39 protein-coding genes are annotated in these 52,278 nt (G+C 48.1%); 38 read left to right on the top strand and 1 reads right to left on the bottom strand.

Annotation, left to right across the window (positions count from 1 at the left end; all coding sequences use genetic code 11):
* From OXH00_16960 to OXH00_17055, 20 genes are all read left to right on the top strand, one after another.
* Nucleotides 1–663 (top strand): hypothetical protein (locus OXH00_16960; protein ID MCY3742706.1); only part of this gene is annotated, 663 nt, incomplete at its 5' end.
* A 267-nt stretch (nucleotides 664–930) separates the two neighbouring features.
* Nucleotides 931–2,715, top strand: a complete 1,785-nt coding sequence (gene arc, locus OXH00_16965) for a proteasome ATPase (GenBank protein MCY3742707.1) — start codon at nucleotides 931–933, stop codon at nucleotides 2,713–2,715.
* A gap of 130 nt (nucleotides 2,716–2,845) precedes the next feature.
* The gene (gene dop / locus OXH00_16970) at nucleotides 2,846–4,339 is read left to right on the top strand and encodes a depupylase/deamidase Dop (GenBank protein MCY3742708.1); all 1,494 of its coding nucleotides are present in this window, start codon (nucleotides 2,846–2,848) and stop codon (nucleotides 4,337–4,339) included.
* A gap of 274 nt (nucleotides 4,340–4,613) precedes the next feature.
* The gene (locus OXH00_16975) at nucleotides 4,614–4,811 is read left to right on the top strand and encodes a ubiquitin-like protein Pup (protein MCY3742709.1); all 198 of its coding nucleotides are present in this window, start codon (nucleotides 4,614–4,616) and stop codon (nucleotides 4,809–4,811) included.
* Between the two features lie 2 nt (nucleotides 4,812–4,813).
* Complete coding sequence (gene prcB / locus OXH00_16980; GenBank protein ID MCY3742710.1) at nucleotides 4,814–5,608, top strand: proteasome subunit beta; 795 nt, start codon at nucleotides 4,814–4,816, stop codon at nucleotides 5,606–5,608.
* A 128-nt stretch (nucleotides 5,609–5,736) separates the two neighbouring features.
* Entirely contained in the window at nucleotides 5,737–6,459 is a 723-nt protein-coding gene (gene prcA, locus OXH00_16985) for a proteasome subunit alpha (GenBank protein ID MCY3742711.1), read from the top strand.
* A gap of 199 nt (nucleotides 6,460–6,658) precedes the next feature.
* Nucleotides 6,659–7,996: a proteasome accessory factor PafA2 family protein gene (locus OXH00_16990; protein ID MCY3742712.1), complete on the top strand. Its 1,338-nt coding sequence runs from the start codon at nucleotides 6,659–6,661 to the stop codon at nucleotides 7,994–7,996.
* Between the two features lie 167 nt (nucleotides 7,997–8,163).
* Nucleotides 8,164–10,797 (top strand): pyruvate, phosphate dikinase, encoded by a 2,634-nt coding sequence (gene ppdK, locus OXH00_16995; GenBank protein MCY3742713.1) that lies wholly within the window; start codon nucleotides 8,164–8,166, stop codon nucleotides 10,795–10,797.
* 152 nt (nucleotides 10,798–10,949) lie between these two features.
* On the top strand, nucleotides 10,950–11,549 hold the full coding sequence (locus tag OXH00_17000; GenBank protein MCY3742714.1) for a Uma2 family endonuclease: 600 nt from the start codon (nucleotides 10,950–10,952) through the stop codon (nucleotides 11,547–11,549).
* A 57-nt stretch (nucleotides 11,550–11,606) separates the two neighbouring features.
* Nucleotides 11,607–12,050: a cupin domain-containing protein gene (locus OXH00_17005; protein MCY3742715.1), complete on the top strand. Its 444-nt coding sequence runs from the start codon at nucleotides 11,607–11,609 to the stop codon at nucleotides 12,048–12,050.
* Nucleotides 12,051–12,109: 59 nt separating this feature from the next.
* The gene (locus OXH00_17010) at nucleotides 12,110–12,448 is read left to right on the top strand and encodes a type II toxin-antitoxin system RelE/ParE family toxin (GenBank protein ID MCY3742716.1); all 339 of its coding nucleotides are present in this window, start codon (nucleotides 12,110–12,112) and stop codon (nucleotides 12,446–12,448) included.
* Nucleotides 12,445–12,846 (top strand): hypothetical protein, encoded by a 402-nt coding sequence (locus tag OXH00_17015; GenBank protein ID MCY3742717.1) that lies wholly within the window; start codon nucleotides 12,445–12,447, stop codon nucleotides 12,844–12,846. Before OXH00_17010 ends, OXH00_17015 begins: the two co-directional genes overlap by 4 nt.
* Nucleotides 12,847–12,856: 10 nt before the next feature.
* The gene (locus OXH00_17020; protein ID MCY3742718.1) at nucleotides 12,857–14,026 is read left to right on the top strand and encodes a Gfo/Idh/MocA family oxidoreductase; all 1,170 of its coding nucleotides are present in this window, start codon (nucleotides 12,857–12,859) and stop codon (nucleotides 14,024–14,026) included.
* A gap of 1,161 nt (nucleotides 14,027–15,187) precedes the next feature.
* The gene (locus OXH00_17025; GenBank protein ID MCY3742719.1) at nucleotides 15,188–17,674 is read left to right on the top strand and encodes a tetratricopeptide repeat protein; all 2,487 of its coding nucleotides are present in this window, start codon (nucleotides 15,188–15,190) and stop codon (nucleotides 17,672–17,674) included.
* 31 nt (nucleotides 17,675–17,705) lie between these two features.
* Entirely contained in the window at nucleotides 17,706–18,752 is a 1,047-nt protein-coding gene (locus tag OXH00_17030) for a WD40 repeat domain-containing protein (protein MCY3742720.1), read from the top strand.
* The gene (locus tag OXH00_17035; GenBank protein ID MCY3742721.1) at nucleotides 18,749–19,582 is read left to right on the top strand and encodes a dockerin type I domain-containing protein; all 834 of its coding nucleotides are present in this window, start codon (nucleotides 18,749–18,751) and stop codon (nucleotides 19,580–19,582) included. The genes OXH00_17030 and OXH00_17035 overlap by 4 nt, the downstream gene beginning before the upstream one ends.
* A gap of 163 nt (nucleotides 19,583–19,745) precedes the next feature.
* Nucleotides 19,746–20,957 carry a thioredoxin domain-containing protein gene (locus OXH00_17040; protein ID MCY3742722.1) on the top strand — a complete coding sequence of 404 codons (1,212 nt, stop codon included), beginning with the start codon at nucleotides 19,746–19,748 and terminating at the stop codon, nucleotides 20,955–20,957.
* 34 nt (nucleotides 20,958–20,991) lie between these two features.
* Entirely contained in the window at nucleotides 20,992–25,119 is a 4,128-nt protein-coding gene (locus OXH00_17045; GenBank protein ID MCY3742723.1) for a T9SS type A sorting domain-containing protein, read from the top strand.
* A gap of 137 nt (nucleotides 25,120–25,256) precedes the next feature.
* Entirely contained in the window at nucleotides 25,257–25,976 is a 720-nt protein-coding gene (locus tag OXH00_17050) for a hypothetical protein (GenBank protein MCY3742724.1), read from the top strand.
* A gap of 228 nt (nucleotides 25,977–26,204) precedes the next feature.
* Nucleotides 26,205–29,609 (top strand): right-handed parallel beta-helix repeat-containing protein, encoded by a 3,405-nt coding sequence (locus OXH00_17055; GenBank protein ID MCY3742725.1) that lies wholly within the window; start codon nucleotides 26,205–26,207, stop codon nucleotides 29,607–29,609.
* 158 nt (nucleotides 29,610–29,767) lie between these two features.
* On the opposite strand, the gene OXH00_17060 is transcribed toward OXH00_17055, so the two are convergent.
* Entirely contained in the window at nucleotides 29,768–29,908 is a 141-nt protein-coding gene (locus OXH00_17060) for a hypothetical protein (GenBank protein MCY3742726.1), read from the bottom strand.
* 80 nt (nucleotides 29,909–29,988) lie between these two features.
* On the opposite strand from OXH00_17060, the gene OXH00_17065 reads away from it, so the two are divergent.
* The 18 genes from OXH00_17065 to OXH00_17150 all read left to right on the top strand — a co-directional run bounded on the left by OXH00_17065 (nucleotide 29,989) and on the right by OXH00_17150 (nucleotide 52,082).
* On the top strand, nucleotides 29,989–30,249 hold the full coding sequence (locus OXH00_17065) for a hypothetical protein (protein MCY3742727.1): 261 nt from the start codon (nucleotides 29,989–29,991) through the stop codon (nucleotides 30,247–30,249).
* A gap of 15 nt (nucleotides 30,250–30,264) precedes the next feature.
* Nucleotides 30,265–30,480 carry a thioredoxin domain-containing protein gene (locus tag OXH00_17070; GenBank protein MCY3742728.1) on the top strand — a complete coding sequence of 72 codons (216 nt, stop codon included), beginning with the start codon at nucleotides 30,265–30,267 and terminating at the stop codon, nucleotides 30,478–30,480.
* A 118-nt stretch (nucleotides 30,481–30,598) separates the two neighbouring features.
* A complete protein-coding gene (locus OXH00_17075) occupies nucleotides 30,599–32,056 on the top strand; it encodes an RtcB family protein (protein MCY3742729.1) in 1,458 nt (485 codons plus the stop codon).
* Nucleotides 32,057–32,220: 164 nt separating this feature from the next.
* Nucleotides 32,221–32,904: a hypothetical protein gene (locus tag OXH00_17080; protein MCY3742730.1), complete on the top strand. Its 684-nt coding sequence runs from the start codon at nucleotides 32,221–32,223 to the stop codon at nucleotides 32,902–32,904.
* A gap of 767 nt (nucleotides 32,905–33,671) precedes the next feature.
* The gene (locus tag OXH00_17085; protein ID MCY3742731.1) at nucleotides 33,672–34,688 is read left to right on the top strand and encodes a hypothetical protein; all 1,017 of its coding nucleotides are present in this window, start codon (nucleotides 33,672–33,674) and stop codon (nucleotides 34,686–34,688) included.
* Complete coding sequence (locus OXH00_17090; GenBank protein MCY3742732.1) at nucleotides 34,675–37,617, top strand: sigma-70 family RNA polymerase sigma factor; 2,943 nt, start codon at nucleotides 34,675–34,677, stop codon at nucleotides 37,615–37,617. The genes OXH00_17085 and OXH00_17090 overlap by 14 nt, the downstream gene beginning before the upstream one ends.
* 133 nt (nucleotides 37,618–37,750) lie before the next feature.
* Nucleotides 37,751–39,175: a putative glycoside hydrolase gene (locus OXH00_17095; protein ID MCY3742733.1), complete on the top strand. Its 1,425-nt coding sequence runs from the start codon at nucleotides 37,751–37,753 to the stop codon at nucleotides 39,173–39,175.
* Between the two features lie 44 nt (nucleotides 39,176–39,219).
* On the top strand, nucleotides 39,220–41,106 hold the full coding sequence (locus OXH00_17100; protein ID MCY3742734.1) for a dockerin type I domain-containing protein: 1,887 nt from the start codon (nucleotides 39,220–39,222) through the stop codon (nucleotides 41,104–41,106).
* Nucleotides 41,107–41,456: 350 nt separating this feature from the next.
* Nucleotides 41,457–43,319, top strand: a complete 1,863-nt coding sequence (locus OXH00_17105; protein MCY3742735.1) for a DUF6259 domain-containing protein — start codon at nucleotides 41,457–41,459, stop codon at nucleotides 43,317–43,319.
* Between the two features lie 49 nt (nucleotides 43,320–43,368).
* Nucleotides 43,369–44,109 carry a DUF1080 domain-containing protein gene (locus OXH00_17110; GenBank protein MCY3742736.1) on the top strand — a complete coding sequence of 247 codons (741 nt, stop codon included), beginning with the start codon at nucleotides 43,369–43,371 and terminating at the stop codon, nucleotides 44,107–44,109.
* Nucleotides 44,110–44,143: 34 nt separating this feature from the next.
* Entirely contained in the window at nucleotides 44,144–44,890 is a 747-nt protein-coding gene (locus OXH00_17115) for a DUF1080 domain-containing protein (GenBank protein MCY3742737.1), read from the top strand.
* Nucleotides 44,891–44,924: 34 nt separating this feature from the next.
* Nucleotides 44,925–45,674 carry a DUF1080 domain-containing protein gene (locus OXH00_17120; GenBank protein MCY3742738.1) on the top strand — a complete coding sequence of 250 codons (750 nt, stop codon included), beginning with the start codon at nucleotides 44,925–44,927 and terminating at the stop codon, nucleotides 45,672–45,674.
* Between the two features lie 31 nt (nucleotides 45,675–45,705).
* Nucleotides 45,706–46,452, top strand: a complete 747-nt coding sequence (locus OXH00_17125; GenBank protein MCY3742739.1) for a DUF1080 domain-containing protein — start codon at nucleotides 45,706–45,708, stop codon at nucleotides 46,450–46,452.
* Between the two features lie 379 nt (nucleotides 46,453–46,831).
* Nucleotides 46,832–47,815 (top strand): hypothetical protein, encoded by a 984-nt coding sequence (locus OXH00_17130; GenBank protein ID MCY3742740.1) that lies wholly within the window; start codon nucleotides 46,832–46,834, stop codon nucleotides 47,813–47,815.
* A 204-nt stretch (nucleotides 47,816–48,019) separates the two neighbouring features.
* A complete protein-coding gene (locus tag OXH00_17135; GenBank protein MCY3742741.1) occupies nucleotides 48,020–48,979 on the top strand; it encodes a hypothetical protein in 960 nt (319 codons plus the stop codon).
* Between the two features lie 23 nt (nucleotides 48,980–49,002).
* Complete coding sequence (locus OXH00_17140; GenBank protein ID MCY3742742.1) at nucleotides 49,003–50,052, top strand: DPP IV N-terminal domain-containing protein; 1,050 nt, start codon at nucleotides 49,003–49,005, stop codon at nucleotides 50,050–50,052.
* Between the two features lie 23 nt (nucleotides 50,053–50,075).
* Nucleotides 50,076–51,059 carry a hypothetical protein gene (locus tag OXH00_17145; protein MCY3742743.1) on the top strand — a complete coding sequence of 328 codons (984 nt, stop codon included), beginning with the start codon at nucleotides 50,076–50,078 and terminating at the stop codon, nucleotides 51,057–51,059.
* Nucleotides 51,060–51,083: 24 nt separating this feature from the next.
* Nucleotides 51,084–52,082 (top strand): hypothetical protein, encoded by a 999-nt coding sequence (locus OXH00_17150; protein MCY3742744.1) that lies wholly within the window; start codon nucleotides 51,084–51,086, stop codon nucleotides 52,080–52,082.
* Nucleotides 52,083–52,278: the final 196 nt, after the last annotated feature.

Consider the following 52,278-nt stretch of genomic DNA (forward strand, 5'->3'; position numbering starts at 1 on the left):
GACGTGTGGTACAGTGAGAATTTTGATAACTTCAAAGATGGAGACATCGCCGGGCAAGACGAATGGAAAACGGCAATGAACCAAAAAACTTGCCAAATTGGAAGCAAGGTGAAACGCGGTGACACAGGCAAAAGCATTCTGATCACAGAGCAAACAATGGTCACCAGAAGTTTTGAAGGTACCCATGATGGCATTCAGTATGTTTCATTATTCACGCAGCGGGACAAGGGTGCAGGCACAATGCTGTTTTATATTGGTGGAGATGCCATCAAGTGGGGAGGGGCTGCTGTATTTAATATTCAGCCGGATGCCAGTATCCATGCGCTCGACGGCACTGCTGGACAACAAGTAGCGCCGGGAAAATTCGGTGAATGGCATCATTTCCGTATCGTGCTTGACTTTAAAGATAGAACTTATGACTTTTACGTTGATGACGAACAAGTCGCCGATGATTTCGGTTTTAGGGGTGAGGGTGGCAAAGGCGGCGTGAATCCGGAGCTAAGCTGGATCTTCTTCGGTTGGGACCACCCCACTGCTCTGAAGGCTTATATTGATGACATTGAAATGGGAGACGGTGCGGGCGAAACGGCTGGCCAACCTCAAGCGGTTTCCGCCTCAGACAAACTCGCGACCACTTGGGGAAGGATCAAGCGACGATTGTAGCATTTGTTCATGTGTTCAGGCAATGGTAAAGGGTAGATGGACAGTAGACTTTTTCTTGACACTATTTTTTCAAAGTGCTATACTCTAATAAAATGGTTGTCAGTCGTCGGTTATCGGTTTGGCTTTTGAAATTAGAAAATCTTTTTCTATCTCGGACGTTCTTATAGGTAACGACGGTTCCAAGAAGCTGTTAGAGAATCAGAGACCTCTTAACTGAAAACTGATAACCGATGACCGATAACTACTTGGAAAGTGAGAACTTGACGTATGGCTATCAAAAGAGGAAATTCCGAGGATGCCTTTGAGGACCAAAAGACACTTGATGTCGTTTGGTATCAACAGCAGATGCGTGCCCTTCAAGGGACAATTGACATGCTTGAAGGGGAACTCGAAAGCATGCGGCAGCAGCAGCGGGTTGTCCATGTCAAGGAGCTTGAAACGCAGCTCTATGAGACACAGCGTGAGTTGATGGCGGCGGAACGACGCAACAAGCGGTTGATGAGCACCTTGCAGGAAGCGAAGGAGAAGCTGCAAATCCTGAAGGAAAAAGTTGCTCAACTCAGCGCGCCTCCCAATAATTACGGAGTCTTCCTCGGCGCGAATCAAGATGGTACTGTCGATATTGACATCAGCGGCAGAAAATGGCGCGTCAATATCGATCCAGCACTCAAGGGTAAAACCCTTGCGGTGGGACAAGAGGTCATTGTCAATAGCGGAATGAACGTTGTTGCCATCAAAAGTGCTGAGAGACACGGGGATGTCGTGAAAATTAAAGAGCGCATTGAAGATGAACTCGCTATTGTCAGCCTCCGCACCGATGAAGAGCGCGTTGTCAGAATAGCCGAATCTCTCAAAGAGGAGCCCCTGAAAACTGGTGATAATGTACTCCTCAACCATACGACAAGCATGCTCATGGAAAAGCTTCCCAAACGGGAAGTGGAAGACTTGCTGCTTGAGGAGGTACCCGATATCGGTTACGCCGACATCGGTGGACTTGATACACAAATAGAAGCGATTCGTGACGCAATTGAGCTGCCGTACCTCTATCCGAAGGAGTACGAAGAGTTTAACCTCTCACCGCCGAAAGGCGTTCTACTGTATGGTCCCCCTGGATGTGGTAAAACCTTGATCGCCCGAGCTGTTGCAAGTAGTATAGCCGAGCGCGTACGAAAAGAGAGCGGCAATGATGAGGTTCGCGGGTATTTCATCAATATTAAGGGGCCTGAGCTTTTAAATAAATACGTCGGCGAAACCGAACGTAAGATCCGAGAAGTTTTCCAAAAAGCGCGCGATAAATCGAGAGAAGGGTTTCCTGTTATCATCTTTTTCGATGAAATGGACTCCCTCTTCCGTTCGAGAGGTATGGGAATCTCATCGGATATGGAATCGACGCTCGTGCCACAGTTTCTCTCCGAAATTGATGGCGTTGAGAACTTACGCGATGTCATTGTCATTGGCGCGAGCAATCGGCAAGATCTCCTTGACCCGGCGGTTTTGCGTCCCGGTAGGCTTGATGTTAAAATTAAAATTGATCGGCCCAACTCAGAGGGTGCTAAAGACATCTTCGCAATATATCTAACACCGGATCTTCCGTTCGCTGAAAAGGTTTGTCAACAGTTTCAGGGAGATACACAGGCGATCGCGGACCACTTCGTTGATGAAGCTGTCCGTGAGATGTACGCCACCACAGATGAAAATCGGTTTATTGAGGTGACATACGCCCGTGGCGAACGCGAAACGCTCTTTTTTAAAGATTTTGTTAGTGGCGCAATGATCGAAAACATTGTTTCACGTGCCAAGAAAGCAGCGATCAAACGCTTTATCGGTTCCGATGGAGCAGACAAAGGGATGTGTCTTGACGATCTCAAGGCAGCTATCAGGGAAGAGTATCACGAAAATGAGGATCTGCCGAACACGACGAATCCTGACGATTGGGCAAAAATTTCAGGGCGGAAGGGCGAAAAGATCGTTAATATTCGTGCCTTGACTAATGAACCCACACGCGAGAAAAAACAGGATGTCCGGGTCACCCGAGGCGGAACTTTTCTTTAATGGCGGTCAGCAGTCAGCGGAGTAGCCGTCAGCCATCAGCAAGAGCGTATCACTTTATCAGAGGCCTCTTTGCTGACTGCCGATAGCCATTCTTGCTGATGGCTAATAAAAGATGGAAATACCAATCATAATGGGAACAGAGACTGAGTACGGCATCTCAGTCAAAAATGCACGTGAGCAAGACCCGGTCGCTGCCTCTACTTTGGTAGTCAACGCTTATAAGACTTGTAGAGGAGATGTTCCGAGTACGGCTACTTCTGTCACATGGGATTACGATCAGGAAAGTCCGTTGATGGATGCCCGCGGGTTTCTCGCAGAGACAGAAACACCTATCTCCGAGGCAGACACGAGCAGTGCTGTTAATGACATCCTAATCAACGGTGGTCGTTATTACGTCGATCACGCGCACCCTGAGTATTGTACACCAGAATGCGCGAACGCACGCGATCTGCTCCTATATGAAAAAGCAGGCGAATTAATATTAGAAGTCAGTAGGCTCGCAGCGGAACGGCTACTCCTTGACAATCAAGAGATTATCATATATAAAAACAACACCGATTACAAGGGGCATAGTTACGGGGCACATGAAAACTATCTCATGTCCCGTAAAGTACCGTTTGATACTATCGTTGATGGGTTAATGCCTTTCCTTGTTACTCGGATTATTATCACGGGGAGCGGCAAAGTCGGTGCGGAGAATGGGAGCGAGGAGACGGATTATCAAATCTCTCAACGCGCGGATTTCTTTGAAAAAGAGGTCGGGCTTAGCACTATGGTGAACCGCCCGCTGATTAACACGCGTGATGAACCGCATGCTGATGACAAGCTCTATCGACGTTTACACGTTATCGTCGGTGACTCAAACATGTCTGAATTCAGCATCTATCTCAAAGCGGGCATCACTTCTATCGCGCTCCAGTTAATCGAGAAAGGTGTTATCGGAAAAAAATTCAGTTTGAAGGATCCTGTCGCGGCGATAAAGTGTATCTCGCGCGATCTCTCTTGTAAGGAAGAGATCGAACTCGCGGATGGAAAGCAGTGGTCACCGATAGAAGTGCAACGCGCGTATCTCAAGTTGGCGCAGGAACACCTCACACCTGAGGAGCGCACCCCTATCGTTGAAGATGTCCTCAAGAAATGGCAATTCGTGCTGGATAATTTAGAAATAGACCCGGGGCGGTTGAGTCGCTATCTCGACTGGATTATCAAAAAGAAGTTGCTTGATGCATACCGAAAACGACACGAATATCAGTGGGACGACGCACATGTTCGTATGCTTGATCTCCAGTATCATGATATTCGTCCCGACAAAGGACTCTATATCAGGCTACTCAAGAACGGACATGTTAAACGCTTACTCAACCATGAAGAAATTGTGCACGCAATGCACTATCCACCTGTAGACACACGTGCCTATTTTCGTGGCACCTGTTTACGGAGATTTCCAAAGCATATTTACAGTGCAAGTTGGAATTCAATGATTTTTATCGGTAAATCGGGGGGACTTGACAAAATTATGATGGATCGTCCCCACTTCGGGACACAAAAGATTGTTGGCGAACTGTTGAACAACTGTACAGCAGAGGAACTCGTTAAGAAAATTCGAGGCGATGCCTCAGGATAGTTATCAGAGGAATGGTTATCAGTTATCAGAGGAAGTAGTTATCAGTTATCAGAGGAAATAGTTATCAGTTATCGGTTATCAGTTATCAGTTAAAAGAGGGTTGGGACAATGCCAAAGGTCTCTTAACTGAAAACTGAAAGGTTTTCGTAGAAAACCGCACTCTCACTGCGAGGCAAACTGACAACTATTCCCCTGACAACTGAAAGATTTTTTTCGTAGAAAAAAATCGTACTGTTCTCACTGCGAAGCATGACAACTATTAAAGGAGAAAATCATGTCGACTGAAAAACAACAAGAACACCTCAACCGTCATGTCGATGAAACCGAAGAGATCCAACCCGATGTTGGAAATGGCGAAATGGATGAGGAGTTCGTTGAAGACTTAGACACACTTCTTGATGAAATCGATGAGATTTTGGAAGAAGATTCACAGGAATTTGTCGAGAACTATATTCAGCGGGGAGGGCAGTAGGAGTGCTTGACCTCAGTGATTATGGCACCTCCGACTTCTTCCAAATCCTCAAGCGTCGCCACCCCGAATTACTCGCGACGCTTAATTCTTCTGATGTCGCCTCAGGTGGACACGTAACGGAGTCATCATTCCGTCCTTACGAAGGCACAACCGTCCTCGCTGTCGTCTATGATGCCGGGGTTGTTATGGCAGGTGACCGACAGGCAACAGAGGGTTATCAGGTCGGCGAGCGGCGAATTCAGAAAATCTATCCAGTTGATCGGCATTCCGCAATTGCTGTTGCGGGTGCCGCCGGTCCCTGCATTGAAATGGCAAAGCTCTTTCAAGTGGAGGTTGAATTTTACGAGAAGACGGAAGGCGTGAACCTTAGTCTCGAAGGACAGGCGAACTTCCTTTCACATCTGGTACGTTCAAACCTCGGACTTGCAATGCAAGGGTTAATCGTTTTACCGCTCTTTGCCGGTTATGATCTAAAGCAGCAGCGCGGTAGGATTTTTAAATATGATGCTATCGGCGGGCGTTATGAAGAAAACGATTATTACGCAATCGGTTCCGGCGGAAAAGATGCTCGTACGACACTTAAAAAACGCTACACACCAGAGATTGACCGTCAAGATGCCTTAGCAATCGTCGCTGAAGCCATCTGGGATGCTGCCGATGAAGATATAGCAACTGGCGGGCCCGATCTTATCCGGAAAATTTTTCCAACGCTTTACACTGTTACTGAAGAAGGAGTCGCCGAAGTTCCTGAGACGACTGTTGAGGCACTCTATCGCGAGCTTATCTCGCGTCTATAGGAGAATAGTAACCAGTAACCAGTTATCAGTAGCCAGTTAAAGAGGGGATATTGTGGCGGGAACATTATCTGTTACTACCACAAGGAGACTCGTAACTGGAAACTCGTAACTGGAAACTGACAACCGATATGTCCACACCCTATTATGTTTCACCGGAGCAAATTCGCCAAGATAAAGAGGATTTCGTCAGTCGCGGCATTGCGCAGGCGAAAGAGGTTGTCGTCTTAGAATACCGAGATGGACTCCTGATGGTTGCTGAGAATCCACGTAAAACCACCTTTAAAATTTCTGAAATTTATGACCGCATCGCCCTCGCAGCAGCCGGTAGGATTGCTGAATATGAAATACTGCGTGTTGTTGGTATCCGTGAGTCTGAAATTAAAGGTTTTCGCTACTACCGTGAAGATGTTACTGCAAAATGGCTGACAAACCTCTATTCGCAGCACATGGGCGCGGTCGCGCAAGCGTGGGATGCCAAACCGCTGGAGATTGAACTCCTTGTCTGTGAATTAGGTGCCCCGGATGCGCCTGCAAACTCGGAACTCCAGAACAATCGGATTTACCATATCGCTTTTGACGGTATCTATTCGGAGGAGGAGCGGTATGCCGTTATTGGCGGGCGTGCCGCAGAGATAACCGGGATTCTGGAGCAGCGTTACACAGATGGGTTAGAGATGGCAGCAGCACTCCGGCTCGTAACAGAGACCTTTCGGACTATTGAGGCGAATGCCGGAGACGATTATGAAATAACGCCGCAAACAATAGAGGTCGCATGCCTTGAACGGACCGCTGAACGCCGAAAATTCAGACGACTCTCTACCGATGAGGTCACGACGCTTTTGGATTTTTAAAGTTCCTTGCGATTAAGTCATGTTGCTTGGAGGATTTACATGCCCCTCTGCAGAGTTGAAGAAGCACCCAAGCAAAACCTTTCCATTTCATTACAGGCTTACGTTAGCCTATAACTTCAACAGAAACCCGATTTTGACCACGGAAAAAAATCGGCGTAGAAACTTAATATTTAAAAATATGAAGCGCAGAATTTATGGATTGGAAACTGAGTTCGGAATTATCTGGACACCAGAGGTGGCGCATAGGAAGACGCTCACTGTTCAGAACGTTGTGATGTACCTCTTCCGAGAAATCGTAGCGGGACGGATGTACCCGGATGTCTTCCTCGAAAACGGGGCGCGGTTTTACCAAGACATCGGATGCCATCCAGAGTATGCAACCCCGGAATGTGACGATGTTGCCGAACTCGTCGCACACGATAAAGCAGGCGAACGGATTATCACACGGCTCGCCAGTACCGCAGAACAGCGCATGCGAAATGATGGGTTCTACGGAAAAATCTCCATTTTTAAGAACAACTTGGATACCCCCGGAAATACTTACGGATGTCACGAAAACTATCTCATGGAACGGCATGTTGATTTCCGTCAATTAGCATCGCAGCTGATCCCTTTCTTCGTCACGCGTCAGGTTTTCGCAGGTGCGGGGAAAATCAAGCCGAGCCATCGCGGCTATTATGCGATCTCACAACGTGCGGAGCATATCCGAGAGGAAATTTCTATCGGAACAACCACGGCACGCGGGATTATTAACACACGCGATGAACCCCATGCCGACCGAGAAAAATATAGACGTTTACACGTCATTGTCGGCGATTCTAATATGTCCGAATTTTCGACTTTTTTGAAGGTAGGCACCACCGGTATTATTCTCCGGATGATTGAGGACAACTTCATTCAGCAACGGTTCGCGCTCCGGAACCCTGTCAAAGCCATCCGCGAGATTTCTGACGATGTCACATGCAAACATCCAATTGAACTCCAAAACGGGAAACGGCTCTCCGCAGTCGAACTGCAGTGGCAATACCTCGAATGTGCAAAGCGTTACCTTGAGCAAGCCGAATCCGATGCGACGACAACGCAAATTATGGCGCGCTGGGAGTATGTCCTCACCTGCTTGGAAAGTGATCCGATGCAGTTGGACCGGGAATTGGATTGGGTCATTAAGTGGAAATGGCTCCAAACCTACCTCACCAAACGCGGATTTGAATGGGACGCGCCAGAAGTGAAACACCTTGATTTGAAATACCACAATGTGCGACAGGAGGAAAGTCTTTACTATACCCTTGAAAATCGAGCCGAGGTCGAGCGTATCGTTGAAAATGAGCAGATTCGACATGCTGAGCACTTTCCGCCCGAACGGACCCGCGCCAAGTTTCGCGGTAAATTCATCAAGAAAGTCAATGAAGGGAAGATCTTATGCGGGGTCAATTGGAGTTATATCCAACTTTATGAACCCTACCAGATCCTTTATCTCTCGACGGATCCATTTAAACCAGAATTTGACGAAGCAAGTCGCACTATTTATTCAATTTAAATAGTTAACAGTCGTCAGTTAACAGTCGTCAGTTAAAGAGGGTGTCTTCAATTGGGGAATCCTCTTTTGAATCTATAACGATAAAAGCAGATGAGAGTTTATCAAAAACCTCTTGTGACTGATAACTGATGACTGAAAACTGATAACTATAACACAGGAGGCTTTTGATGCCACAACCAAAGTATGTTTACTTCTTTGGAGGCGGTGAAAGCGATGGGAACGCCACAATGCGGACATTGCTTGGCGGAAAAGGGGCAAATCTCGCGGAGATGAGCAATCTCGGTGTGCCTGTCCCACCCGGGTTCACTATCTCCACGGAGGTTTGCAAATTATATTACGAAAATGACAAACGGTACCCCACGGGACTTGACAGGCAAATTGATGAGAATCTCGTGAAGTTAGAAGAGACGCTCGGCGCAAAGTTCGGTGATACCGAAAATCCACTCCTTCTCTCTGTCCGTTCTGGTGCTGCAGTCTCAATGCCGGGTATGATGGACACGATTCTCAACCTTGGCTTAAATGATGATGCCGTTAAGGGGCTTATTGCCAGATCTGAAAACGAACGTTTCGCTTACGATTCGTACCGACGCTTCATCCAGATGTTCGGGAACGTTGTACTTAACGTTGATCACGATGAGTTTGAACACTTACTCGAAGAAAAGAAAAAGGCGAAAGGTGTTGAATTAGATACGCAATTAGATGCCGCTGATTTAGTCGAACTCGTCCGCGAATTCAAGAACGCTGTCAAGCGGCACACAGGCAGCGATTTCCCTGATGAACCCCGGATGCAATTAGACATGGCACGTGATGCGGTTTTTGAGTCCTCTGGGAACCCGCGCGCCATTACTTATCGGCGTCTCAACGATATTTCCGAAGAACTCGGACGCACGGCTGTCAATGTCCAAGCAATGGTGTTCGGAAATATGGGCGGCACCTCCGGCTCAGGCGTTGCCTTCACTCGTAATCCTTCAACCGGCGCGAACCAATTTTATGGCGAATTCCTCATTAACGCGCAGGGCGAAGACGTAGTCGCTGGCATCCGAACGCCGCTGCCGGTCATCGAATTGAGAAATATCTTGCCCGATGCCTATGATGAATTGGTTGATATCGGTTTAAGGCTTGAGAAGCACTATCGCGACATGCAAGACGTAGAGTTTACGATTCAGGATAGCAAACTCTACATGCTCCAGACCCGTAACGGGAAACGCACCGGTCAAGCGGCTGTCCGCATCGCCGTTGAGATGGTTGAAGAGGGCTTGATTGATAAGCAGACGGCTTTGACGCGCGTCCCCGCGAACGACTTGGACCAATTATTACATCCAAGCGTTGATCCGGCTGCCTCCGTTGAGGTTATCGCGCAAGGCTTGCCTGCTTCTCCAGGTGCCGCTGTCGGTAAAGTGGTCTTCACAGCGCTCCACGCCGAGGAACTCGCCGCTGCTGGCGAGAAAGTCATCCTCGTCCGTACCGAAACATCGCCAGAAGACATCGGCGGTATGGATGCCGCGGAGGGTATCCTCACAGCGCGTGGGGGTATGACGAGCCACGCCGCTGTCGTCGCACGCGGCATGGGAAAATGCTGTGTCGCCGGTTGTTCTGCGTTATTTATCAATGAAGAAGCATTGGAGTTTTACGCCGAAGGAAAACGCTACACTGAAGGCGATTTCATCACGCTCAACGGCTCCACAGGTGATGTCCTTGATGGACAGGTTGCACTCATCCAACCTGAACTTAGTGGGCAATTCGGAACGCTCATGGAGTGGGCGGACGAAGTCCGTTCATTGGACGTTCGCACGAATGCCGATACACCCGAAGATGCCAAAAATGCAAGACAATTTGGCGCGGAAGGGATCGGACTCTGCCGAACCGAGCACATGTTCTTCGGCACAGGGATTGACGCAGTTCGTGAAATGATCCTCGCCGATGAGACCGCCGAACGCGAAGCCGCATTGGCGAAACTGCTCCCGCATCAACGTTCAGATTTCATCGGAATCTTTGAGGCGATGGCTGGTTATCCTGTTACGATCCGTACCCTTGATCCGCCGCTTCACGAGTTCTTACCAAAGAATGAAGCCGAAATCCAAGAACTCGCAGATCGGATCGGTATTGAGCCACGAAAGCTCAGTGAGCGTGTTGAGGAATTGCACGAATTCAATCCGATGCTCGGACATCGTGGATGTAGACTCGGTATCGTCTACCCAGAGATCACTGAGATGCAGGCGCGGGCGATCTTTGAAGCCGCTGTTGATGTTGTTAAACGTGGTATCACTGTACTCCCTGAGATTATGATTCCACTTGTCGGGCATATCAACGAATTCTCGCTACAGCGCAAAGTCGTCGTTGACACCGCCGAAGCCGTTTTTAAAGAGACTGGCACCCGCGTTGCGTACCTTGTCGGAACGATGATTGAGCTGCCCCGTGCAGCACTCACCGCTGACAAAATCGCAGCCGAAGCCGAATTCTTCTCTTACGGCACCAACGACCTCACGCAGACGACGTTCGGGATGAGCCGCGACGATGCAGTAAAATTCCTTGATGATTACGTCAAAGAGGGTGTGCTTGAATACGATCCGTTCCAAGTCTTGGACCAGGAAGGTGTCGGCAGCCTCTTACAAATCGGTTCGGAAAAGGGGCGCTCAGTGCGTCCTGATCTGAAGGTCGGTATCTGTGGTGAGCACGGCGGCGAACCGAGTTCCGTGAAATTCTGCTACGGCTTGGACTTTAATTACGTATCGTGTTCCCCGTTCCGTGTGCCGATCGCGCGTCTCGCTGCAGCACAGGCGGTCATTGAAGCAGAAGATTAGTCTGGTAATAGTTAACAGTTATCAGTTACAGAAGTTAACAGTTAACAGTACGCTGCGCTTTCAGTTAACAGTTACAAGAGGTTTAGGATTATCCTAAACCCGTACTGAAAACTGAGTGCTGTTAACTGTTAACTTCCTAACGAGGTGAAAACATGAACGCACAAGAATTTGGCGCACCCCCTCCGGACGGAAACTCCAATGCCCTACTCTCGCAAGAAGGGCTCCCTCTTAAACCTATCAAGATGACGTTAGAGGAGTTCCTTGAAAGTAGCTTAGAGACATGCGAGTACATTGGAAGCGAATTAGTCCCGATACTGCCTAACTCATTGGAACATGGTGGGATTAGGACGAATTTGCTTTTGCGGTTAGGTTCATACGTACGTGAAAATCAATTGGGAAGTGTCTATGCGCCGTTCACAGGATTTCGCGTCGGCTCACATATTCTGGTGCCGGATATAGCCTTCATTTCGACAGATAAACTCCCCACTGATAGGAGTGAAATTTTCCCAATCCCACCGGACCTTGCTGTTGAGGTGGTTTCTCCAACAGATGTGTTACACCGAGTTGAGGAAAAAGTATTTGCCTATCTTGAGGCAGGGACGCAATTGGTATGGGTAATTAAACCGCGATCCAAAACTGTAACAATCTATCGTTCGGAGACAGACATCACGCTCCTCACGCGAAATGACACCCTCACCGGTGAGAATGTCGTTGAAGGATTTACTTGTCAGGTAGCAGAACTTTTTGAATAGTGCAAGGTAGCAGGCACAGTCCCTGTGCCGTCAGCATTGGAAAGGACAACATAATATATGCTAATCGCAGATGTAAATGAAATTGAAGGGCGCACCTATCCTGCCCGTAGACGCACCAAAAATCTTGTCGGCGGTGCTTCCCCGATCCAGATAAATGAATTCTGTATGGGGTTTGTCGTCTTAGAACCCAACGGTGGTCAAGTGCCGTGGCACAACCACGAACAGGAAGAGATCTACTTCATCGTTGAAGGCGAAGGCGAAATGTGTCTCGGTGAGGAGCGGCAAACCCTCTCGGCGGGGCAGACGGTTTTTATTCCGTCATGGGTCTTCCATCAACTAACGAACACGGGCGACACACCGATGCACATGGTCTATTGTTATGGTCCCGCAGGTGATGTGGCGCATTGGAAACAAGAACTCGCTGGCACACTTCCGAAAGCCGGTGTTGACGCACCACCACTCCCAGAAGGCGCAGCCTCCCAATGTACTGACAAACCTTAGACATATTTATCCCTTTCGCGTAGAACGGGCATAGAATCAGGAAGCAGAATCAATTAACTATGCGTAACGCATACCCGAGAGAAGTGGAAATCTATCGTTCTCGGAATGGTCGAGAACCTTTCACAGAATGGTTGAACGCAATCCGAGATCAGAAAACACAAAGACGCATTCGGACCCGGCTTGCAGCTCTTAAATTAGGCAATTTCGGAGATTACAAATCTGTGGGTGAAGGGGTCTTTGAGTTGCGTTTTCACTTCGGGGTAGGTTATCGAGTTTATTTTCGTGAAGTGGGTAACACCGTTGTTTTTCTGCTCTGTGGAGGCGATAAATCATCACAGGCGCGCCACATTGAACGTGCAAAAGCCTATTGGTTGGCGTACAAGGAGACGCACCTATGAGAAAAATGAGAACGTACCGCGAGTACCTTATTGATATATTCACCGATCGCGATGAAGCAATTGGGCACCTCCAAGTGGCACTTGAAGATTACCAAACTCACGGGAATACAGACATATTTCTGTTCTTGCTTGAAACCGTCGTAGAAGCTCAAGGCGGGATTACTGAACTCGCAAAGCAAACTGATACGAAGCCACACGTGCTTTCGGACGCGCTCACCAGTGACGATGTACCGCTGATTGACAGACTCGGAACGATTCTTAAAGCCCTCGGATACCGGCTTTCAATCGAACCGTTAGAAGTGGAAAGCCTCAATCTTGAAACTGCTACCACGGGGGGACAAGCTGCAACAGCACCGCTGTCAGAAAATCAAGGCACATCACGACAAGCAGGTAAATAATAGGAGATACATGACCCATCAGACTCAAAAAACGCATCGCGTCGGTATCATCATGAACGGCGTCACCGGCAGAATGGGAACCAACCAACACCTCATCCGCTCCATCTTGGCAATCGCAGAGGAGGGTGGCATCCCGATCGGCGATGGTGAAGTTATCATGCCCGACCCGTTTCTCGTCGGTAGAAACCCGGCGAAATTGGAGAAACTCTCCGAAACCACCGGCGTTGAGAAATGGACAACAGACCTCGACGCTGCCCTCGCCGATGACGCTTACAGCGTCTATTTTGACGCACAGGTTACGTCACGCCGCGTCGATGCAGTCGAAGCCGCAATCGCAGCAGGCAAACACATCTATTGTGAGAAACCGACCGCGACTACCACTGCGGATGCATATCGTCTCTATGAACAGGCGGCAAAGGCAGGACTCAAAAACGGTGTCGTTCAGGATAAACTCTGGTTACCCGGTATCCAGAAACTCAAACGCTTGATAGATGCTGACTTTTTCGGACAGATTATCGCTGTCCGCGGTGAGTTCGGTTACTGGGTCTTCCAAGGCGATGCGATTCCGACCCAACGTCCTTCGTGGAACTACCGAACCGAAGATGGTGGCGGCATTATTCTTGATATGTTTAGCCACTGGCGATACGTCATTGACAACCTTTTCGGCGCAGTTAAAGGGGTTTCTTGCATCGCTGCCACACATCTCCCACAGCGCTGGGACGAAGAAGGCGAACCCTATCGCTGCACGGCTGAAGACGCTGCCTATGCGACATTTGAATTGGAGAACGGGATCATCGCCCATTTTAATTCATCTTGGGCAGTCAGAGTCCGCCGCGACGATCTACTAACGATACAAGTAGACGGCTTGAACGGTTCCGCTGTTGTTGGCTTGAGAGATTGTTGGATTCAACCGCTCTCTGGCACACCACGTCCTGTCTGGAACCCCGACATCGAACAACCCATCAAATTCTTTGACGGCTGGCTCAAGGTCCCAGAGCAAGAGACGTACGAGAACGCATTTAGGGCGCAGTGGGAGTTGTTCCTCCGACATCTCGTCGCTGATGAACCGTTCCCGTGGACGCTGCTTGCTGGCGCGAGAGGTGTACAATTGGCGGATAAAGGCATGGAATCGTGGCAGACGCGTAAGTGGGTAGAATTACCGGAGTTAGCAGCACTATAGAGGCATTCATCGAAAAATACGGATATGGCTAAGTTCCGGCGCAGTTGCAAACTGCGCCTACTTTTTTTAGAAGCGAAGCGTTGCTTAAATTGACACCCATGGGGCGGTTTGATGAAGATTAATTTATTCATTCGGTAATTTATTGGCGAAGTCCGGTGCGGTTAGGAAACCGCCCCTACCGGGCCTGGGAAAATGTAGAATTACCCAAATATTTTATTATACTAAAGTTTGGACAATTCTCGTCTGATGGTCTGCGTTTTCAAAGGTCTGTCTATTTTTTGTGAGTTTCCGCCATTCACGGCACTCCGAGAAAAAACAGACGCTTTCCTGCGGATTGGGTAACCCAACCCCTACGCCTCTGTGTTCTTGGTAGGGGGCGGTTCTTCCGCCCCGCTGTAAAATTGTCCAAAGCTTAGTATAAAATTCGTCTGCGGTGGGGAAAGTGTCTGAAAAACTGTGTTAAAACGCTCAAAGATCCGTTAGTAGCAGCTTTGGTTATCATATAATTCGTAGTTGGATAAGACTTTATTATTTTTTTCTTTGACAAGCAAAAAAAAATAGCGTATCATAACCTGTGATTTACACAGCAGCGATTTTTAGCAGAGCAGATTTTAGTTGTTGATTGAGATATTCAGACAGGCATCCGTGCTTGATTTGATAAGCGTTGGTTTCCCTGTTCCATAAGTTTTACCCAAGCCAAAAACGCATTGGGTGCTCCAAGGGGTGTTCAAACTGTCCAAAGTTGAAGACCATGCAAAGCGAACACATCAATATCAACATCACCAAACCGATTTTACGGGAACATCGAGTCTATGGTATAAGCGTTAATACTGCGCGTCGTTTCTCTGTATGTTCGTTGATTTTGTGTGTTATTAACGCAGAGTTAACATATCTGTCTGCAAGATTAACGTTCCCCCTCCCCCGATTAACAATAGATAAGTTTTACGTTTCACAAGATGGTATAGCCTTCACGGTAGTTCTATCTTTGTCATGCTTGTGTAATAATACTGCATGCGTTTGCGAGCGTAAAATAACCTTATTAGGAATTAACTGACGGTGGTTCATTAATCATGGCGTTTTTGTACCGTAAACTGTTAGTTTGCGGGCAACCAAAGGCGATCTAATAGGTTGTACGGCAGAAGGCGTACGAGGTGAGGCGTTATGGAAATTAAAAAATTTTATCCGTTTTTTATTTTCGTATGGATAAACGTTGTGTTCATAATACACGGCGCGGCAGAGAACACCGCCGATGATACGACAGCGACAGATTATTTCGAGCAGATTACGCTATTTTCGGGAGGCAGAATCACGCGCTTTACACAGATGCCGATTCGCGTGCATATTTCACCGACCCTCAAAGCACACCCGTATCTAAACGAGATACGCTACGCAATGCGCACTTGGGAAACCGTTACTGACGGAAAAATCCGGTTCCAAGAAACCGAAACCTTGGCGCAAGCAGGCATCCGCGTTACCTCAACCTATACCGGTAGCCTGAGTTTCCTGGATACGCGACTCGGTAGCGCGGAGTTAACGCGACTTGAGCAAGGTAGACCCACGGTCTCTGGTGCTGATGTCCAAGCCGAAAAGAACAACGTCAATCAACCCACAAACGCCGCAGCCAATTTCAGAGTAGAAGTGATCCTTGTCTTAGAGAGTGATGGCACCACCGGCGAACTCTCAGAAGAAAAGATGCGCACTGTGTGCCTCCATGAATTTGGACATGCCATCGGGTTATGGGGACACAGTCCAAGTGCCGATGATGTCTGCCATGCGATGGCAACCGGGCAACACCCAACACAGCGCGATATCAATACACTCTTGAAGCTTTATAACACACCGCTCCACACCTCGCAGCACGACATTGCCATTGACCTCCTGAAAAAAGCGATCCAGACGAATCCGAGGCTCGCGCGTCCGCACTATCTCTTGGGGGCAGTCTACTTCGACAAAGGCGATATGGCATCGGCGATCCCTAATTTTCAGAACTGCCTCGAGGTTGACCCGAACTATGAACCGGCGCGGCAGAAACTGATTCAAGCGTACCAAAAAACAGGACAATCAAATCAAGCACTCCGTCAGGTTGAACAGCGCGTGAAAAGTCAGCAGGGGCACCGTTCCTTCCGTGAAAATGCTGATTCCTATAACCGCCTCGGTACGCTCTATTACCGACAAGGCGATATGGACAAGGCGATAGAGGCATTCGAGAAGGCACTTAAACGCTCACCGCACCATAAAACTGCGAAACAGAACCTCAATCAACTCTACCGTCAAAAAGCGTTCAACGCTTTGAAACGCCGTGCTTTTGACGAAGCGACGACATATTTTCAGAAAGCCATCCGTCTTGATCCGGAGGACGCTACCACCTATCGCGTCATGGGAGACGGATATGCACTCGCCTCCGAGTTTTCCCAAGGGATTGCATATTATCAAAAGGCACTTGAGCTCGCCCCGGACGATGCTGAGACGCAGAAGAACCTCGCACTCACTTATACGAACCACGGTGTGGTGCTTAGAAACAGAGGCGAATGGGATGCCGCGATTCGCGCCTATCGCGACGCTTTGGCATTGCAACCGACCTATCAAATCGCCAAGGCAAACTTAATTGACGCGCTCTCACAAAAGGCGAACGCACGTCGGCAAGCCGGACGCACCGATGCGGCAATCGAGACCTACCTCGAATTGCAAAAACTGCAACCAGATGATACAACTATCGCCAGTCTGCTCGGTGAATTATACCTTCTTAAGGGGGGTGATTATCCGGCAGCGATAGCGGCGTTTCATAAGGTTTACACGACACAACCCGCCGACAAACAGGCGAAACAGAACCTCATCGCTGCGTATCAGCAATACGCAAAAACTTTGCGGAACCGAAGAGAGTACGCTGCCGCACTCGAACAACTCCAGAAAGCAGCAGCACTCTTTCCAGATGACATCAATCTCCGTGTGAATCTATCGCAAGCGTATCAACATGTCGGCAAATATGAACAGGCGAGTGCTGAATTAGAATGGATTTTAGCGCGGTCGCCGAATCACAAAAACGCGAAGATAGAACTCGTGAACCTCCAGGTCCGGCGTGGAAATACCTTGATGAACCAGAAGAAATACGCAGCAGCCCTCGCCGTCTTTGAAGCAATTCCGGGAGCTGAAAAAACTTTAGATATGCACAACATGATCGGCTATCTCTATCTCGTGCAGGATGAGCATCTTAAAGCGTTAGCGACTTTTGAGACCGTCCTTGCGAAACGTCCGAAGAATGCTGTCGCATATCAAAATCTGCTCTCGCTGGAATCTCAACTTGATGTGATGTTGAGTAAAGCGAGAGCCGCAGCCTCGCCAACACCCGGCACCGGCGAGGCTGCTCCAAACCGCGACACCACTGACCCGATTGCTGAGAAGTTGGCGCGCGTGCAATGTGCGCTCATCCGGTGTTTAATGAACCGGAAAGCACCGAAAAATGCGATGGAGAAATACCAACAGGCGTTAGGCGTGAAACCCTACGCGCCAAAATCGAGAGACCTACTTATCGAGACCGGTAAACAACTCGCCAATTGGTTTCAGAAGCGAAACGACATTGACAGTTATGAAGCGATTGTGCGTTGGGCGACGGAGTTGGATAGCAATTTTAAAGAATCGCTGGAGCCTTAACACTGACAACCAATAAAGGAGCCACACGTTCATGAAAACAAGATTTTTCATTTTAACGCTGTTAATGGTTTCAAACCTCAGTATTCTACCCTGTTTTGCACAATATGCGGCGCACACGCAGTTCAGTCTACCCGAAGGTGCCAAAGCCCGTCTCGGTAAAGGTGAAATAAATGAGATAACGTATTCACCCGATGGTTCGTTGCTTGCCGTGGCGAGTAGTATCGGTATCTGGCTCTATGATGCCGAAACGTACCGAGAGGTCGCACTACTTGCAGGACATACGAGCTCAATCAATAGTGTGTCGTTCAGTCCGGATGGTACTACCATTGCGAGTGGGAGTGATGACGGAAAGATACGTTTGTTGGATGTTGTGACCGGTGCGGTTAAAGACACACTCACAAATCCTATAGATCAGTTTGGCCTCGACGATGTCTTGAGTGTGTTGTTTAGTCCGGATGGTTCGTTGCTTGCCAGTAGGGGTTGGTCTGAAGTGCATTTATGGGATGTTGCGGCAGGTACCCTCAAAGCAACACTCTCAACAGATCCATACCTGATAGCGAGTGTGTCGTTCAGTCCCGATAGTGCGACGCTTGCCAGTGGGAGCCTGGACAACACAGTGCATTTATGGGACGTTGCCACCGGCACCCTCAAAGCAACACTCAGAGAGGATACATTTCTCATCAGCACTGATTGGGCCCGAAGTGTATCGTTCAGTCCCGATGGCATCACTATTGCGAGTGGGAGTGATGATGGAAAGGTACGTCTGTGGGACATTGCCACCGGCACCCTCAAAGACTCACTCACAGGACACACGGGGAGACTTTTGAGTGTGTCGTTCAGTACTGATGGTACGATACTTGCCGGCGGGAGTGGGAAGGGTACGACGTACCTGTGGAATGTTGCGACCGGCACCCTTAAAGACACACTCATAACAGAGGCGGGTGATGTCAGGAGCGTGTCGTTCAGTACTGATGGTAAGACACTGGTCAGTGGTGGGTCTTGGGGAGCAGTGCACTTATGGGATGTTGGGACCGGCATGCTGAAATCCATGATCACAGTAGAGACGGGGGGAGCGTGATTGGTTCGTTCAGTCCGGATAGCAAGACACTTGCCACCGGTGGGCATTGGGGAAGAACGATGCGTTTATGGGATGTTGCGTCCGGCACACTGAAATCCACATTCGTGGCAGAGGCGGGTGGTATCATAAGCCTGGCGTTCAGTCCTGATGGCACCATCGTTGCCAGTGTGAGTTGGAGTGGGACGGTGTTGTTGTGGGATCTCGCACCCGCCGCACCAGAACCGCCACGCCTCGCAGCTGATGTCAACGGTGATAGTCGTGTGAACATCCAAGACCTCGTCGCCGTCGCTGCCGCTTTCGGTGAAACAGGAGAGACCTCCGCCGATGTCAACGGTGATGGTCAGGTCAATATTCAAGACCTCGTCGCCGTCGCCGCAGCATTTGGTGAAACGGCTGCCGGCGCGCCCTCTGCATCTCATCTTTCTGCGGAGACCGTGCAACAGTGGCTTTCCGCTGCTAAGCAACTTGGTCTCACCGATACAACCTCACAACGCGGCATCCGTTTCCTTGAGCAGCTCCTGTTAGTGTTGACACCACAAGAGACAGCACTCTTAGCGAACTACCCGAACCCGTTTAACCCAGAGACATGGATACCCTACCAATTGGCAAACCCAGCAGATGTCACGCTTCGCATCTACACTATAGACGGAAGTTTGGTACGCATGCTATCATTAGGGCATAAAGCAGTAGGCATCTATCAGTCCCGTAATCGTGCCGCCTATTGGGATGGCAAAAACGAGGTAGGCGAACCCGTCGCAAGCGGTGTCTATTTCTACACCTTAACCGCGGGCGAGTTCAACGCAACGCGTAAAATGTTGATACGAAAGTAGGCGAGTACGCAGTTAACAGTTATCAGTTGTCAGTTACAAGAGATTTTTGATAATTCCAACGCTCCTTTCTGATAACTGAAAGATTTTTTTCGGAGAAAAAAAATCGTCCTGATGACTGATAACTATTAAAACTGATAACTACTCTAACAAAGGAACATATTCTATGAATCTCTCTAAGTCAATCCAAATAAGTTTGGTCATCCTGATAGTTCTCCAGATCGCCATCTTTAGCGGTTGTGATCAGTATAAAGAACTCACCAATGATCCGCCTGAAATAACCAACCTCACTGTCCCCGTGGAGGTTGAATACGGCGAAACCGTTCAACTCCGAATCAGGGCTTTTGATGCGGATGACGACGATCTAACCTATATATGGGATGTCTCCGAAGGCACATTGGTTAGTGACACGGGATCCGAAGTTCAGTGGACTGCCCCAGAGTCAGACGAAGAGATGGTGCCCTCGAAAGTCGTAACCGTTAACGTTTATGTCCGAGACGGTAGCGAGAAAGATGCCTCTAAAACGGCAACGATCCTCGTCTACTCCAAACCTTACAGAATCGCCGAGGTGCTCAGCGGCACCTATAGGCTCGTTTCCAAAAGTGTTCACGGCGACCCCGTTCAAGTAGCGGGCACCCTGCGCCTCACGCCCACAACGTTCACACAGGAGTTCCAAGAGGTTTTAGAAGGCGAAGCACAATCTCTGAAACAGTTCGTCACCGGTTCCTACAAACTCGTCAGACCGTTCAACCAAAGCAGTGGGACGATCCACTGGTTCACGCATGGAAACCCTAGGCCTTCCGTAATTACATATACTTGGGATGGACGATTCTTGGCTTTAGTTTTTCGCGCAGATGCCACGCAGTATATCTATAATCGTGGAGGCGCGGTCCCCGAAGTTGTCGAAACCGATGATGTGGAGCCAGAACCGATTGCTCCCGAACCCATTGAAGAAGATGTCGAACCAGAACCGATTGCTCCCGAACCGGAGCCGATTGCTCCCGAACCCGTTGAAGAACTGGAGGAGCTTAACCCAGATCCGATTAATACCGATGGCAAACCCGTTACAATAACCGATGCAACCTTCAATGCCAACGTGTTGAACGCTGAATTACCTGTTGTGCTTGAATTTGAAGCCGATTGGTGTCCGTTCTGCAGACAGATGAAGCCGGTCGTTGAGTCAGTCGCATTAGAACACCGGAACACTTTCATCATTGGGAAGTTGGATATCGACGAAAACCGTCAGACGACGGGGAAATATAAAGTCAATGGGATTCCGACGTATCTTGTATTCCGAGATGGCGCAGTAGCCGCGAGATTCGCAGGGGCAATGCCAAAAGCTATATTTGAGCAGAAAATCTTTGATGCCCTAAAATAGCGGTGCCCGTGGACACAAGCAAAGAGGAGTTCCAATGAAAATCACACGCTTTTCAATTTTAACGCTCATATTTATGGTATTTGCGCTTGTGCCGAATAGTTTCGGGCAAGCCTATACGCAATGGGATTTACCTGAAGGGGCCAAAGCTAGATTCGGCAAAGGCAATATAGAGGCTCTAACCTATTCTCCAGATGGCAGGCGATTGGCAGTAGCCGGTTCCGCCGGGATTTGGATATATGACACACAAACAGGAATAGAGATTGACCGGCTCACTACGGATACATCCGATCTTGATTGGATTAAGAGTGTCGCGTATTCTCCAGATGGCGGTACACTGGCAAGTAGCACATCCCATAAAGTGTATTTGTGGGATACTGGCACAGGACTAGCCAAAGGTGAGGTTGTAGGGCCGCTTATAAGAGGTGTTGATCCTGAGGTTAGCGTTAGGTATTCTCCCGATGGGGGTATACTCGCAAGTGCGGGTTATGGCAACTATACCGTGCGGCTGTGGAATACCGTCACAGGCGAACATCTTGAACCCCTACGAGGTCATACAGAGGTTATCAACAGCATTGCCTTCAGTCCGGATGGTAGGATGCTCGCAAGTGGGAGTAGCGACAAGACCGTGCGGTTGTGGGATGTTGAATCTGGTACGCACAAGGCAACCCTTGCAGGGCATACGGAGGCTATCTACAGTGTGAGTTTCAGTCCGGATGGTACCATTCTCGCAAGTGGAGGTCGGGATGGGAAGATACGGTTATGGAATGTTGTCACCGGCGAACTTAAAGCCACACTTGGACGGACTTGGTTTTGGGGTAACCTCAGTTTCAGTCCGGATGGCACTACCCTCGCAAATGGAAGTATAGATGGAAACATACGATTGTGGGATGTTGTCACCAGCGAACTTAAAGCCACACTTAAAGGGCATTCAAGCGGGATAGGGGTGATTGTTACATTTAGTCCAGATGGCACCACTCTCACAAGTGGCAGTTGGGATGGAAAGATACGCTTATGGAATGCGACTACCGGTCAACTTAAAGCTACGCTTGGAGGACATACGAACCAAGTCACTAAGGTTGTGTATTCTCCGGATGGCAGCACGCTGGCGATTGGGCATTGGGGTCCCAATGATATAGAGTTGTGGGATGTTGCCACAGGACAGCGCAAAGCTGCATTGGCTACTCATTCTAATGCAGGGGACACCCTTGCTTATTCTCCAGATGGTCGTACATTGGCGATTGGGAATGACACTACCGTGGAGTTGTGGGATACTTTCACAGGACAGAAGAAGGCGGGACTTGCTGGACATAAGAAGGAAGTCTGGAGCATCGCATATTCGCCAGATGGTGGGATGCTTGCCAGTGGGGGCGTGGATGGCACCGTGCGGTTGTGGGATGCAAAGTCTGGCGCACATAAACATACCCTTATAGAGCAGGCAGGATGGGTCAGTAGTGTTGGTTTCAGTCCGGATAGTAGGATGCTTGCAAGTGCTGATTATACGGACGACACCGTGCGGTTGTGGGATGTAGACACGGGTAGACTTCTTAAAACTTTCATGGGGCACCTGGATGGTGTTAGTGGGATTACCTTCAGTCCGGACGGGAAGACACTCGCGGTCGAAGATCCGCGTAAGAGGCTTTTTGATTCTAAAATCGTGCTATGGGATGTCGCGAGTGAGCAACGCAAAGCCACAATTCCACTCACAAATGGCTGCTATTACTCTGGTGTTGCCTTCAGTCCGGATGGAAGTATACTGGCAAGTGGAAATCATGCGGAACTGCTATTGTGGGATATTGCCATAGGTGAACAACGGCAAGTTCTTTATGGGCATGCCTATCCGATTTCTAGTCTTGCCTTTGGTCCCAATGGCAGCACACTCGCCAGTGGGAGTGGTGATGGCACTGTGCTTCTGTGGGATGTTACGCCCTTCGTCCCAGAATATGATCAACTGGATACAGACATTCGACAGACACAACCCGATACAGTTATCCAACAGTACGAGCGTGAGCAAGTGCGCTTAATCTATTTCCGTCCAAGCGATCGACCCTCCCGTCAAGGGATTGACACAGAATTAGACACTTTAATAAGATGGTCACAGTACTTCTTCGCCGAACAGATGCAAGACTACGGCAGAAAAACCTTTGCCTTTGAAACCGATGCTACCGGTCACGCGAAGGTTCATCATGTTACCGGAAAATTTACCGATACATATTATCACGGTGATACCTACGACAAAGTGGTGAAAGAGGTTGCTGAGCGATTTGATACCTCAAGGGATGTCTTTTTGATTGCCGTAGATGTTAGTAGCGAATTCATTAACAATGAAGGCACTTGTGGGATAGGTGGCGGCGGTTGGAAATCGTATGACAGCGAACGCTGGCGACGGGATTTTGGCGGGACAGCCGTCATCCCTGCCTCCGGGGTCTGCATTAATCCGAGTATTACTGCACATGAACTCGGACACGTCTTCGGATTGGAACACGATTTCCGAGATGACGCATATCTCATGGCTTACGGCACGCAAGAACGCTTATCGCACTGTGCCGCTGAATGGTTGGATGCACACCGGTTCTTCAACAACGATCCAACCACAGTCAATGAAACCACAACCATCGCTATGCATCCCGCTCAGGTATCCAATCCAGGGACCCGTCGCCTCCAGTTTGAATTGACCGACACCGATGGCCTCCATCAGGCACAGTTGATTGTTCCGGCAGCTGCCACCGACCCCGCCCAAGGCACTAAATTACATAGCTGCAAGTCCCTGAATGACAAAAATCAGACGGTCGCGTTTCTCACGACCGACGCAACTGTTCCGGCTGATAGCGAGGTAACGCTTCAAGTTATTGATGGCACTGGAAATATTACAAGGCAGGCATTTTCGCTGAAGGGAGGGGGTATTACATCGAAAGGAGAGGATATTACATCGAATCGGGCTCCGGTAGCCGTCGGTACAATTCCTGAACAAAATTTGACAGTCGGCGGCAATGCTGTGACGCTCAGTATATCGCCTTATTTCAGCGATCCAGACGGTGATGTTTTAAGTTATAAGGCGCAATCAAATAATACAAGAGTCGTGGGGGTGCGTTTGTTTGGAACTCAGATAACAATCGGACCGAGAACGGTCGGCAGCACGAGCGTGGCGGTGACAGCGAGTGATGGCAAATCGCTTGTCACGCAGCGTATTTCGGTTCATGTTAGAGATGCGCTGGTCAATGCGGGAACAGACGGTTTTGACGACGCATTTGAGGGCACCGCCTTGCAGAACCCGAATTGGAAGTGGCAGAATGAACCCGCGAATTGGGATGTCGGGAAAACACGAGACGGTTTTCTCCATATCGAGAGCGAAACCAACCGGAATCTCTGGGCATCAGATGCCTCACATTTTCTCTATCAAGAAACCGATGCCGACGCGTTTGATGTTGAAACCCACTTTTTCAGCAGATGGGATACTGCTTCGGGGGTCAATGGATTGGTCGTGAAGAGTCCAGCAGACAATAACTGGGTGACAATAAAATTTTGGTCGCGGGATGCCGGTGCGAAAGGGCAAATCCAGTATCAAACCAGAGGACGCGGTTTAGTCGCGGATCCGGCATGGCGACCTGAATTCGGGGCGACGGAATTGTTTTTACGGCTCCGTAAGCAGGGAGACACTTATACAGGGTGGTATAAGACCCGCGCAGCCGATCCTTGGATAGAGATTGGGGTTGCCAATTTTCCGTTGACACCCCCGCTACAGTTGGGCATCTATGCGGGTGTCGCCGCGGGAACAGGTACTTTAACAGTTGACTATGATTACTTCCGAAGCACGGTTGACACGGGTGTTCTCGCGTCACCAATGCTACAGATCGCTGCAATGGAAACACCGACGGAAACGACGCTACTACCGAACTACCCGAACCCGTTCAACCCTGAGACGTGGATACCGTATCGGTTATCATCTTCATCGGATGTAACAGTGCGTATCTATGCGATAAATGGCAATTTGGTGCGGCGTTTAGCGTTAGGACATCAGGCAATAGGGGTCTATCAATCCCGTAGCCGTGCAGCCTATTGGGACGGCAAAAACGAGGTAGGCGAACCCGTCGCAAGCGGTGTCTATTTCTACACATTAACGGCAGGCGAGTTTGCCGCCACACGAAAAATGTTAATACGAAAGTAGGCGAGTACGCAGCTGTCAGTTACCAGTTACCAGTTACCAGAGAAGAAGAGGTCCCTCTTTTAACTGGTTACTGGCCACTGGACACTGGTGACTGATACACTGATAACTGGTAACTACTCTAACAAAGGAGCATATTAATGAATCTCTTTAAGTCAACTCAAGTGGGTGTGGTACTCCTGTTGGTGCTTCAGATCGCTATCTTCAGCAGTTGCGATCAGTACGAAGAACTCACCAATGACCCACCTGAAATAACCACTTTCATCGTCCCGAATGAAGTTGAATACGGTGAAACCGTCACGTTTAAAGCCAGGGTATTTGATCCCGAAAATAATCCGTTGACGTATACTTGGGATGTAACCGACGGCACTTTGGAAGGCGAAGCCGGACCCCAAGTCGAGTGGACTGCCCCGGAACTGCCACCGGAGGGGATTGTTCCACCGAAAATCGTGACCGTCTATCTCTACGTGCGCGATGGCGGTGAAGAAGATGTCCACAAAGAGGCAACCGTTACCGTCTTCTCCAAGCCCTATAAAATTGCCCAACTCTTCAGCGGCACCTATACGCTGATTTCCAAGCAAATCAAGGGCGACCCGGTTGCAGAGACGAGTACGCTGCGGCTCACACCGACGACATATACACGGGAAATCCAGTCGGATCCCGGAGCGGAGACCCAAAAACCGACGCAGTTCATCACTGGCTCTCATAAATTCGTTGAGCCGTTTAATGAAAGCAGCGGAACGATCCACTGGTTCCCCACGGGAAGCACGACACCCGATGTCAGCACGTATACATGGGACGGCAGGCTGTTTGTCATTTTCTGGCCCGAAACCGATACCAGCCATATTTATGAAAAGTAGGGTTCGTCTTGTAAAGATACATAGGGGGCAATTGTGTTCGGTGGGTGCGGTTTTATGAAGTTTAAGAAAATATTTCGGTAATTTTATATTTCCCCAGGGCCGGTAGGGTTTTTGCTTGGGTGTTTCTGCACGGTTTCCCAACCGCACCGGGCATCGCCAGAAAACTACCGAATTAAATTGTTAATCTTCATTCAACCGCACCTATCTACGAACCGAAAAGGAATTTTCATGAAAACACTATTGAACTATCGAAATCTCGTTGTAGTACTTTTTACCGTTATATTCGCCCTCACTCTTCACGGTGTGAGCGATGCCCTAACCTATACACATATCTATGTAGACGCAGTGAACGGCGTAAACGCGCCCACGGGTAGAGGTTCAGTGGCAAGCCCGTACAAGTCTATTACCTTTGCGTTGTTGATCAGTGAAAGAAATAATCTACCGGATCCGTGGCATGTGCATATCCACCCGGGCAACTACAACGGAGATGCTGCCAAAGGTACCGCCCGTGAAATCTTCCCACTGAAACTCCGCCAAGAGATGATCTTTGAAGGCACCACCACCGCCGAAGAATGTATCATTGACGGACAGCATACCGGCGACGCACTTGTCCCCATTCTCAGTGGCGAGAACACGGAAGGTGTCACGATCCGCAACTTAACAATACAGAATTCTCTGCGCACCAACGGTGTCGGCGGGACCGTCCTGCATGACCCGACCGGTACCAAGGAGACACCAAGTACCTTTGAGAAGTGCATCATCCATAACAATAAAGGCGGCGGCGTGTGGTCTAATATGCCCCTTATCCTCACCGGAAACACCTTCAGCAATAATCATGGTGCCGGTGTGTGGACGAGCAAGTCCACTGCTGCTATGGACAATACCTTCAGTGATAACAGTGGAAGCGGACTTCATATTGAAGGAAATTCTACCGGAGATATTTCTGATAACATCTTTAAAAATAACAGAGAATCCGGTGTCCATGTTAAGGATACATTAAAAGGCAACGTTACGCAAAATACCTTTAGCAATAATAAAAAAGAAGGTATATCTATTGAGGGATACACCACCAGTGAGGGATACATCGGTGATATTACATACAATACCTTTACTGGAAATAAATGGGGGGGATTCGATATCAGGGGCTTTACCGGCAATGTTACCCATAATAGATTTGAGGGTAATTATGGCAACGGTGGTGGCGGCGGGTTTCGAATCATCGGTAATTTCACTGGCGGCAACGTTATCCACAATGTATTTATTAGAAACGAGATAGTAGGCGATGGTGGCGGTGGATTTCTCATTACCGGGAATTTTACCGGCAATGTTACCCATAATACATTTGATGGCAATGTTGACCTTGGTGGCGGGACTTCTCATGGTAGTGGGTTCTGTGTTAAAGAAATTCTTATAGGAGAAATCACTGACAATCATTTTACGAGGAATATAATACGGATCTCCGGCGGTGCTTTTTTTATTAAAGTATTAACTGGAAAGGTCAGCCGTAACATATTTGATAGCAATTCAGCCAAGTGGGGTGGCGGATTTGAATTAGGGAGTGCTACAAATACGGTAGAAGTCGTCAACAATATTTTCTTCAACAACACCTCAAGTGGGACCGGTAATGCAGTTGTCACACGACATGCTACACACTTTATGAACAACTTGTTCATGATTTCCGATGAACTCTCCGAGGGCGTATCTGGTATGCACACGATCTGGGTGAACTCACCCGAATGTCGGTTCCATAACAACATCTTCACCGGTCTGAAAACTGTCATCTATACGGAAGGGACATTTGATCTCCCCATTACGCATAACCTCTTTCACAATGTCAAAGTAGACTTTGTTGAACAAGCCGGAAACAACCTCGGTAACGATCTGCTGTTCTGGGAACTCGTCGCTGTCAATGCCACGGATAACCTTGAAGGCGACCCGCGCCTCGTCGATCCCGTAACGACTCGCGACTTCCACCTACAATCCACGAGTCCTGCTATTGATGCTGGTACGAACGTCTTCGCCCCCGCGGACGATTTCGATGGCGTTATCCGACCCGTCGGTGCCACCGTGGATATTGGACCCTACGAATACGGCGGCACGCCTATCGTAGCGATAGACGATCCGATTGTGCTTGATGATCTTGTGGGTGAGCCCGTTGATGACACACCCCCCGACCCACTTGTTCCCGACGATTCTGTGGGTGAACCCGTTGATGACACACCGCCCGCGGCACCAACGCTGAAACTCTATTGGACAACCGGGGACAAAATCCAACGCGGCGATTTGGATGGCTCCAATATTGAGGATGTCATCAATCAAAAAGCCGTGAGTATCGCCTTGGATGCAATGAACGATAGGATATACTGGATACACGCTGAGACCGGTATCTTTCGCGCCAATTTAGATGGGACGAACATTGAACATCTCAGACAAGATAAGATATGGGAAATTTCAGGCGGGCGTATCGCTTTGGATGTGGCAGGCGGTAAGATGTACTGGAGCAACGGTATCACGAACAGCATCTTTCGTGCGAACTTCGATGGAACCAACGCCGAAGAAGTTTTAAAATTACTCGTCGGAACCCCATTGGATATTGCCTTAGATATCGCAAGTAGTAAAATATACTGGACCCAATGGCAAGGGAATGCAAGCATTTCTCGCGCCAACTTAGATGGGACAAACGTTGAGTTACTCATAAACCCCGGCGATAGACGCGGTATTGACTTAGATGTTGTCAGCGGTAAGATGTACTGGACAGATGGATTTGATGGTATAGGTATGTCGAAGCTTGACGGCTCAAACGTCACAAACTTTGATACCGCCGATTTTACAATGGGAGATGTAATCCTAGACCTCCATAACGGCAGAATGTATTGGGTAGATGGTGAGGGGTTTGAACTTCGGCGCGGTAATCTGGATGGATCGCAGCAGCAGACAATCCTTAAATCCCGTATCTCTGATATCGCCTTGTATACCCCTCCCGTAGCATCAGAACCACCAGCCAAAACGTATCCAGCGTGGGATGTCAATAAAGATGGGAAAACGGACATTACCGATCTCGTCATGGTAGCAACGGCACTCGGCACCAACGCAGCTGAAAACCCGCGTCTTGATGTCAATGGGGACGGGTCAGTTAATATCCAAGACCTTATCCTCGTTGCGACACACCTCGGTGAGACAACGGCGGCCGCGGCACCCGTCATTATTGAACTGCCGAAGCACTTCACCCCTGAAACACTTCAGCAGATGTTAAATCTCTTACGGACGCAGAATGACGGATCCCTTGCTTTCCAACGCGCAATTGCGAACTTAGAGCAGCTGCTGTTGGCACTGGCTCCAAAAGAGACGGCCCTCTTAGCGAACTACCCGAACCCATTCAACCCAGAGACGTGGATACCTTATCAGTTGGCAACGCCAGCAGATGTAACGCTACGTATCCATGCGGTAGACGGTACTTTAGTCCGCGCGCTGTCATTAGGGCATAAGGCTATCGGCACCTATCAAACTCGTAGCCGTGCAGCCTATTGGGACGGCAAAAACGAGCTCGGTGAACCCGTCGCAAGCGGTGTGTATTTCTACACGCTCACAGCAAGCGACTTCAACGCCACCCGTAAAATGCTGATACGAAAGTAAACGAGTACGCAGTTAACAGTTGTCAGTTATCAGTACTCGGCAGGCTTCTTCCCTACAGGCGGGGTTTGTAACCCCGCCTCAACTGAAAACCGATAGCCGATTACTGGTAACCAGTTCCCTCTTATCATAGCAATCACAGAAATCGCAAAAATCATAGTTCAGCTGACTATTGATGGCTGATGGCTGAAAACAAAATCCAAGACCTCGTCGCCGTCGCAGCCGCATTCGGTGGAGCTACCGGCATACGATAGATTTTGCATAGAAGTAGGCACGCGCCGGTGCCGTAACCTATCTGCCACGCTTGCATCCTACTTCAAACTATGATATAATAGCAATTACAGTGGAACAGAATGTTCTGCTAATATTAAGGAGCCACTTCATGAAAACATTGTTTAGAACGTGCACTTTACTGATCATTGGTTTAGTTGCAATCTACACTGCTGGCTGCGGTGAAGACGTTGAACAGGAGATGGACCCCGTAGCGTTTGACACAGAGCCCGCCCGCGAAGAGCCTTCTAAACCGGTTAATGAACCCATTGCGGCCGATGGGAAACCTATCACAGTCACCGATGCAACTTTTGAAGACGTTGTGTTGAATGCAGACATGCCGGTCATGCTTGAACTCGGCGCGGAATGGTGAGGCTTCTGCCGGTCGATGAAACCGACCGTTGATGCAGTTGCATCAGAACATCGTGAAAAGTTTATCATCACAAGATTGGATGTCGATAAAAATCGTAAAACAGCGAGAGAATACGGCGGACAGGGGATTCCGGCTTACATTATCTTCCGTGATGGCGAAGTCATAGGAAAATTTGTAGGCGCGATGCCCAAAGCCGCTTTTGTCCAGCGAATCCTTGATATCTTGAAATAGTTTTCAGTTTGCCTCGCAGTGAGAGGACTCGATACTCAGTTAAAGAGCGGTTTGATTAACCAGAGTCTCTCTTAACTGATAACTGAAAACTGGGTACTGAAAACCGCAGAATAAAAATATGGCACAACAAAGCGTAACACTCCAAAAACTTGATGAATACCGGTGGCGTATCCCGAAAAGTTATATGAAAGGCATGCGCGTTGACGGCATCGTCTATGCCAACGAGAAACTCCTTGAACAGGCAAAAAGCGACGAGGCGTTGCAGCAAGTCGCAAACGTCGCGCATCTCCCCGGCATCGTCAAACACTCACTCGCGATGCCCGATTTACACTGGGGATACGGCTTCGTCATCGGCGGTGTTGCTGCCACGGATCCGAAGGCGGATGGTGTCGTCTCTCCCGGTGGCATCGGATACGACATCAATTGTGGGGTCCGGCTCATCCGGACGAACCTTGATGTCGCACAGCTTGATGGAAAACGGAAAGCACTCATCGGCAGGTTGTTCGAGAACGTCCCGTGCGGTGTCGGCTCCAGCGGCGCAATTCGGCTCACCGTCCAAGAAGAACGACGGATGCTCGAAAGAGGCGCGCAGTGGGCAATTGACCGGGAGTACGGACACCCAAACGACCTCAATTTTACCGAAGCGACCGGTTTCCTCCAACAGGCAAACGCCGACGCTGCGAGCCAACGCGCCTTAGAACGTGGTAAAAACCAGCTCGGCACCCTCGGCTCCGGCAACCATTTCCTTGAAGTCCAAACCGTTGACCGTATTTTTTATAGAGAAGCCGCCGATGCGATGGGGTTAAGCGAAGGTAACGTCTGTGTGATGATTCATACCGGTTCACGCGGCTTCGGTTACCAGATCTGCGATGAACACGTCAAGAGTTGGGTCAAAGTTGCCGAAAGATACGGCATCAGACTTCCTGACCGACAACTCGCCTCCGCGCCGATTAACTCACCAGAGGGCCAGGACTATATCACTGCAATGGCGTGTAGTGCCAACTACGCATGGAACAATCGACAGTGTATTATGCACCTCGTCCGCCAGACGTTCATGCAATTTTTTGACACAACAGAAGACGAACTCGGCTTAGAACTCGTCTACGATGTCGCGCATAACATCGGAAAATTTGAGAAACACACCGTTGATGGCAAAGAACGTGAACTCTTTATCCACCGCAAAGGTGCGACGCGCGCGTTCCCAGCAGGGCATCCAGAAATCCCGGAAAAATACCAGAAAGTCGGGCAGCCCGTGCTAATCCCCGGCGATATGGGTACCGCCTCTTACGTGCTTGTCGGCAATCCGGGTGCGATGGCGGAGACGTGGGGCACCACCTGCCACGGTGCCGGTAGAGTCCTCTCACGCCGGAAAGCGATCGCCTTGACAAAGGGACGTTCCATCCAGAAAGATTTGGAAGCACAAGGGATTTTCGTCCGCGCCGAAGGTAGACGGACCCTCCAAGAAGAGGTGCCCGAGGCTTACAAGGATGTTGATGAAGTCGTCCGTGTCGTTGACAAAGCCGGGCTTTCGCGGCGGGTCGCACGCCTCCGTCCTATCGGTGTCGTAAAAGGTTAAACTTTTAAGCAAGTTTGAATATTAAATTAGCACATTTCCCACCAATGTCGGGCGGGGAAACCCTGGGGAAACACCCAAGCAAAAACACCCTACGGGTTCGGGGCCTGCGGAAAAATCGAAAAATTGATACTTTATTGTTTAATATTGCTTAAGGAAGAATTAAAATGAAAAACTTAACACTTATCGTACTCGCATCCGCAAGTATAATCGCAATCCTATCCTTTATCTTGACATCCTGCGGCACCCCAATCGAAGCGCAAGATGTCATAGAACCTTCGACTGTTACTGCTAACGACTTGGCAGCTATCCTTGAGGGGATGCCGCTTTCGGATGTTAAAGAGGCGATATTGAAGGTGGATCCTGAGGTTCGGTCGTTAATTGGGGTTCATGCTTTAAATAGTCTACCCAGTGAAACCGCTTTTGATACAGGCAAATTGTTAAAGGGTAAGGTCCGGGAGGGGGCATCCTCAATATCGCTTGATGAGTTCGTCACGGTATACCTGAATGAAATATCGCAAGTGGATGTTGATGTTCGCGCGTTGATTGGGGTTCGGGCGTTAAACTCTCTGAATGATGTGTCCGATGAATTCGCTTTTGATAAAGGTAAGTTATTAGAGGGTGAGGTTCGGGATGGTGCCGCCTCAGCACTGCTTGATGAACTTGTCAACGCATGCTTGGTGGAAGTCCCACATCTAATATCACCAGACATCACCGATGCGGAGATGGAAGAATTTGTTAACAGTTCATGCTTTACAGATATGCGACGTAAGTTCAGGGATTTGAATCAATTGTACTCTATTATGTTAGAGGAAGTGCTGTCTAAAGAGTACACGCTGCCGCCATTGTAGAAGCGATCTCCGAATCGCGACTTCTTCGATGCTGATCAAAATTGTTTCCGAATTGTTAATATTTTGTAACCTTTTTCGATCTCCTGCCGTTAGTAAAAACAGTGTCTATTTTTTTATGATAGCATGACTCAAAAACGGGCAATACTGGCGCGCTTGTTGTCCAAAATAGACACTTTCCGATTGGCACGGAAATTGCCTATTTTAAATAAACCTCCTTGGATAAGCCGGAAGCATAGTTCCTGAAGGGCGTAGTTTGCAAGCCTATATTGCATACGTTAGGTTAGAATCCCTGAAACCTGAAAACCCTTTGGGAAGTGGCTTCCGGTTCCTTTTTTCTCGCTGTTTATATTACATTCTGTAATTACTTATACACTCAGCATCGGTGCGATTAGGAATGCAGGTCGCATTTGGGGTTTTTGCTTGGGGTTTTTGCTTGGGTGTTTCTGCGGATTTCTTCGCGTACGCCGCAAAACCGCACCTACCGGGAGGTGAAAGTGTGTATTTATTTTTGGAATTTACTATAAGTTCTACCTCTTCATCTAACCTCGCTAACTAAAAACCGAGAACTGAATACCTCTACGCAATACTGAAAAAATGTGTTATATTCTTGGATTATAACGACTATCTCATTTTTTTTAGCAAATTATGCACCTTTTGCCGTTAAAAATAGTCTCTTTAACAATTGGATGATAACGCCATTCCGACGCGCGTGACCTAATGACAGTTTTGAAGCATTGGTCCTAAGATGGCCAATCGGAGGAATACGTATGAGACTAAAGTCGATTTTTTTTATCACACTTTTGATGCTGATATGTGGAACGATGTGTTCGCTTTTTGCCAAAGCACCGACAACGCCGAAAATCCTGTTTACATCCACACGGGACGGCAATCGAGAGATCTACGTGATGAACCCAGATGGTTCTGAACAGGTGAACCTGACACAGCACCGCGCAGAGGATCTTCAGGCTGTTTGGTCCCCGACCGGTGAGGAGATTCTTTTCGTCTCCGATCGCGATGGCATCCGAGACCTCTATCTGATGAATCCAGATGGGTCTAATGTCCGACGCGTCTTCAAAAAATTCGTTTATAGATACTATCCGACGTGGTCACCCGATGGTAAACAGATCGCTTACATGCACAAGGCTCATGACCTTCGCGCATCCATTATCTACATTGCCACCTTAGGTAAACCAAAAGAGGAATCCTTCGTGAATGCTCTGTATCCCGCATGGTCACCAGATAGAACAGAAATTGCTTGTTCAGTGGGTGGTCTTGGTCAAGAGGGCCGACTTGCACTTATCAACATCCGCACAGGGGAACGGGAACATCTTCTGCCTGTGAACGAGAAGGGCGGACAATCCTTTCCATCTTGGTCTGCTGCGGGGGACAAACTTGCCTTTTCTTGGAATAACAATCCGCTGCCGCCGCTTGCAGTTGGTGAACATGTGCCCGACGCATGGCTGGACAAGTTGACAATCTACATTATCAACCGTGATGGCACCGGTCTCCGGCAAATTGTTGATGAAGCGGGGCCTAGGGCAATGGCTCCCACATTATCACCAAATGGAGAAGAAGTCCTTTATACACAGGAAATTAATGAGAATCTACAAATCTTCAAAGTTGATGTGGACAGTGGCGTTCGGACGCAATTAACACGTATTAAGCGGAATTTTGGAGCCGATTGGTTCGATCCGGCGTATACCTTGCCGGTATCGCCCCAACCGGCGTTACTAACCACAACATGGGGAGAACTGAAAATGGAGAATCGCGATGGTAGAAAATGATGTTCAATTAATTTACAGAACTTTAGCTGGTGATGAGACGGCGTTCACGGCTTTAGTCCGAAAATACCAAAAGGGCGTTCACGCACTCGCATGGCGGAAAGTTGGCGATTTTCATGTTGCTGAAGAGATTACACAAGATACCTTCCTCCAAGTCCACAAAAAACTTACGACACTCCAAAACCCGAACCAGTTTGCAGGGTGGTTGTATGTAATTACGAATCGGATGTGTATTCGGTGGTTCAAAAATAAAAAACCGACAATGCTATCGCTGGAAAAAATATCCCGCGCAGAAGTAGACAAATCTTCTTATAAACGTTATGTATCAGAGCAACGAGAGACAGAAGCAGCGGAACATCGCTACGAAATGGTTAAGGAATTACTGAAAAAACTACCCGAAAGTGAACGTACCGTCGTAACGCTCCACTATCTCGGCGAGATGACGGCGAAGGAGATTGGCAATTTCTTAGGTGTATCCGCGAACACAATCAAGAGTCGGCTTCAACGCGCCAGAAAACGTTTACGGGCACAAAACGAAGAATCCTTAGTCCGTGAGGTGCTTGGGAGTTTCCAATTACCTACGAACCTAACCGAGAGCATCATGCGGCAAGCCGCCGATCTGAAACTAACACCGCCGCAGGTCGGGAAACCGTTGCTACCGTGGGCGGCTTTTGGCACGGCTGTGCTTTTGATAGTTTTGATGCTCGGTACACATAACCAGTATCTCGCGCGCTTCCAGCAGCCATATAGTTTTGAAGCAGAATCTGAACCGACGGTTGAAATCGTTGACGCGCCTATCACGCTTCATCTGTTTTCCAAACCGGCTGTCCGAAATCAGATTGGGCGTGCTGCTACCGCCACTAAAAACATCGGAACTGGCTTACGAACTTCTGAGGCTGCTGTCGCAACCCCAACAACGGTGGAGTTGCCCACTACATTCTCGACTGCGCCGTGGACACAGATGGGCGGACCGCCAAGCGGAGTCGTGTTTGACATCTTTGAGACTTCTAACAAAACACTCTACCTTAATTCGTCAATAAGTCTCTACAGGTTAACAGCGGATACGACTGTGTGGACACCCGTAAATGTTGATATCTCAATTGAGCAACTCCGTATGCCTATGGCAGAGCATGCAGGCACCCTCTATATCGTCGCTGCCAATGAACTATTGGCTTCAACCGATGATGGCGAGACGTGGAACGCATTAGGTGCACGACCCGAAGGGCACCCTGCTGAACTCATTGTAATAGATGCAGCAGATGGACGCAGCGCACACGAGCGTGTTGCGATGTATCTTGCCTTTTGGGATAACAGTATCTTCCGATCTACCGATGCTGGAAAACGCTGGACACCCGTGAACAACGGATTGACGGGTAGAAAGATTTCCAAACTCGTTGTGATTGAAGGGACGATCTTCACTGGAACAGACAGAGGGCTCTATCGACTCAATGCAGATGTTTGGGAACAGTTGCCGGTGGATACAACCAGAGCCGTACACGACTTGGTGGCTTTTGAAGATACTCTCTATGTCGGAACAGGTCGCAAAGTTGAGGAGCGAGTGCGGCTTGGTCTCTCACAACATGCAGGCAGAATTTTCAAATCAAACGATCTTGGAACATCGTGGACTGAGATAACGCCTAAAGGCGAACGCTACGACTTCGTATCAGCAGCGGGAATAAGCATAGCAGTTGGAAGCAAAACGGTCTTAGCACGCGGTCTCAGGCTATTTCGTTCAACCGATAGCGGGGTGACTTGGACCGATCTTGGATTGGATGTGAATTTCTATGCCTATATAGCACGCGACGAAAATACCTTTTACAAATCCGGAAACTCGGGGGTCTATCGCACGACCGACGGCGGTGAATCGTGGCATCATTTTATGGACGGCATCGTCGGCACCGGAGCACGAGATCTCGTGGTATTCAATAATAGCTTCTATGTACATGCTAACGGCAATATAGTTCAATCTGCTGATGACGGCGAATCTTGGACACTCGTTCCAGTTGATTACGCCGAACGAGCATCTGAACCATTAAAAAGAGAACCATCTAACAGCGACTTTGAGCCTGATTCAAAGTTTGTGAGTGTTGACAACATTTTTTATGGTATTGAGTCCGGCCGAGACAACCTCCGTATCTTTCATTTATCTGGTGATAATACGTTTATCCCTGTTCAAGGCGTACCCGATTTTGGTGGGGGAAATTTGTCTCCTGCGGTGCTAAAAGAGATTGCGGTAGCACAGGGGATGTCCTTTTCTGGTGATCCTGAAAAGGACCGTAAATTGATGAGTGATTTGTCCTTTTATGAAAACTATGGGAGAACAGGCGCGTTTGCAGTCAGCGGTGATACATTCTATGTGGAATACAAGCGAAAACTCTTCAAATGGAAACTGGGCGACTCCGAATGGAAAAATACCGGTTTAATAGATACTGGAAAACGGTCTGATGACGGTTCAAAAAATGGGTTCAAATTAGCGGTCTCAGCGGAAACCGTCTACGTCGGTAAGCGAGACGGTAGGCTATTCCAATCGCTTGATGGCGGAAACAGTTGGCGCGACATTACAACCAGCCTACCCCTGCGTTTTACCCAGTTCAAGGAGATCATCTTTGTCGATTCAACGGCTTACGTCGCGACGGATAGTGGTATTCTCACTTCACAAACCGGCACATACTGGCGTGTCCTGACCGATACCGCGGGCGGGCGTATCGTTATAGACAGGTTCGCCGTGAATGGCACCAGTGTTTATGGTGCTGGTGATGCCGGTGTCTATCGTCTGGATGACCGTAAACAATCAGAACAGATTTATCCAAACGTGCCAGATAGGGTCTTATCTCTCGCTGTTAAGAACGACAAACTTTATATTGTTACCAGACATCACGGGATGTTCCAGATCCCGCTTGCGGAAGCGGGAAATAACTTATCTCGTAAATAGAGAAAATCTAATGAGTTATAGAAGTTTGAAAAAGTTTTCACATATTTTCCTCACCCCGTAGGGGTGTTATGTCTATAGAAAATCCGAATAACCTCAGGCGTAATATTGACTCTGACACCATTAGGAGAACGGGATGAAACGCTTTCTGATAGTATTTTTGCTATGCGTCACGACAGGCATTCCTGCTGAAAAAGAAGTCTGTGAGATCAACAGAAACAGCGTTGTAGAACGTCTCGTCAGTCGGTCGTATCCTTCTGTGTTTGGTGTGTGGGATCATGTTTTCCATAATATCCCACCACCCGGTAACGAATGGGAATGGTCATATTATAAAAAGGTACTATCATACCGAGACCTGGTTTGGCAGAGTAGTTTCCGGAGTCTCAGTTTTGAAAAGATTACACCGGAAGGCCCCAAGTTGGTTGATGGAGAAGTAGAACATGTCTTGTATGAAAAAAGCCAAATACAGGCTCTAAACCCAGACTTTATATTTCTCATACCTATTTACTATTATGGTGCGCGTCCGGAAGAGTATCCAGAGGACTGGCCGTATTGGCTCAGAGATAGGAATGGAAATAGAATTAGAGATGAACCTTGGGCTGAATTGCTTATAGACTACACATATCCCGAAGTGCAAGAACATATGATCGAACAAGCCGTTGCGGTTTCCAAGTGCGGTATCTTCGACGGTATTTTCATGGATCTGTGGAGTGAAAGAGCAGAAGCTGCACCGGGGCCGGGGGGAATAGCACATCTGTATCACGGCAATCGTGTGGAGGCACTTGTTTCACTGGTCAAACGTATCCGTGAAGCCGTCGGCGACGATTTTCTCATTGTTGTCAATACGCGCACTGAGAAAATTCCACGTTCCGCACCGTATGTCAATGGTGCGTTCATGGAAACGTGGGATGCAGCCTATCCTCGCGAAAGGCTTATTGAACTTGAGGAAGCGTTGTCCTGGTATGAAGAAAACCTCAAATACCCGCAAGTCAATTGTTTGGAGGTTGCGATAAATATCAGCGAACCCTGGGACTCTCCAGCTAATCGCCGATTGGCACGCGCCGCCACAACCCTAAGTCTCACACATTCTAACGGCTATATTTTAACTCATAGTAAACCAGAGAACCCCCTGTCCTTCTGGTATCCGTTCTTCGATGCGCCTCTCGGTAGTACTGTCGGCGGTAATGAAACCCAAGGCGTTCTCTACGAGACCCCCAAAGGTGAAGAAATCGAGGGACTCTTCATCCGGGAGTTCACTAACGGATGGGCGGTCTATAACCGGTCCGGCACAGCACAGGAGATTGAACTTCCGCAGGAGGTCTCTGGCTGGTCGAGCGGTGTAAAAGGTAAACGCCGGCATACGTTGGCTGATTTGGATGGCGAGATTTATTTGAAGGCGGAAGCCCCTCCTACGGCGGATGTTAATGGTGATGGGGTGGTGAATATACAGGATTTGGTGATTGTTGCGAACGCGTTAGGTGATTCCACTGGACCCGATCTGAATGGAGATGGCGTTGTCAATATACAGGACTTGGTGATTGTGGCAAATGCTTTTGAATAGAAAACACGAAATAACACAAGTCTATTTAGAAAGAAGATGAAGTTATGAAACATTTCTGTGCTAAATGTGCGTATATCGTGATATTGCAGTTTGTTTTAATCGCTGCTGCGTTAGCGAACACTTTGACGCTCGGTGAAGATGGTGAAATTGTCGCTGAGACGGATCGCTATCAGGTGCGGTTTAGAAATGGTAGCGTCATACACGTGCATAACAAACTCACGAAAGAAACTTATACAGTTTCAGGAAGGCACGATGCAACACTTTCAGGGATGCGTGGGCCCCGGTTCGATGAATCAGAAATAGACCGTGAAGATTACGTGGCACCTGAGTGGGAAATAGGTGGTGCTGATGCCTTGGAAGTTGAAAAGATTTCACCCTTAACAGCGAAACTGACGGCTCGGTGGCATCAGAGCACACTTATTATGTGGGTGGCTATTGATGTGCTCACTGGCGATCTAATAATTAGACAGGAGGGTTTTTCTGATCAAACAGGGATTTCCACTATCGGATGGGGTATCGGAAATTTAGATTATGATCAGGTATCTCCGATTGTGCCAGGGCGCAGCGGGAACATAATGCATGAACAACACACAATGGATTTGTATTGGACGTATCCGGGTTTATGGGAAGCCCCTCTTGCCGTCGTGCAAGGAACATTGGGGGGATGTTTTGTGATGAGTGAGGATGAAACAGATCAATTTCAAGCACTCGGTCATTGGCCAGAGAGAAAAAAGCCAAATCTCTTCGCTATTGCTTTTAACACACACAATTTTCTTCCTTTTGAAGAGCATCAACATATTACTTCCGCGATTTGGAGGTTTAATACATATAGGGGCGATTGGCAGGTGCCTGCGGAAAGGTATCGTCAAGGGATGGTACAACGAAATGCGTCGCGTGTCGCGCGTCCGCCTGCGTGGGTTAAAGATATTCAACTTGTTGTTATGTACTGTTCACTGAATCGTAACTACATTAGAATGTTAGATTTTTTACCACGACAGATCAACCCGCCAAATGTGTTAATTTACTGTCGTGGCGGTTGGAGACAGGAACACTTCGGGGCGTTTGTATCTGAGGCAAAGGCTCGCGGGTTTAGGGTAATGGTCTATGAAGGTTTTCCGTTTGTTGATCAAGACCACCCGCGTTACGCTGAGTGGGAACCCTATTTCTATCGAGATAGCGATGGAAACATACAGGGATGGGAATTCGAGTTGGGAGGCCCCGCTTACATAAATCCTGCAGCTTCAAGTTATAGAGAATATTACGTGCAATTATTGAAAAACGTGCAAGAGACATATAACATTGATGCCTTCCATCTTGACGCTAACGGGCTTATCAGAAATCACGCTAAAATTGATGGATTGACGCCTATTCAAGGAAATATGCTTTTACATGAAGAACTTATTGAAGCGATGCCAGGTATTGTTTTTTCTGGCGAATTTATTCACGCGGTGACAGCTCCGTATGTCGCTTTTTATGGGACCGGGGACAATTTGGATTATGGAGATCCGCACCCGATAACTGATTTCTTATTTTCGCAGTGGTCCCTTGCTTATAGCGGCACCTTCGCATATTTGGGGGACAGATATAAACCACAAGAACTGGAAATATTGAATGCACATATTAAGACGTATAAACAGGTGGCGGTGATTCCGACAATCCGGTATTATTTCGAGCATCATCTGGAAATAGAACAAGCGATTTCTATCCTGCATCGCACCTCTTCAAATGTTGAGTTTTGGGAAGCATTAGAACAGATGGTGAATACGCCTCGTGAGGATTTGAACTTTGATGGTGTTGTGAACATTTTGGACCTTGTGATCGTCGCAAACGCTTTTGGTAGTTCAATAGATTCCGATTTGAAATTTGATTTGAACTTTGATGGTGTTGTGAATATCTTGGACCTTGTGATAGTTACAAACGCTTTGAATTGAAGATGAAGGTCTCGTCAAGAGGGTGCTAACATGGTTTTTAAACCGAAAACAAAACAACAGAACGACAAAAATGGCGTGCTACGATTGTGGCAAATGCGTTTGGGGAAGCGGCACCGGATCTGAATGGTGATGGCATTGTTAATATTCAGGACTTGGTGATGGTTGCAAATGCTTTTGAATAGAAAACACGAAATAACACAAATCTATTTATAGTGAACCCTAAAAATAAGTAGACATATTCGTAGCATAAACTGTTAGTTTGTGCCAGTCTGAATGCCTGTTATAGGTATTCAGACTGTTTGAGAGTGCCCAATTAATTATAGGTTTTACTATAGAAAGAAGATGAAGTTATGAAACATTTCTGTGCGAAATGTGCGTATATCCTGATATGTCAGTTTGTTTTCGTTACGGTTGCTTTTGCAAACACTTTGATGGTTGATGAAGCAGGCAATGTCCTCGCGGAGACGGACCGCTATTTGGCACGTTTTGAAAATGGTGTGCTGACGGACTTTCACAACAAACTCACCAACGAAACCTATACGCAAGGCGAAAGCGAAGCACTCACACGGATGAAAGCCGGACGCAGTCTAACCATACACGAGATTACACCAGAGATAAAAAGACTCTCACCCCTTGAATGTCAACTGATCTACCGCGATACTTGGAGTGTACCAACTGACAATAACGTGGAACTCCATCTGTTTATCAGTATAGACGCAGAAACAAGCGATCTTCTTATTCGGCAAAAAGCTGTTTCAGAAACCGGTGGTATTGAACGGGTTATGTGGGGGTTCGCAAATCTTTCAGAGACAGTTGTGGATGTCATCGCGCCCGTTACAGGCGGTCAAATCCTTGTCAATCCTGATAGATACTACTATCCGCGTAAGTGGGAGACCCCGCTTGCTATCCTTCAAGGACAACGCGGTGGTGTTTTCGTCCACAGCGACGATACACAGTTCCGCTTCAAAACACTCGAATATGAATCCGAAGGTGGTGATGATTTCGCGCTCAACTTTTGGGAAGTGCCCCATGCCCCTTTTGAGCAGGTGAAACAGATCACGACTGCCACATGGCGGTTGAACGCCTATCAAGGCGATTGGCAAGTTCCAGCACTTCTGTATAGGGAATGGATGCAGAAGGCATTGCAGCCCCCTGATCGCACAAAGATGCCCGCATGGATCAATGATATTGAAGTAGTCATCTACTACTCAAACATAGACCTCAATGTCTTAACACCGCTCAGCCAACTCGTGGATCCTGAACAAACATTAATATTTGTGCATCAATGGCGGCACGGCGGACACGACGGGGATTTGCCGAATTATACACCCGACGCGGTGAAACCGGAGTTCGCTGACTTCGTCAAGGAGGCACACGGCTATGGTTTTAAGGTGATGGCGCACGTGAATATGTTGGGGGTTTCAGAGTATCATCCGCTTTACGCGAAATTTGAGAAATATCAAGTCCGCGACCCGTACACGGGTGAAAAAACAGGTTGGCATTGGAAAATCCGTCACACAAATCCAGACAGTCACGCTTTTATTAATCCGGCTTCATCTGACTATAGAAAAATGTTTGTGGATATCTTAAAAAATCTGTGGGAACGCTACCAAGTTGATGCTTTTCATCTCGATATTAGTTCACCTGTCTATAACGATAAGAATGGACTTATTGACGGGTTAACATACGCAGAAGGTAATATCTTGCTCCATCAAGAAATCAGAGACGCTATACCCGGCATCGTTCTCGGTGGTGAAGGTCTCAATGATGTCACCTTTATACATGAAAGTTTCGCAAAACGCTTTCGGATACCAGCAACAGAGATCCCGCATCCGGTTAGTTCCCTTCTGTTTTCGCCCTATACAATATCCTATGGCCGTGCCATACCCAACCCAGATCATGCACTTGACGAATACCAAGAATTTCTCCATGAATATGAAGTCTGGGATGTTTTACTTACCATTCGGATTTATGAGGTAGGCGATTTGGTAGAGCAAGACCGGCCTGAAACTTTTAAGCTATTTGAACTCGCAAGAGAACGACAAAATTATAGATTTGGAGACGTAAATGGCGATGGCATCGTCAACATCCTTGACCTCACACTCGTCTCACAGCAAATCGGAACGCTGAATCCGAGCAATCGACGCGTAGATGTGAACAAGGATGGTGTCGTCAATATCCTCGATCTTGTGCTGGTAGCGAATGCGTTTTAGGTTTGATTATCCTATAAATGTTCGCGTAGAACGGAGGTAACAAATGTTGATGAAATTTCTAATCATTGTAACAGTCCTGTTTTTATCTCCTTTATCTGTTTGGGCAGGCACATTTCTGGAAACCTTTGACGGCAAAGATTTGGACGAATGGGAGCAAATTTGGGCGATTAAGGGACCTGCTGTCTGGGAGATTGTTGATGGTGAACTGCACGCAGAAAGTCGTGAGGCGTATATTCATTTACTGACAACTGGGGACACCACGTGGGAAGACTACACGATGGAACTTGATGTCAAACCTCTGAAAAAACATGGTATTGGCGGTATCATGATCGCTGTGCGAGTTGACGGAACTTGGTTAGTTTACTGCAGTATTTCTGATCCGGTGATTATAAGGGGGGATGATCCGCCGGTTCAAGAAAGACAAATAGGTTGTTACGCTGCCGGTTTGCACCTGCCACCACATGCCACCCTTTTCGAAGAACTGCACCCACTTTTAAGATTAAACAGATGGTCCCATCTGAAATTAAGTGTTGAAGGCGATATCTTTACCTTCTGGCTTAATGGTGAGCAGATTATGGCACCGACGAAACTTCTAATTTTCAAGCAGATTGATGTCTTTGCGGATTTTCCCGATTTTCAGACTGGCGGTGTCGGTTTCGGTCTCTGGAACTATACGGCAATTTTTGATAACATCACTGTCACAGGGGATAGCGTTCCAAACAGCGGTGATTTCGCCGTAACGCCCCAAGCAAAATTGGCGACAACCTGGGGACACTTGAAAAGATTTTAGTGTCAATAGTGATAGCATTGGAAGGAGAATTATTGTGAAATCTGTGATGATTGTAGTGACCCTTTTCCTCCTGCCTCTTTCTGTTTGGGCAGGCACATTCCTGGATACCTTTGAGGACGGAAATTTGGACGGATGGCGGGAACTGGTTCCGTGGGACAGGGAACCGGGGTCTTGGGAGATTATTGCTGGCGGACTTCACGGGTCAGTTGATGATGGGTATCCGCGTCTATTCATAACCGGGGATGACACGTGGAAGGATTATACAGTCGAATTTGATGTCAGACCCCTTAAAAAACATGGGCGTCCAACGATCGCCATAGCGGCGCGAATTCAGGAGAAATGGTTCGTACGGTGCAGTCTTATGGAACCAGTCGTTGTATTGCCTGGGGGTGGCAATGCGCCAGAAAAAGGATGGGTGTTCTGTTCGGCTGGCAACTTGCACCGTGAAAAAGCCGATCTGCTTTTCTTTGAGCCGCATCCACTTTTAAAATTATTCAGATGGGCACATTTCAAGTTAAGCGTTGAAGGCAGTATTTTCACCTTCTGGATTAATGGTGAACAGGTGATGGAGCCTACGGAACTTCGTATTGTTAGAAACCGCGATGGCTTTGAGGACTTCCCTGAGTTTCAGACCGGTGGTGTCGGTATCGGTCTCTCGAATTATACGGCGCGCTTTGATAACTTTACTGTTACAGGCGATAGCATTCCCGACAGCGGCGCGTTCGCCGTAACGCCTCAAGGAAAACTGGCGACAACCTGGGGACACTTGAAAAGATTTTAGTGTCAACGGCGATAGCATTGAAAGGAGAATTATTGTGAAATCTGTATCTATTATAGCACTCCTTTTTTTCTTGCCCTTTTCTGTGTGGGCAGGCACATTTCTGGATACCTTTGAAGACGGTAATTTGGACGGATGGCGCGAAGTTGTTCCGTGGGATAGAGTTCCGGGGTCTTGGGAGGTTGTTGCGGGTGGACTCCACGGGACGGGTGATGATATATCTCTGCGTCTATTCACAACTGGGAATGATACATGGACGGATTACACAGTCGAATTTGATGTCAGGCTCCTTAAAAGAAGACCCGGGACCCCACGTATCTCGATTGCGGCGCGGGTTCAGGAGAAATGGATAGTGCAGTGCATTATGATGGAGCCAGTAATCGTGTTGCCTGCGGGTGCGAATGTGCCAGAAAAAGGATGGGTGAATTGTTACGCTGGCAGTTTGAACGATGGAAAAGTTAAGGCACTTCTCTTGGAACCGCATCCACCTTTAAAATTATTCAGATGGGTACATCTAAAGTTAAGTGCTGAAGGCAATATCTTCACCTTCTGGATTAATGATGAACAGGTTATGGAACCTACGGAACTACGTATTCGCAGAGACCGTGAAGGTTTTGAGGACTTTCCTGAGTTTCAGACCGGGGGTGTCGGTATCGGTCTCGCAAATTGTACGGCGCGCTTTGATAACTTTACTGTTACAGGTGATAGCATTCCCGACAGCGGCGCGTTCGCCGTAACGTCTCAGGGAAAACTTGCGACAACTTGGGGAAACTTGAAAAGATTTTAACGTCAATAGTGATAGCATTGAAAGAAGAATTATGATGAAATCTGTGATGATTGTAGCGATCCTTTTCTTTCTCACCTTCTCTGTGTGGGCAGGCACCTTTTTGGAAACCTTTGATGGCAAAGCGTTGGAGGGATGGCAGGAAATTTGGGTGGATAAAGGACCCGCTGTCTGGGAGATTGTTGATGATGAACTGCACGCAGAAAGTCGTGAAGCGTATACGCATTTACTGACAACTGGGGATAGCACGTGGGAAGACTACACTATGGAACTTGATGTCAAACCCCTAAAAAAACACGGTATTGGCGGTATCTCAATCGCTGTGCGGGTTGACGGAACTTGGTTAGTTTACTGCAGTATTTTTGATCCGGTGATTATAAGGGGTGATGATCCTCCGGTTCAAGAGGAACGAATAGGGTGTTACGCTACCGGTTTGAAACCGCTACGTGCACATGCCATCCTTATCTCTGAACTGCACCCACTTTTAAGATTAAACAGATGGTACCATCTGAAGTTAAGCGTTGAAGGCGATATTTTTACCTTCTGGATTAATGATGAGCAGGTTATGGCACCGACGCAACTTCAAATCTTCAAGGGGATTGATGTCTTTGCTGATTTTCCTGATTTTCAAACTGGGGGTGTCGGTTTTGGGCTTTGGAACTACACGGCAATCTTTGATAACATCACTGTCACGGGTGAGAGCGTTCCCAATAGCGGTGATTTCGCCGTAACGCCCCAAGCAAAACTGGCGACGACGTGGGGACAGTTGAAGAAATTTTAGATACACGGCGAAGCAGCAACCATAGGTGTCAATTTAAGAAAATAGCCTTGTGGGTCGTAGTATTGAATCAAGATTGAACGGATTGCATCAGGACGGTAAAAAAATCATAGAAAAGTGACCCTTTTTCACACACGTTGTATCAAATAGAGACAGAGAGAAACCCAACGTTTTTGTTTGCAAGTTTCCAAAGTTATGCTAATATGAAGTTGGGTTTCACTGCGTTCTTGATTGCGGACAATGACGTGTCGGATTTGAGAGTATTTGACGTATCATATCTATCTTCTTAGTTTCGTTCAACCCAACCTACAATGCTTTTTTTAAATTGACATGTGTCAAGTACCCAACTATTTCCATACTGAATTGCTTGGAGGATATAAAAATGAAAATAAAACGGACCTATACAGCCTTTGGGATAACATTCTTGTGGAGTCTATTTCTTTTGAGCATAAATGCTTCGGCGGATACGTATATCTCCTTTAGTTCCAACCGATCAGGGAACTATGACATTTATGTCATGGATATATTTGGAAACAATCTACGCAACTTGACGAATCACCCCGCTTATGACGGTGACGTAACATGGTCACCCGACGGACGTTCTTTCGCTTTTGTGTCGAACCGCGATGGACACCGCGAGATCTACATTATGGATGTCGATGGGATAGCAACTCGACGATTGACAAATCATCCAGAGGAGGCGGCCCAACCGGACTGGTCGCCTGATGGAAACTGGATCGTATTCACGTCGGACAGAGAGAGCAGAGAAAACTATGATATCTACAAAATAGGTGTCAATGGTAGAAACCTACAACGACTCACTAAACATAAAGCATACGATTCGGCACCGGCGTGGTCGCCAGATGGGAAGCAGCTTGCCTTCTCTTCCTATCGCGATGGAAGTATGGGTATCTATGTGATGAATGCCGACGGAAAACATCTCGAGCGCGTTAAACAGGTAGAGGCAGGCGGAGTATCTCCGAGCTGGTCGCCTGATGGGAAACAGCTGGCTTATTCTTCAAGTTTTGCGGGCATTGGTATCTACGTTATGGATATGCGTCAGAAAGATGTGCGCCGCGTGACACCTATGGGCATTTGGAGTCGGCACCCAACGTGGTCACCCGATGGTGATTGGATTGCCTACGATATGGAACCTGAAAAGCAGTGGGGCAACCCGAAGGAGTTGGATCAAAACATTTATATCGTCAGTGCTGACGGCGGTAGACCTCGCCAAATCACAGTGGATGCGGGAAAAGATCGTGATCCTGCGTGGGTCCCGGAGGCATTTTTCTCAGTATCCCCGAGCACGGAGAAGCAGACAACGTTATGGGGTAGACTCAAGCAAGCAGAAAACACTGTCAAGTAACCACTGTATTATAACCCAAGTTGCTACTAACAGATTTTGCCTACTTCGGAAAGGTTTTTTGTCTTTTTTCCCACCCCGTGGGGGGTTTTTGCTTGGGTGTTTCTTCAATATATCTATAGAAAGCAAGATATTCAAATACCTGCACTCCAGCGGAGTGCTATGTGTATAAAAAGGTAGCAACTTGGGTTATTATAGGAGAAATTTATGAATATAAAGCGCACGCGAACTTATATGATATTAGGAATGGCATTATTGCTAAGTATGCGTCTATTCGCCAACAGCGGCTGGGCGGATGAACGTGAGGTCCTCTCTTTTGTTTCTGTAGAAGACAGAACGCGTCCCATTATTCTTATGGATACCCAAGGGAAGATCCTCCAAGAACTCGTTATCCCGGACTTGACACAACTGTCTATGAGTTGGTCTCCTGATGGACGTTCATTTACCTATCATGCCATTCACAATCAAGTACCTAATCTTGACTTTGACATTTATGTGATGGATGTGGAAACACAGACAAGCCGTCGATTGACGCTTGATGATGGTTTGGATATATGGCCCGCTTGGGCTCCGAATGGGAAGTGGATTTCGTTCGCCTCAAACCGCGCCGGAACGTCCAACCTTTATAGAATGGATGTAGATGGCGGAAATTTAATGAAATTGACGGATGGGATAGGCTACGATAAAACCGCTTGGTCTCCAGACAGTCAATGGATCGCCTTTACTTCAAGAGCCGCCCTTTTTGTGATGACTGCTGAAGGAAAAAAATTGAAGAGGCTCACGGGGAATGCACACGGCGTTGACTGCACATGGTCACTGGATGGCGAAAAGATTGCTTTCTCCGCAAATAACGGAATTTTCAGCATTGGTGTCAATGGAAAGAATTTGCGCCAACTCACACAACTCGATCAAAGGGTATGGTCTCTTACGTGGTCGCCGAGTGGGGAATGGATCGCCTATCGTTTGACAGACGTATTCGATGATTTGGTCGTCGGGGTCGTAAACACAGTAGATAGTAAGCGGGGGGGAGTGCTTGAGGCGACGCGAGGATTAAAACCTCTTTATCTTGATTGGGTCCCGGAGGCATTTTTCTCAGTATCCCCGAGCACGGAGAAGCAGACAACGTTATGGGGTAGACTCAAGCAGACAGAGAATACTTCTAAGTAACCGCCGTGTTACAGGAGGAATTTATGTATATGAAACGCTTGCGATTTTATGTGGTATTAGGGATGGCGTTGTTGCTAAGTGGCAGCCTATTCGTCAACAGCGCGTGGGCGGCAGCGGCTGAGATCATTTCTTTTCTCCCCAGAGGGAACGGAGAGCGTTCCATCCATTTCATAGATACCCAGGGCAAACTCCTTCAAGGATTGATGGTGGGTCCTGGACGTATAAGCAGCTTCAGCTGGTCCCCTGATGGGCATTCGATTGCCCACGGTTCTAATCAGGATGGGGATCCTGATATTTATGTGAGGGATGTGAGAACAAATGTAGCACGTCAGTTGACGTTCCACGATAGTCGAGATATATGGCCCGCTTGGTCGCCGAATGGGAAGTGGATCGCATTCATCTCCGAACGTGACGGGGAGATGGACATCTACAGAATGGATGCAGATGGCGCAAATGTGAAGCGGCTGACGAGCCGGGGCGACTGCAAAAGACCGGCTTGGTCGCCAGACAGCCAATCGATTGCCTTTAGTGCATCCAAGAAAGATGAAGAAATAGGATCCGATATTTATGTCATGAGTGCTGAAGGAAAAGGGTTGAGGCGGCTCGCAGATACATCTGCCAGTGTCTGCGCATGGTCGCCGGATGGTAAAGAGATCGCTTTTATTCCACCTGGAGATGCTGTCGGGGGTACTGCGCTCTTCAGTATTGACATAAATGGCAAAAACATGCGTCAACTCACCCGGTTGTATAAAGGGTGGACATTAATCACTTCACCGGTATGGTCCCCGCGTGGCAAATGGATTGCCTATATTTTGACTCAAATGCCAGAAGCATTGGTCGAAAGATTGCTCGGAGGGGAGCGGATTCCGGCAGATGAAGTTTCCGCTAACGCGGTCCTCTGTATCGCCAATACAGAAGACGTTGGGGGTGGGGAACCCATCGAAATGCCAAGAGGATTAGTACCTGGTCATCTTCAGTGGATGCCGGAGGAATTTCTCTCTGTATCCCCGAGTGCGGAGAAGCAGATAACATTTTGGGGGGTGCTCAAGCAGACCGAGAATATTTCTAAGTAACTGCCGCGTTACAGGAGGAATTTATGAATGTGAAACGCATACGACCTTATGTAATATTAGGGTTGGCATTATTACTAAGTAGTGGGTGGGCGGAAACTGAGTGGGATGTCCTTTCTTTTAATTCTGAAAAAGGTGGAGACAGTCCTATCATTCTCATGAATACCGACGGAGAGATACTCCAAAAATTGGCAACCGATCCGGGAAAGCCATCCCAATTCACTTGGTCTCCCAGTGGGCATTCGATTGCCTATGAGTCTTGGCACGGTGGGAACCTTGATATTTATGTAATGGATGTCGGAACAGATGAACACCGTCAGTTGACTTTTGACGGTAACAAGGATCGGTTCCCTGCATGGTCTCCGAACGGGAGATGGATCGCCTTCGTCTCGGAGCGTACGGGGAGCGCGAACATCTATAGAATGGATACGAATGGAGAAAATATGAAGCAACTCACCAAGCAAGAAGGTTGCCGCCGTCCCGCTTGGTCTCCAGACAGTCAGTGGATTGCCTTTAGTTCAGAACACACTCTTTACGTGATGGGTGCTGGCGGTAGACAGTTGAGAGAACTCGCATGGGCTACGCGCTTCACCAATTGTTCATGGTCACCCGATGGCAAGCAAATCGCTTTTAGGTCAAATGCTGCGAATGGGAGTAGCGAAGTTTTCAGCATTGACGTAAATGGAAAGAACCGCCGCCAACTGACGCAATCGAACCGAGGAGAAGACATCTCCGACCCTATGTGGTCGCCGAGTGGAAAATGGATCGCCTATATCCTGGGGCGGATCCCAGCAGGCGGGGCACCGGTAGATCAAATTAGGGCTGACGGGGTTATCAGTGTTATTGATACGATAGACGGTGCGGATAGCAAACCGATTGAGGCAACAAGAGGATTGCCCAAACAGTCTCTTCAGTGGGTGCCAAAACAGTTGCTCTCTGTATCGCCAAGTGTAGAGAAGCAGACAACGTTATGGGGAGTGCTCAAGCAGGCAGAGCATACTTCCAAGTAGCTGCCGCGTTATAGGAGGGATTTGATGAATATGAAACGCTTGCGATCTTATGTAGTATTAGGGATGGTGTTATTGCTAAGTAATGGTTTGTTCGTCCACAGCGGCTGGGCAGCTGAGTGGGACATCCTCTCTTTTGTTTCCGAAAAAGGTGGAGACAGTCCTGTCATTCTCATGAATACCCAAGGCGCGATACTTGAAAGGTTGACAACCGATCCGGGAAAGCCATCTAACTTCGCCTGGTCTCCCAATGGACGTTCGATTGCTTATGATTCCTGGCAAGGTGGAAACTATGATATTTACGTGATGGATGTGGCAGCAAATACACACCGCCAGTTGACTTTTGATGGTAACAAGGACTTGGGCCCTGCGTGGGCTCCAAATGGGAAATGGATCGCTTTCGTCTCGGACCGTGCTGGGGACAGGACTATCTACAGAATGGATGTCAATGGAGAGAATGTGAAGCAACTCATAAACAAGAAAGATTGCCGCAAACCCGCTTGGTCTCCAGACAGCCAATGGATTGCCTTTGCTGCAGAACACACTCTTTTTGTGATGGATGCTGGCGGTAGAAGGTTGCGGGAACTCACATGGGCTACACGTTTCTCTGAGTGTTCATGGTCACCTGATGGCAAACAGATTGCTTTTATCTCATCTGCTGCGAATGGGGGCACGGAAGTTTTTAGCATTGATATAAACGGAAAAAACCGGCACCAACTCACGTGGTCGGACCAACCGGTACTCATTTGGGACCCTGTGTGGTCGCCGAGTGGGAAATGGATCGCCTATATCGTGGGTCCGATCCCATTCGAAGGTGCATGGGCAAATCAGATTATGACTAATGGGGTCGTCAGTGTTGTCAATACGACAGACGGTGCGGGTGGGAAACCGATTGAGGCAACAAGAGGATTACCAAAAAAGTCTCTTCAGTGGGTGCCAAAACAGTTGCTCTCTGTATCCGCAAGTGCAGAGAAGCAGATAACGTTATGGAGTAGACTCAAGCAATCCGAAAATACTGTCAAGTAGGTACTGCATTATAGGAGGAATTTATGCGTATGAAACGCACGCGAACTTATGTGATATTAGGAATGGTGTTATTGCTAAGTATCAGTCTGTTCGTCCACGGTGGCTGGGCAGATGAGGCGGACACCCTCTCTTTTATTTCCAAAAAAGGTGGAGACAGTCCTGTCATTCTCATGAATACCCAAGGCGCGATACTTGA

This window comes from Candidatus Poribacteria bacterium, assembly GCA_026706025.1.
Lineage (GTDB): Bacteria > Poribacteria > WGA-4E > WGA-4E > WGA-3G > WGA-3G.

Excerpts from the sequence above, each read along its gene's own strand:
- ppdK (MCY3742713.1), top strand. The coding sequence starts at position 8,164 with ATGCCACAACCAAAGTATGTTTACTTCTTTGGAGGCGGTGAAAGCGAT.
- OXH00_17020 (MCY3742718.1), top strand. The coding sequence starts at position 12,857 with ATGACCCATCAGACTCAAAAAACGCATCGCGTCGGTATCATCATGAAC.
- OXH00_17030 (MCY3742720.1), top strand. The coding sequence starts at position 17,706 with ATGAAAACAAGATTTTTCATTTTAACGCTGTTAATGGTTTCAAACCTC.
- OXH00_17045 (MCY3742723.1), top strand. The coding sequence starts at position 20,992 with ATGAAAATCACACGCTTTTCAATTTTAACGCTCATATTTATGGTATTT.
- OXH00_17025 (MCY3742719.1), top strand. The coding sequence starts at position 15,188 with ATGGAAATTAAAAAATTTTATCCGTTTTTTATTTTCGTATGGATAAAC.
- OXH00_17000 (MCY3742714.1), top strand. The coding sequence starts at position 10,950 with ATGAACGCACAAGAATTTGGCGCACCCCCTCCGGACGGAAACTCCAAT.
- OXH00_17010 (MCY3742716.1), top strand. The coding sequence starts at position 12,110 with ATGCGTAACGCATACCCGAGAGAAGTGGAAATCTATCGTTCTCGGAAT.
- OXH00_17075 (MCY3742729.1), top strand. The coding sequence starts at position 30,599 with ATGGCACAACAAAGCGTAACACTCCAAAAACTTGATGAATACCGGTGG.
- OXH00_16975 (MCY3742709.1), top strand. The coding sequence starts at position 4,614 with ATGTCGACTGAAAAACAACAAGAACACCTCAACCGTCATGTCGATGAA.
- OXH00_17135 (MCY3742741.1), top strand. The coding sequence starts at position 48,020 with ATGAATATAAAGCGCACGCGAACTTATATGATATTAGGAATGGCATTA.
- OXH00_17005 (MCY3742715.1), top strand. The coding sequence starts at position 11,607 with ATGCTAATCGCAGATGTAAATGAAATTGAAGGGCGCACCTATCCTGCC.
- OXH00_17130 (MCY3742740.1), top strand. The coding sequence starts at position 46,832 with ATGAAAATAAAACGGACCTATACAGCCTTTGGGATAACATTCTTGTGG.
- OXH00_17090 (MCY3742732.1), top strand. The coding sequence starts at position 34,675 with ATGGTAGAAAATGATGTTCAATTAATTTACAGAACTTTAGCTGGTGAT.
- OXH00_17140 (MCY3742742.1), top strand. The coding sequence starts at position 49,003 with ATGTATATGAAACGCTTGCGATTTTATGTGGTATTAGGGATGGCGTTG.
- OXH00_17050 (MCY3742724.1), top strand. The coding sequence starts at position 25,257 with ATGAATCTCTTTAAGTCAACTCAAGTGGGTGTGGTACTCCTGTTGGTG.
- OXH00_17040 (MCY3742722.1), top strand. The coding sequence starts at position 19,746 with ATGAATCTCTCTAAGTCAATCCAAATAAGTTTGGTCATCCTGATAGTT.
- OXH00_17110 (MCY3742736.1), top strand. The coding sequence starts at position 43,369 with ATGAAATTTCTAATCATTGTAACAGTCCTGTTTTTATCTCCTTTATCT.
- OXH00_17105 (MCY3742735.1), top strand. The coding sequence starts at position 41,457 with ATGAAACATTTCTGTGCGAAATGTGCGTATATCCTGATATGTCAGTTT.
- OXH00_17015 (MCY3742717.1), top strand. The coding sequence starts at position 12,445 with ATGAGAAAAATGAGAACGTACCGCGAGTACCTTATTGATATATTCACC.
- OXH00_17145 (MCY3742743.1), top strand. The coding sequence starts at position 50,076 with ATGAATGTGAAACGCATACGACCTTATGTAATATTAGGGTTGGCATTA.
- OXH00_17070 (MCY3742728.1), top strand. The coding sequence starts at position 30,265 with ATGAAACCGACCGTTGATGCAGTTGCATCAGAACATCGTGAAAAGTTT.
- OXH00_17065 (MCY3742727.1), top strand. The coding sequence starts at position 29,989 with ATGAAAACATTGTTTAGAACGTGCACTTTACTGATCATTGGTTTAGTT.
- OXH00_17055 (MCY3742725.1), top strand. The coding sequence starts at position 26,205 with ATGAAAACACTATTGAACTATCGAAATCTCGTTGTAGTACTTTTTACC.
- prcA (MCY3742711.1), top strand. The coding sequence starts at position 5,737 with ATGTCCACACCCTATTATGTTTCACCGGAGCAAATTCGCCAAGATAAA.
- OXH00_17100 (MCY3742734.1), top strand. The coding sequence starts at position 39,220 with ATGAAACATTTCTGTGCTAAATGTGCGTATATCGTGATATTGCAGTTT.
- OXH00_17080 (MCY3742730.1), top strand. The coding sequence starts at position 32,221 with ATGAAAAACTTAACACTTATCGTACTCGCATCCGCAAGTATAATCGCA.
- OXH00_17150 (MCY3742744.1), top strand. The coding sequence starts at position 51,084 with ATGAATATGAAACGCTTGCGATCTTATGTAGTATTAGGGATGGTGTTA.
- OXH00_17125 (MCY3742739.1), top strand. The coding sequence starts at position 45,706 with ATGATGAAATCTGTGATGATTGTAGCGATCCTTTTCTTTCTCACCTTC.
- OXH00_17095 (MCY3742733.1), top strand. The coding sequence starts at position 37,751 with ATGAAACGCTTTCTGATAGTATTTTTGCTATGCGTCACGACAGGCATT.
- dop (MCY3742708.1), top strand. The coding sequence starts at position 2,846 with ATGGGAACAGAGACTGAGTACGGCATCTCAGTCAAAAATGCACGTGAG.
- OXH00_17085 (MCY3742731.1), top strand. The coding sequence starts at position 33,672 with ATGAGACTAAAGTCGATTTTTTTTATCACACTTTTGATGCTGATATGT.
- arc (MCY3742707.1), top strand. The coding sequence starts at position 931 with ATGGCTATCAAAAGAGGAAATTCCGAGGATGCCTTTGAGGACCAAAAG.